The organism is Chitinophaga varians, assembly GCF_014529945.1.
In the GTDB taxonomy this organism is placed as follows: Bacteria; Bacteroidota; Bacteroidia; order Chitinophagales; family Chitinophagaceae; genus Chitinophaga; species Chitinophaga varians.
Genome location: NZ_JACVFB010000007.1, coordinates 288,357 through 346,027, shown reverse-complemented (window position 1 = coordinate 346,027; position 57,671 = coordinate 288,357). Strand labels below are relative to the sequence as shown.

Genomic DNA, 57,671 nt, shown 5'->3' with positions numbered 1-57,671 from the left:
ACATGTGACTGGGCTGCAGAGAGCAGGGATACCATCATATCCAGCTTGGTTTTATAAAATGCAGTAAACCCGCTGGTTTGCGGGTCATAAAGATTATTTTTCAGGATAGGCAAAGAGTAGGGCAGTACCCAGGCCCTCAGTGCTTTCGCTACGGCATCCATGGCGTTAATCCCCTGCATGGCCTGTGTGCCGTCAGCCCAGGAGAGCAAAGCTACAACCTTTCCGGTTAAATATGGCCGTTGGTGTTTGCTTGTCAGCTCCAGCCAGTCCAGACAATTCTTCATGGCCCCCGTCATACTGCCATGATATAAAGGCGTCATCCAGATCTGAAGGTCCGCCTTACAGAACGACTCACACATCGCTGTTACACTCTCCGGCTTTTGGGCCGCTTCCGACATGGAAAAAAACGGGATCTGTTTTTCTGCCAGACTGAAAATCTCGGTTGGTAACCCCTTTTCTGTTAAGGCATCTGACAGGTAAGCTGCCAGCCTGTTGGAGGTGGCTTCAGGGCGGGTGTCAGTGGCGCCGTTAAATATGAGTACGTTCATTAATACCTAAGATTTAGAGATTTAAAAGATTATGAGATTTATTGTTGACGAAAATGCTCTCAAAATCATCTAAATCCCAAATTTCTTTTTTTTAGCTCCTACAAAATTACGACATTTACAATAAAACAAGTAATAACTTGGAAAAATATCCAACACGAACCAAAAATGCCGCTGACAGGTTTTTGATGCTCATCAAGACCAAGGGCCCCCTGTCTGCTGCCGAACTGGCTGGTGAATTGGGTATCACCACGGAAGGCGCCCGACTACAGCTGGTAAAGCTCGCTGAAGAGGGCTTGTTGCAGTTTGAAAGTATATCCAAAGGTGTAGGTCGCCCCATGCAGATATGGAGCCTGACCCCGCTTGGCAATGCCCGCTTCCCGGACAGTCATACCGAACTGACGGTAGACATCATCCAGACCATTAAAACGGTACTGGGCCCCGAAGCACTGGCCAATGTGATCCAGGCACGTGAAAAGAATCAACAGGAGAAATATAATACCGCCCTGGAAGGCGTAACCGGTATCGAAAACAGGCTGACCGCCTTTGCGGCCATCCGCACCGGCGAAGGCTACCTGGCAGAGTGGAGAAAAGAAGGAGATATCTTCCTCTTTATCGAAAACCACTGCCCGATATGCTGCGCTGCCGCTACCTGCGACAATATCTGTACTTCAGAGATGAATACCTTTATCAGCGTTATTGGTGAAGCGGTACAGGTAACACGCCTGGACCATATCATCAATGGCGCCCGCCGCTGTGTCTATAAGATCAGCCCAAACACCACCCCCGCCATTTAATCAACCCGGCATTGTATAATGGATGTCTGTTAGGTAGCCCCGCTACTTAATGATCAATACCAGTGTGCCTGAAATTATCAGTAAGGCACCAATCGCCGTTTTCCAGGTAATAGCCTCCTGGAGGAAAATAGCCGATAAGATGATGGTCAACGCTACACTTAACTTGTCGACCGGCGCCACCTGCGACACCTTGCCTATCTGCAGCGCCTTAAAATAAAAGATCCACGAAAAACCGGTCGCCAGTCCCGACAACACCAGAAACACCAGCGTATGCCTCGTCAGCGTCACCCCCTTATATTCTCCCCTCACCAGCACAATACCCCATGCCACCAGCAAAATGATAATGGTACGGATACCTGTTGCCACATTGGAGGGTACATCAGCGACGCCTATCTTGGCAAAAATCGCTGTCAACGCCGCAAAAGCGGCCGATAATAAAGCATATATCCACCACATAAAAAAAATTACGAATTACGAATGACGAATGACGAATGACGTAGGATGCCTATACTTTCAGGCCCAGGATCTTCAATGTCCGGGCCTGTCCGTCCAAAATGGCCACGTCAGGCAAATGAGCCCACTCCGAAAACCCCTTAGCTTCAAACAGTTTCAGACTGGGAATGTTGTGCGCGAAAATGAAACCCAGCAATGTATGAATGTTGTACTGCGGCGCCACATCGATGGCGTGCTGCAGCACCACTTTCCCATAACCCCGGCCCCGCGCGCGCTCGGCCAGATAAATACTCACTTCCACAGTGCCGTCATAGGCCGGCCGGCCATAAAATGAAGAGAAACTGATCCAGCCCACCAACGCGGCATCATCATACACCATCCACAACGGACGGCGTTCGGGATTGTGCGCGTGGAACCAGGCCAACCGGCTCTCTACCGTCACCGGCGATGTGTCGGCAGTGACCATCCTGCCAGCCACCGTGCTGTTATAAATGTCGACAATTTGAGGTAAATCCTCCGGGACTGCATCCCGATATTGCAAATGCATCATATGTCAGATAAAGAAAATTATTGCCAGATAGCCTCCCGGTCGTATTCCCGGCGAAGTAAACTGTACAGGTCCGCATCCACAAACTTCCCTTTTTCAAAGAAAGCATCGCGCAACATCCCTTCATGACGAAACCCCAGCCTCCCCAGCAAACGGGAAGATGCTGCATTCAACGGGTCTACGAAAGCTTCCACCCGGTTCAGCTGCAACTCCTCATATACAAACTTCAGGATCAGCCCGATGGCCGCAGTCATAATACCCTTGCCCCAATAGGAAGGTAACAGGTCATAGCCCAGCTCTATCTTATAATGTGTTTTATTCCAGTGATGAAAACCACAGGTGCCCACTAATTCATCCTTGTCTTTGAAAGTAATAGCCCAGCGCATTCCTTCCTGTTTTTCCCAACGTTCACGGAAATACGTAATGATCTGGGTAGCCTCCGTAATATTAGTGAAGGCGTCAATGTCCATGTACCGTGTCACTTCTTCTTTGGAAAAGAGGGAGAACAAAGCAGCGGTATCTTTTTCTGTAATAGGGCGGAGCACCAGTTGTTCTGTGCTGAGTACGGGTAGTTGCATGATACGGTGCCTGTTTAGGTTGTTTGCAAAACTAATCGATCTGCTTAAAATGTACTAACAAAAAGTTGATCATCAACCTGTATTCATCACACAAAATGTGAAAATTTCAGTCGCTACGGATGTTTTAATCTCCCTTTAATGCCAGCCAACTGAAACATTCCTACTTTTGCATAGATCATAGTATAATAATACCTCAAGTATGAAAATATTGGTTATAGAAGATGAGTCCAAAGTAGGGGCCTTTATTAAAAGAGGACTGGAAGAACATCATCATCAGGTGGAAGTATATAACGATGGCCTGCTGGGGCAACAGGCAGCGATAGAGCAGGACTATGATCTGATCATACTCGACATCATGCTGCCGGGCATCAACGGGCTGACCATCTGCAAAAACCTGCGTACCCGCGACATCACGGCGCCGGTGCTCATGCTCACCGCACTGAGCGCCACCCATGATATTGTGGACGGCCTCAATGCCGGCGCCGATGACTACCTCGCCAAACCATTTCACTTCTCTGAACTGGTAGCCCGCGTGAACGCCCTGTCACGCCGTAAGAACAATTTCAAACAGGAAAAAGAAATACTCACCCTCGCGGACCTACGCCTGGACACTACCTCTAAAACCGCCAGCAGAGAAGGACAGGAGATCACCCTCACTGCCAAAGAATACGCCTTGCTGGAACTGCTGCTCAAAAATACCGGCAAAGTGCTGTCCCGTGCGCTGATCTCGGAAGCGGTATGGGGACTGGAGTTCGATACCGGCACCAACACCATTGATGTATATGTGAACTATCTCCGTAACAAGATCGAGAAAGGCTTCAGCGGCGAAAAGCTGATCCATACGGTCGTGGGGATGGGATACGTCATGAAAGTTAAAAGTACCTGGCAGCAACAGTTATGAAAATAAGACATCGCTTATCATTACAGTTTACCCTCATCACCGGTATCATTCTTACCGGGGTATTTGTATTGATATACCTGTTGTCTGCCCAATACATCCGTAACAGCTTCTATAAACTCCTGCAGGTAAGGGCGCTGGTCACCGCGCAGGTGTACCTCGAAAAAGATGAACTGACCAAGAAGAAATTCCTGGAGATAGAAAAGAGTTACGCCCAGAGCATCCCCGATGAATCCAGCAATATTTATGACCAGGGCGATCAGCCTGTTTTCCTGGAGAAGGTAAAGTATAACTGGCCACCATCGCTGCTGAACACCATCCGTAAAAACAGCACCTATCGTTTTACGTTTGGAGAAAAGTATGGCGTTGGCATGTTTTATCCCGACAATCAGGGCGACTTTGTGGTGATCGTGACCGCCCGCAACAAAGCCGGTGAACAACAACTGCAATACCTCGCGCTGATACTGGTCATCATCCTTTGTATATCCCTGGTCGTTACCTTCCTGCTGGGACAATGGTTTGCCAGCAAAGCGCTGCAACCCATCCAGAGCATCAATAAGCAGGTGAAGAAGATACGCTCCAACAACCTGCATACGCGGGTGGAACAGGGGCGCAACAAAGATGAGATCGCCGAACTGGCCGGAAATTTTAATGAGCTGTTGCAACACCTGGAGCAGGCTTTTGAGATGCAGCGCTCCTTTGTGTCTAATGCCTCGCATGAATTAAGAACGCCGCTGACCACCATCATCGGTGAGATAGAAGTGACCCTGCATCGCGAACGCACCCAGGCGGAATATATAGCTACGCTGGACACGGTGCTGGACGAATCGGAAAAGCTGAAAGTGATCACCGACGGCCTTTTACAGCTCACCCGTGTAGATGTGATCCTGACTCCTGCCAATACCGAAGCCGTGCGGCTCGATGAGCTGTTGTGGGAGATTCAGGAACACTGGCAGTACAAAACACCGCCGTATCAGGTGGAAGTGGTGCTGAGCGATCTGCCGGAAGACGCCTCACGGCTGTCCGTCCGCGGTAACCGGCCGCTGTTGATGCTGGCCCTACAGAACATCGTCCGTAATGCGTTTAAGTTTTCACACCACCAACCCGTCAGTCTTCGCCTTACCTATAGCGCCAATTGCCTCGTTATCTCCGTGAGCGACAAAGGCATCGGCATTGCGCCGGGAGAGCTGGACAAAATATTCCTTCCGCTGTACCGTGCAGACAACGCCTATACGTTTGCCGGCTACGGCATCGGGCTGGCCATGGCCCAGCGCATCTTTCAGCTCCATCAGGCCACTATTACAGTGAGCAGTGTATTGGGGCAGGGTACCACCTTTAACATTTTTTTTCCAACAGACGTTAAAATCTAATTTTGTTTTAACTTCATTCTAATTAGTGCTTAATAGCCTATCGCCATCTTTGCAACGAAAAATCAGTTGTATGACGATCAGACTAGCATTACAAACCTTTCCTGTACTGTTGGGCATCCTATGGAGTTGTTGCGTACATGCGCAAACGTTGGATACCCTGAAACTTACACTACCGGAGGCAGAACAGCAGCTTCTTCAGAAAAATATTCCGCTGCTGGCACAGAAATTTAATATCGACGCCGCCAAAGCGGAGGTGATCACCGCCCGGCTATGGGACAATCCCCAGGTGACTTTCGAAAATGTATTGTACAACCATACCACCAAAAAGTGGTTTGATTTCTCCTACAATGGTCAAAATTCCCTCCAGGTACAACAGCTGTTTAAGCTGGCCGGCAAGCGCAATAAAGCGGTGCAACTGGCGCAAAGCGGTGTAAAGATGACCGAATACCAGTTCTTCGATTTGTTGCGTACCCTCCGTTTTTCCCTGCACGACAACTTCTTCGATCTTTATTACAAACAGCAATCGCAGCAAACTTTTGGCCGCCAGATCGCTTTTCTGCAACAGATCGTCAAAGTATTTGAGCAGCAGAAAGCCATGGGCAATATCGCTCCCAAAGAGATCATCCGTATCAAATCACTGCTGTACGATCTGCAACATGATGCGCTGGAGCTGGAAAAAGACATCCAGCAAACACAGTCCGATCTGGCGCTGCTGATCCGTGTACCCGCTACCGTTAATATACAGCCGCAGCTGCCGGATACGCTGGCAGGCGTGCCCGTATCGGGATTATCTTTTCAGACATTGCTGGATACCGCGAAGGCCAACCGGTACGATCTCAAAATTGCCCAGGAAAATGTACAGTATAATAATACGAACCTGCGCCTGCAACGTTCCCTCGCCGTACCGGACGTGCAACTTGGTTTTTCGTATGATAAGCAGGGTAACTTCGAAAGGAACTACAATGGCCTTAATATCTCCATGCCGTTGCCTTTCTTTAACCGCAACCAGGGGAATATTAAAATGGCGAAAGCAGCACTGGAGAACAGCAAACTACAGCTCAACGGTACACAGGACCAGCTGGAGCATGATGTCATGAACAGCCTGCAGCAGGCGCTGAAAACTGAAAAGCTGCTACAGGAATTTGACCCCGGATTTGAGCAGGAATACACCACCATGATGCGCGAAGTGGAAAAAAATTACGGACTGCATAATATAGGACTGCTGGAGTTTATTGACCTGTATGATGCCTACCGCAACAACGTGCTCAAAATGAACGAGCTTAAATACAACCGACTTAATGCACTGGAACAAATCAATTTCGCCACCGGTGCTTCCATTTTCCATCTTTGATCAAACACGCCATCATCATGCAAAACATTAAAAAGCTTTATATACCTGCAGCTGTTTTTATTATATCCATCCAGGGCATCCTCCTCACCGGCTGCGGCAGCAAAACGGTTCCTGACAAATCCGCTCAATGGGCGCTCAGCGACTCGTTGCTTCGCACGCTGGTGGTGGATACTGCCGCTACCGCATCTGTGGACAATGAAATTATGCTGACCGGCAAAATCAGCGAAAATGAAGATAAAACCGCCCGCATCTTCCCGATGGTCAGCGGTATCGTCACCGAGGTAAAAGTGCATTCCGGCGATTTCGTGAAAAAAGGACAGGTGCTCGCGGTGATCAAAAGCCCTGAAATGGCGGGCTTTACGGCAGATCAACGTATAACCGGCAGCGATATGGCTACCGCCAAACGAAATATGGAAGTGGCGGAGTCTTTCTATAAAAGCGGATTAAATTCCCGGAAGGACTATGAGGAGGCTAAAAGCAACTACGATAAAGCCGTAGCAGCCTATAATAAATCGAGCGCCGTACTGGAAATAAATGGTGGCGCGCACCAAACCAGCTACCTGGTAAAAGCGCCGGTACCCGGATTTGTGATCAGCAAAAGAGCCGCTGAAAGCATGCAATGGCGGCCCGATAATTCAGATCCCATCTTCGTAGTGGCCGATCTTAATAATGTATGGGCCATGATCAATGTTTTTGAATCTGACATATCCGGTATTCGGGAAGGAGATCAGGTACAGATGTCTACCCTGTCTTATCCCGACAAAACCTTTACGGGTAAAATAGACAAGATCTACAATGTGCTGGACCCGGAGACCAAAGTCATGAAAGCCAGGGTGGTAGTGGATAATCCCGGCTTTTTCCTGAAGCCGGAGATGTTTGTGCGCGCCAAAGCCAAACGCCACGTGGACTCCAATCTGGTGAGCATTCCCTCCCGCGGTATCATCTTTGACCACGATAAATATTATGTGCTGGTGCTGACGAATGCCAAACCAGGCGTCACTATCCGTGAAATACAGGTCGCCAAAACCGTAGAGGGCCGAACTTACATCGCCTCCGGGTTGAAAGAAGGAGAGCGGATCATCGCTTCCCGTCAGGTATTTATTTATGACACACTGAGCGATCAGCAGTAAACCCTAAAGGCCAGCATTATGAACAGATTCATTAAGCAGATACTTGCTTTTTCCCTGAAGAATAAATATTTCATCTTTTTTGCCGCCGGCGTGATGGCCATTGCAGGGTATCTCAGCTTTAAGCAGATCGGGGTGGACGCTTTCCCGGACGTGACCAACACCACGGTAACCATTATCACGCAGTGGCAGGGCCGCAGCGCGGAAGAAGTGGAGAAATTCGTGACCCGCCCCATCGAGATTGCGATGAACCGTGCACAGAAAAAAACGCATATCCGTTCCTCCTCCCTGTTTGGACTGTCTGTGGTGAAGGTGATCTTCGACGATGATGTGGACGATACGTTCGCTCGCCAGCAGATCAATAATAACATCGCTTCGGCCAACCTCCCGGAAGGGGTAGACCCGGAAATAGAACCGCCTTACGGGCCTACCGGCGAAATTTACCGTTACACGCTGGAAAGCAGCAAACTGAATATTGAGCAGCTGAAAACATTGCAGGACTGGGTGGTAGAGCGTAACCTGCTCGCCGTGCCGGGCGTGGCGGATATCGTGAGCTTCGGCGGGGAAGTGAAAATTTATCAGGTGACCATGAATCCTGATAAAGCCATACAGTACGGCATCACAGCTCAGGAAATGTTTCAGGCGCTCTCCAAAAGCAATGTCAACGTAGGAGGGGATGTGATCGTTAAAAACGCGCAGGCATATGTGGTGCGCGGTATCGGTGTCCTCAATAACGTAGAGGAAATCAAAAACGTGATCGTAGATCATATCGGTGGCACGCCCATCCTCGTGAAAGATGTGGCGGATGTATCGGTGGCAGCGCTGCCCCGCCTTGGACAGGTGGGCCGCGACCGTGACAACGATATGGTGGAAGGTATTGTGGTGATGCGCAAAGGAGAGAACCCAGCCAATGTGATCGTGGAGCTGAAGAAAAAAATAGAAGAGCTGAATACCCGCATCCTGCCGGATGATGTGAAGATTAAAACTTTCTATAACCGTGAAGACCTGATCGATTTCTCCACGCATACGGTGTTGCACAACATGATCGAGGGCATCATCTTCGTAACGGTGATCGTTTTCATTTTCATGGCCGACTGGCGCACCACCGTTATTGTGGCGGTCGTGATACCACTGGCATTGCTGTTTGCCTTCATCTGTCTGAAGTTGAAAGGCATGAGTGCCAACCTGCTCTCCATGGGCGCTATCGACTTTGGTATCATCATAGACGGGGCCGTAGTGATGATGGAAGGGATATTTGTGGTGCTGGACAGGAAGGCGCATCAGGTGGGGATGGAACGATTTAACCGGCTGAGCAAACTGGGCATGATCCGCAAAGCCTGTATGGAAAACGGCAAGGGTATTTTCTTCGCCAAACTGATCATCATTACGGGTTTGCTTCCCATCTTTACGTTTGAGAAAGTGGAAGGGAAGATGTTTTCCCCGCTGGCGTGGACGTTGGGTTTTGCGCTGTTGGGCGCGTTGATACTCACCTTTACACTGGTGCCGGCCATGGCCAGTGTACTGTTGCGCAAAAATGTAAAAGAGAAAGAGAATTTCTTCCTGCGATTTGTACATCGCACCACCTCCCGTTTGTTTAATTACACCTTCCATCACCGCCGGCTGGTGTTTACCTTTTCGATTATTGTGCTGATCATAGGACTGTACTGTTTCCGTTTTCTGGGAACGGAGTTTCTGCCGCAGCTCAATGAAGGAGCAATCTACATCCGGGCAACCGGTCCGCTGAGCACTTCGCTGGAAGAGTCGGTAAAGGTGGCTGATGAGATGCGTAAAAAGATATTGGTCTTCCCGGAAGTAAAGCAGGTCATGTCGCAAACGGGGCGTCCTAATGACGGTACCGATGCTACCGGCTTTTATAATATAGAGTTCCATGTGGACATCTATCCGCAGGACGAATGGAAGAGCGGCATCTCCAAAGAGGAATTGATCCGCAGGATGAATGCCAGGCTGGACGGGACGCCCGGCGTAACGCTCAATTTCTCGCAGCCGATTATGGACAATGTGGAAGAAGCTGTATCTGGTGTAAAAGGTTCCATTGTGGTGAAGCTTTTTGGAGATGATTTTAAGACGGTCGAAAAACACGAAGAGCAGATTGAGAAAATTCTCAAAACTGTCAGGGGCATTGAAGACCTGGGCATCATGCGTAATATCGGCCAGCCGGAGCTGCGCATCAATCTGAACCAGCAGAAGATGGCGCTTTATGGCGTTACCACGGAAGATGCCAACTCCGTCATCGAAATGGCCATCGGTGGTAAGGCGGCCACCAAGATATATGAGGGCGAAAGGAATTTTGATCTGCGTATCCGCTATCCGGAAGGCTTCCGCGAAGATGAAGTGGCCATTGGCAACCTCTCTATTCCTACCTTGCGGGGTAATAAGATACCGTTGAAGGAGATCGCCGATATCAGTCACATCATCGGGCCTAGTATGATTTACCGCGATAAGCACCAGCGTTACGGAGCGATCAAGTTTTCCGTGCGTGGCCGCGACCTTGGTAGTACGATTGATGAAGCTCGTCGCAAGGTGGACGAGCAGGTAACGTTGCCCAAAAACTATTTCCTGGAGTGGGCCGGTGACTTCGAGAATCAGCAGCGTGCCACCAAGCGGCTCACGCAGGTGGTGCCTATCAGCCTGTTCCTGATTTTCCTGTTCCTCTTTATTCTGTTTGGAAGGATGAAAGATGCGCTGCTGGTGCTGAACAACGTACCCTTTGCCATCATCGGGGGGATCTTCTCGCTGTGGCTGACGGGCATTAACTTCAGTATTTCTGCCGGTATCGGGTTTATCGCCCTGTTTGGTATCTGTGTGCAGAACGGGGTGATCTTACTGACCAAGTTCAAAACGAATATCCGGGGGATGCATCAGTACTCAGACAGTCTTTTGGCGCAGGCCATACATGATGGCGTAGAGTCGCGCATACGGCCGGTGATCATGACGGCCATGATGGCCGCTATTGGATTGCTGCCCGCTGCGATGAGCCATGGTATTGGTTCAGAGACAGCGCGCCCGTTGGCCCGCGTGGTCATTGGGGGGCTCATCACAGATACGTTGTTCAACCTGTTTATCTTCCCGATTGTGTTTTATTGGGTATATCGCAGGATGTTGAGAAAAGCCGAAGCGTAATAGTTTAGTTGGTTGTTTTATAAATGAAAAAGCCGCTGGGAGTTCGTCTCCCGCGGCTTTTATGTATAATATGTTGCGTAATTATTTTTTTTCGGACGATTCAGGCGTCTCTGCGATATCGTTCACATCGGGCTGGCCCTTTTGTTCAGCAGCCTGGTTCACCTTTTCGGTTTTTTCCTGCTGTTCGTCTCCCAACAGGATAGCCCAGGGGTTCATATAATCTACGCTTTCACAAACGATTTTGATAATAGCGATGATCGGAATGGCGAGGAACATACCGGGGATGCCCCATAACATATTGCCCATTACCACGCCGACGATGGTTACCAACGCGTTGATCTTTACTTTGGAGCCTACAATGCGGGGGAGCAGCACATTGCTGTCCAGCAGGTGAATGAGGAACAGGGAGATGCCTACCTGTAAAGCGGCTATAGGCGTGCCCGTAGTAAGGGTGACCAGCATGCTGATGATCAGCGCTGTAAAAATCCCGATATAGGGGATGATGTTGAAGATGGCGGCCATCACACCGAGCAGGATGGCGTATTTGATGCCGAGTATCAGGAATACGGTGGTGTTGAGAACAGCCACCACTACCATTTCTATCATCAGGCCGCCTACATAGCTTTTGATGATAAAGCGGGTGCGGGCGAGCACATCGAGGAGGGTGTCGCGGTGTTTATCCTGAAACAGCCTGACGAGGAAGGTCACCAGCAGTTTGCGGTAAAACAGCATGAAGAAAGAATACAGCAGCACAAAAACCACAAAGATGATCAGGGAAGACAGCGATAAGAAGGTCTGGCTGATGAAGCTGGTGGCTGTGCCCAGTGTTCCGAGGGCCGCTTTTTGCAGATAACTGAGCTGTGCGTTGGAACTGATATGGAATTTATGATCAATCCATTCCTGCAGGGAGGTGACCGTGTCCAGTAGTTTCTTTTCGAGCTGTGGGAAATCAGCGATGAAGGCCTGCATTTGTGTGCCCATGGCGAGCATGATCAGCAGTACAACGATCACGAACAGTAGTACAGCGATCGCAGCGGCCAGTCCCCGGGGGACCTTGCGTTTTTCCAGGAAGTAGGTTACCGGCAGCAGCATAATGGAAATGAGGAACGCAAACAGGAGCGGAATGATGATCGCGCTGGCTGTGTGGGCGATGTACACCAGTAAAATGAGCGATAAAAGGGTAAAGGTAAGCCTCGCGTTGAAAGGGAGCTTAAACTCGGTCATGGATTTGCTTTTACTCAAATTTATTAAAAATCATATGTTTTTGCATGTGAAATTATCTAATGCCGGATTTCACTATATAAAAAGCGATGCATTTGTTATTTTGTTGCAAACGCTGGAAAAAATTGCCCTTTATGAAAAAACTATTGACCATGCTATTGCTGCTGGTAGGCAGCACTGTACTGTTTCCTTCTTCTTCCACCGCCTTACCAAAAGATACCCTGCCTGTGCGCGGCTTTTGCATCGCCGCGCCCATGGGGGCCGGACTGGCGCCGTTCCTGAAATTTATCCGGGAAGAGCTGGCGCCGCGGCATATCAACACGCTGGTGCTGCGGGTGGATTTTAACTATGAGTATACCTCGCATCCTGAGCTGCGCGACCCCGGTGCGCTGACAAAAGCACAGGTAAAAGAGCTGGTGCAGGTTTGCCGTCAGCATCAGATTCAACTGATTCCGCAGATCAACCTGCTGGGGCATCAGTCGTGGGCCGGTACCACCATGAACCTGCTGAAGGTGTATCCTGATTTTGACGAGACCCCCTGGGTGAAAATGCCGGCCAAATACGAATGGCCCAATGCCGATGGTCTGTACTGTAAAAGCTATTGCCCGCTGCATCCGGGCGTCCACAAGGTGGTATTTGAGCTGGTGGACGAAATCATGGACGTATTTGAGGCCAATGCGTTCCATGCCGGTATGGACGAGGTGTTTTACATCGGGGAGGATAAATGTCCGCGTTGCGGAGGCCGCGACAAAGCGGAGCTGTATGCCGGCGAAGTATGGACTATCCGCAATCACCTGGCGCAGAAAGGCCGTACCTTATGGATTTGGGGCGACCGCCTGCTGGATGGCAAAACCACGGGCATGGGCATGTGGGAGGCCAGTATGAACAATACGCACCGTGCCATCGATCTGGTGCCGAAAGACATTATGATCTGCGACTGGCATTATGAGCGCCCTGACAAGTCGCCCGTCTATTTTGCGTCCAAAGGTTTGCAGGTGATCACCTGTCCCTGGCGGATGCCGGATAATGCCGTAGCGCAGTTGAAAGACATGTATGATTTCCGTAGTACCGCTACGAAGGAGATGAAGCCCCGTTACCAGGGCATGATGCAGACCGTATGGTCTGATGCCGGTCATTTCCTGGACGAGTTTTATGGCCGTGGCAAGCCACAGAAAGACACGGTCAACACCAGCGCCAACTGTTTCCGCGCTATCTTCACGAAGTAAAAGAAATAAACGCAATCATAAAAAGCAAAGGGCTGGTCATAAACCGGCCCTTTGCTTTTTATATTTTCTCCTGTTGTTACAGAAACTAAATAAAAAATAAAATCACAAGGTCGTTTTTCCCTCATCGGCCTCGCTGCATGTAATATTTTTCTTTGCGGTCACAGAAATTGAACAACATCGTAGCCCAGGGCGTGAGCCCTGGGATGGGAATGTGATTAATAATGTTTGCGTAACAGCGGGATATAAATTTCGCAGGCGGTGGTGCCGTTGAGCACCATAAAGAAGTGGTTACCGCTCATTTTGAAATTTCCTTCCTTACAGTTCTGGTTAATGAAATTGTACATCGGGATACCTGCCGTGGCGAAGTCCATGGGTACGGGGAGGCGGAGGTAGGTACCGCCGGGGATACGTTTGCGCATCAGATAGCCGTAGTTGTTGTCCATGAATTGATGTGCTGCGGCGGCATGCAGCGGGATGCTGAGGCCGGCGTAGATGGATATTTTTTCGTAGTCGGTCACGGGTACGGAGTCCAGTGTGCCGGTGATGATTTTAGCCGTGGATATTTCTATTTGTCCCAGTATTTTATTGAAGGCATTATGATACTGGTTCATTTTGGCGATCATTTCACCGATCGGGTTCTGGCCGCGTGACAGCAGGGAGTAGTACAGTACGGAGTCGGGGAGTTGTACCCTTTCGCCGCGGTCGTACCGGAAGAAGTTTCCGAAGATGTCTGCACCGGCGGTGGTGGTGATGGTTTCAATGATCTGGATCGTTCTTTTTTCGTTGGGCAGTTCCGCGATGCGGCGGAATTCTTTGGGGCTTTCCTTAAAATGTTGTTTGAAAGCCTTGCTGAAAGCTGCCGTGGTAGCGTATCCGCAAAGGTCGCTGATGATGCCGATGGAGTGTCCGCTGTGGCGCAGGAGGCCGGCGGACAGTTCAAGGCGATGTCGTTTTACATAGTGCCAGAAGGGTTCTCCCATGTAATCGGCAAAGTTGTGATAGAAATAGGAATAGGAGATACCGAGGCGTTCGGACACATCTTTAATACTGAAAGTATCGCCTACATGATCATCAGCAAAGGACATTCCCTGCAGGGCAAGATGCTCCAGTTGTTGTTTGGTGATAACAGCAGTTTTTGACATACTCGATTTTTGGTTACTTCACGGGATGGGTGATTCGCTTTCTTCCTTATTAAAAATGGGCACGGATGTATTAAACTTATCTTCCAAGTTAATTTTTTTTGACCGTAACCCGCTTGTTTTTTTGAGAAAAAAAATTACAGACTGATAACCAATATTGTATGATTTGATAAATGAATGTATTTTGATCATATGGAGATTTTCTGCTATTGAATTACCCTGATTTTACCCACCGATTGATGTAAAAAAAGCCAGATTGGACAAGTTTTTATCACGCTGATTTGATAATTTTAGACATAGACTACATAGGCTATATCCAGGTAACCACGATTAAAGACATTGCAACGCTCAATTTCCATCCGATTTTTCTGCTTATCAATCCTGTTATGGGGTTGTGCCGGTCGTGACCCCATCCAACAGGGTGCCGCGTCATCACAGACGGCCGGCGGTAGCGGGGCATGGGCACTGTATATACTGGTGCCGCTGTTATTACTGTTGGCCGCCGTGTTGCTGATATGCTGGATGGTGATGGTGCGCCAGCGTAAAGCCCTGTTGCTGGCGGAGGTGAACCTGCATCAGCAGGAGATCCGTGCTGCCTCGCTGGTGTTTCAGCTACGGGAAGCGTCCCGGAGATACAAAGCGTTGGAGCATAAAACAGCTACTTCGCAGCCGCATAAAAATTCCGGCAGTCCCCACCCGGAAGACGAGGATGATTTCCCCGACATGTAATGATGCCACCTGTCCATTTTTTTGGTGTATTTAGCTGTATTTCAGTAGGTTTGTTACCATGCAAGTCATTTTCCAGATTACATCTGCTGCCCCCGATGCCCAGAGAGCCTTATTGGGCCAGCTCAATAACCTGTTACAATATTATCATGACCGGCAATCCCGTATAACCGTGGAGGTGGCAGTGCACGGCGACGCCTATCCGCTGTTGTTTACCGTCGACAATCCCTTTGCGGCCAGGGTAGAAGATCTGCATGCGCGGTCGGTAAGCTGGCTGATTTGTCAGAACACGATCAATGGCAAACAGCTGAAGATGGACCAGCTACTGTCGTTTGTGGAAGTGGTACCTGCGGCCGTAGCCCACCTGGTGGAGCGGCAGATGGAGGGGTGGGCCTATATCCGTTGCTGATGTTTTTTCCGGATTTGTTTTTCACAGCGTATTACTTAATTGGTTTATTAGTTTATTTTTACATCTTTTAATAGTTTATTGGGGGAGAAGACTGTATTTTTGAGAACTGTTCACCAAATAAAACTGTTCATTAAAGCGTTAAATAGATCAGGACTAACCTCTTAAAACCAAAATACTTTGAAATTCAGAAAATTTGCCGGAATACTGTTGTTATCCATGGCAGTACCCTTTTTTAGCTTCGCGCAGGATTGGCATGTAGGTGCTTTTGCCGGTATTTCCAACTACAGCGGTGATCTTGTTCAACAGAAGGTAGACCTGAAATACACCAAGCCTGCATTGGGTTTGCTGGTAAGAAAGGATATCAACCGTTACCTCACCTTAAGGGCCGGTTTTACCTGGGGTATTGTTGCCGGTGCAGACAGCACTAATGCTAACCCCCTGCTGGTGGCCCGTAACCTCAGTTTTAAAAGCAACGTTTTTGAAGGCAGCCTGATTGCTGAGATCAATTTTCTGGACCTCGATGAAAAAGGGTTTACGCCTTTTGTATTTATTGGAGTAGGTGGTTTTGGGTTTGATCCTACCGCTAAAGACATCTCCGGTAACACGGTGCGTTTACGTCCGCTGGGCACGGAAGGACAGGGGCTTCCCCAATATCCGCAACGCCAGCCTTACGATCTTTTCGCCTGGTCTTTCCCGATGGGAGCCGGTGTAAAGGCAATTCTCAATGACAAATGGACCCTCGGTTTTGAAATAGGGCTGCGTCCTACCACTACTGACTATCTGGACGACGTTAGCACCAATTATGTGGATCAGAACACGCTGCTGGCGTATCGTGGACAGAAGGCTGTTGATATGGCTTTCCGTGGCGATGAACTGACCGGTAAACAAACTCCCGGTGTATATCCGCCGGACGGCACTATTCGTGGATCCGCCAAATACAAAGACTGGTACGCTTTCTCCGGTGTCACCATTACCTATCGCCTGGGTGGCGGCAGCGGATGGGGCAAAGTGAAAGCCACCAGATGTCCGATATTACGATAAGCAGATGATCGCCGATTTGCGGAGATCTGAGTCATAATACTTACGGCCTCTATGATGTTACATCATAGAGGCTTTTTTGTGACTGATAGTTATACCGGATAGTTGCTGCCGGTCAATCGCGACGGCGTTCCTGCCATCAACGATATCCCAACATCATCACAGTTATGGCATGGAGTTTGTTTTCGCACTCCCGACTTTCAACCCCCAATAAAGTCCATTTATAAACTGTATCCCGGCCCTCCAAAGCCGGGATTTCTTTTGTGGTAAAGGGATTGGTATTATTGGCATAGTTGTTGGATTTATTTGTTTAAACAGGTAAAGAATCGCAAACGCCAGCTTAAAGTAGCTGCAGCATGGTTCACAAATCGCGGAGAGAGTAATGAAACGCTAAACCGTAAAATAAGCTGGTCTGCATTCTCCTGTAAAGGTCAAATCGAAGTGTCATGAAGAAACTACTATATGCAGCGACCGTGGTAATGTTGGCAGGAACGATGACGCTTTCTGCGCAACACCGCCCACCGGCTCCGCCGTTTCCGCCGCCGCCGCCACGGCATCTTCCGCATCCGCCGTTGCCTCCAAGGCCGCCAAGACCGCCGAGGCCTCCGTTTCCGCCGCATCATGTACACCGGCCACCAAGGCCACCGATGCCGCCTCACCGGAGACACTATAAAAAACACAAACATTATAAACACAGATACAGGTACAGCTATGCCGGATATCCTGGCGCCCAATATGCCTCTAATTCCGTCGTTACACTGTATAGCTTGTAGTACACCGCAACATTTATTTACCAACCGATCTTAACAAAAACCGAGAAACATGAAAAAAGTACTGCTGATGATGCTGCTCCTGGGAGGTACCGTAGCGACCACCTACGCCCAGAGAGGCTGGGACCGCGGAAGAGGCTGGGGCCACGGCCACGAAAAACATTACGACAAATGGGAACGTAAACACTGGAGAGACAGGGATTGCCGCCGATGGGATGATGACGACTGCTACCGCCCGAGAAGAAGGGTAGTATACGCTGAACCGGCCTATTATCCGGTACCAGTGCCTGTTCCGCCACCGCCGCCAAGACCTTATTACGCACCACGGCCCAGAGCTGTGTTCCATGCTGGCGTTACCATCGTCAATTGATAACTGAGATCAGATAAATGAGATGCCTCCCGGTATTATTCCGGGGGGCATTTTTTATTGCGGCGCCGTATGTTTACTTTTGTTGACTGGTTTATTAGATAATTTAACAATGGCATATAAAAATCTCAGGCATTTTATAGAGAAGCTGGAACAGGAAGGCGAATTAGCGCGCATCAGCACTTATGTGGACCCTAAGCTCGAAATAGCGGAAATCACCGACAGGGTCAGTAAAATGCCCGGTGGGGGTAAGGCCCTGCTGTTTGAAAATACCGGTTATGATTTTCCGGTACTGATCAACTCCATGGGCAGCTACAAACGCATGTGCATGGCGTTGGGCGTACAGGAGCTCGACGATGTGGCCCGTGAAATAGAAGACCTGTTTAAGATGCTGTCCAAGCCTAAAGAGAGCATCCTCGATAAACTGGCCATGCTCCCTAAACTGGGGCAATTTGCCTCCTGGATGCCTAAGGTCGTTAGCGGCAAAGGCGCCTGCCAGGAAGTAATGATGGCCAGCCCGGACCTCAGCAAACTGCCGGTACTAACCTGCTGGCCCAAAGATGGAGGGCCGTTTATCACCCTCCCCGTGATCCATACCAAAGATCCGGTTACCGGCAGCCGCAACGTAGGCATGTACCGCATGCAGGTGTTTGAGAAAGACATGACCGGTATGCACTGGCATAAACATAAAGTTTCCGCCAAACACTTCATGGAGTACAAAAAACTGAACAAACGTATGCCCGTGGCCGTAGTGCTGGGCGGCGATCCCGTTTATACCTACTCCGCCACCGCACCGCTTCCGGAAAATGTGGACGAATACATGCTGGCCGGTTTCCTCCGCAAGAAAAAAGTGGAACTGGTAAAATGTATCACCCAGCCGGAGATTGAAGTGCCTGCTGATGCTGATTTCGTGATAGAAGGATATGTAGACCCCGGAGAAGAACTGATCTGGGAAGGTCCTTTCGGTGACCATACCGGCTACTACTCGCTGGCCGACTGGTACCCCCGCTTCCATGTGACGGCGATCACCCACCGCAAAGATGCCGTATATCCGTCAACGATAGTAGGCATTCCTCCGCAGGAAGACGCCTGGATCGGCAAAGCTACCGAACGTATTTTCCTGGCGCCCATCAAAATGACGCTGGTGCCGGAAATCATTAATATGGAAATGCCGGTGGAAGGCGTGTTCCATAACCTCGTGATCTCACAGATCAAAAAAGACTATGCCGGGCAGGCACAGAAAGTGATGAATGCCATGTGGGGCGCCGGTCAGATGATGTTTAACAAGATACTGGTGGTAAGCGATGAAGGAGAAAGCATCACCGACTATAAGAAACTGGCGCAGTACGTGTTCCGCAACCTCAATCCGGCTACAGACATTTATCTGAGCCAGGGCCCTATGGACGTGCTGGACCATTCCTGCTCCAAAATGGGTTTCGGTGGCAAGATGTGTATCGATGGTACCCGGAAGTATGAAGAAGAAACCGACAATGCTTATCAGCAGGTGCCCGCGCCGAAGTCGCTGGACGCCGCGCCCATTATGCAACAATTCCCTGAGATAAAAGGTATCAACAGCAGCCTGCTGGCGATGGATATCCCCTGTATCCTGGTGTCTGTGCAAAAGAACCGTCCTTTCCATGTGCGGGAGCTGAATGAACAGCTGTATACCCTGCCGGTGCTGGCGGGTATTAAGATGGTGCTGTATGTGGAGCATACTGTAGACGTGACCGATCTTGCATCTGCTTTGTGGCGTTTCTGTAATAACATGGACCCTAAACGTGACAGCTTTGTGATCCGTAAGCCCGCTGAAAACGGCCGCTATATTGGCGCCATCGGTATGGACGGCACGCTGAAGACCAGGCTGCTGGATAACTTTGAGCGGGACTGGCCCAATATCATTGTGGCAGACGACGATACCATCCGTAAAGTGGACGCCCTCTGGAAAGACCTGCAGATAGGGCCTTTCGTGGCTTCTCCATCTCTTAAATACAAACATCAGATCTATGGCGAAGAAGCTGTGGTGGAGCAATAGCATGGTGCTGTTGTTCCTGCTGGCAGGCAGCCTTTCCGCTGCCGCGCAGGTACGTCCTGCTGATTTCAGGATGCTCGACAAACTGGCCGGCACCTGGAGGATGAAAACCAAGCTGGGGGCTGTGGTGGAGACCTGGTCACGTACCAATGACTCTACCTGGACGGGCAGGACCTGGCGTGTAGCCGGTCCCGATAGTACGCTGCAGCAGTCCGTGGAGCTGGTGCGCCGCGGCAACGAGATTTTTTTTATTCCTGTATATGAAGGCCGTACGGCTACCACGCCTATCCGGCTGAAGCTGCGGGTACTGAAAGAGATCGGCTTCGTAGCGGAAGACCTGCAGAATGATTTTCCGCGGAAGGTGATGTACCGCTTTAAAGACGCCGAACACCTGGACGCTAAGGTGGAGGGTAAGCGGGACGGCACAATAGAAGAATATATTTTCCCTTATCAGCGGGCAGAGTGAAGGTAACGATCTGGCATAAACGAAAAAAGCGAAGCACCGGAAGTGCTTCGCTTTTTTCGTTTATGCTGTTGCAGTTATTTATGAATTTCAGAAGTGAAGTTGAACTGTATGTCCGGGTTGTTGGTCCTTTCGGTGTTGAGGTACCATTCGGACTGTGCCAGGTATACGAGGTGACCGTCTTTGTCTTCCACGATATTGGCGGATTTGAAGCGGATGAATTCCTCGATTTTGTCTTTAGGGCCGGTGATCCAGCAGGCTTTGTAGAAAGGCAGTGAGTTGAACTGGGCGGCGGCGCCATATTCCTGCAGGAGGCGGTATTGGATTACCTCGAACTGGAGATCGCCTACGCAGCCGATGATTTTGCGGTTGCCGCCATGCTGGGTAAACAGCTGGGCCACACCTTCATCTGTCAACTGGCGGATACCTTTTTCGAGCTGTTTGGTCTTCATCGGATCTTTGTTGACCAACTCCTTGAACAGTTCAGGAGAGAAGCTGGGGATACCGGTGATGAAGAAGTTTTCGCCTTCGGTGAGGGTGTCGCCGATTTTGAAGTTGCCGGTATCGAACAGGCCTACCACGTCGCCGGGGAAGGCATCGTCCACGATATTTTTTTCACGGGCCAGGAAGCTGTACGGGTTGCTGAAGCGCACATCTTTATCGAGGCGAACGTGATGATAGAATTTGTTTCTTTCGAATTTACCGGAGCATACGCGCAGGAAGGCGATGCGGTCGCGGTGGCGGGGGTCGAGGTTGGCGTGGATTTTAAAGACGAAGCCACTGAATTTATCTTCATGCACGTCGATTTCGCGGGAGCTGGCTTCACGGTTGCGCGGTGTGGGGGCGATTTCCACGAAGGTATCGAGCAGGTCTTTCACGCCGAAGTTGTTGACCGCACTGCCGAAGAACACAGGTGCGAGTTTGCCTTGCAGGTATTCTTCTTTATCGAAGGTATCGTATACGCCTTCGATCAGTTCCACGTCGCCACGCAGCTGTTCTGCGTCCTTTGTGTCGAAGTGTTCGTCCACGAACTTACTGGAGAGGTCGGGGAGTGCCACCACGTCTTCGTCGGTCGCTTTTTTATTGGGCTGGAAGGCAACGAAGCTTTTGTCGTACAGGTTGTACACCCCTTTGAAGTCCTTGCCCATATTGATTGGCCAGCTGAGCGGTCTTACGCGGATGTTCAGTTTTTCTTCCAGTTCATCGAGCAGGTCGAAGGGGTACTTACCGTCGCGGTCCATTTTATTGACGAAGATGATCACGGGCGTGTCGCGCATGCGGCATACTTCCATGAGTCTTTCTGTTTGTTCTTCCACGCCTTTTACGCAGTCGATCACCAGTACCACGCTGTCTACTGCGGTGAGGGTGCGGTAGGTGTCTTCCGCAAAGTCCTTGTGACCGGGGGTATCGAGGAGGTTGACCAGGATATCACGGTATTCAAAGGTCATAACCGAAGTAGCTACGGAGATACCTCTTTGCCGTTCGATTTCCATGAAGTCGGAAGTGGTGTGCTTCTTAATTTTATTGGATTTCACCGCGCCGGCTGTCTGGATGGCGCCGCCGAACAGGAGGAATTTCTCTGTAAGCGTGGTTTTACCGGCATCCGGGTGGGCGATGATAGCAAAGGATTTTCTTTTATTTATTTCGTTAACGTACTTCATATAGAACCAAAAAATGGCTGCAAAGGTAACTAATTTTTTTTTCCGGCTATATTTCGTGTTTATTGGCGAGGCGCGTGCGTATAAATCCGTTAAATTTGGAATATGATAGCTACCCTTAAAATATTATTGACCAGTTTGAAGATGGCTGTAGATGAGCTGCGGGTGAATAAGCTGCGTACTTTTTTATCGCTGTTGGGCATCACCATCGGCATTTTCTGCATTATTACGGTTTTTACGCTCACGAACAGCCTGGAAAGGAATGTCCGGAGCGATCTGGCCGCACTGGGAGATGATGTTATTTACGTCCAGAAATGGCCGTGGGGTGGTAACGGGGAGTATCCCTGGTGGAAATATATGAACCGGCCGGTGCCGGAGTATAAAGATTTCCGGACGATTCAGGACAAGGTGCAGAGTGCCAGTTATGCGGCCTTCAATTTCGAGGCTTCCTCCAAAAAGGTGGAGTATGGCGATGACTATATGGAAGGGGTGACGATGATGGCTGTCAGCAATGATTTTGACAAGATCCAGCAGATGCAGATCGTGCAGGGGCGTTTCTTTGCCAATACAGAAAGTAATAGCGGCACCAATGTGGCCATTTTGGGGGCTACTGTATGGGATGGGCTTTTCAGTTCACCGGAGCAGGCGCTGGGTAAGAGTGTCCGGATTATGGGGCGGGAAGTAAAGATCATTGGGTTGCTGAAGAAAAAGGGGGAGAGTATGATAGGCGGTTCCAATTTCGATAATGCGATTGTGTTGCCTTACCGCTTTGGGCGTACCCTGGTAGACGAGCGGCGTTATGCTGATCCATACATACAGGTAAAAGCTAAGCCCAACGTGTCGATGAGCCAGCTGAAAGATGAGCTGCGGGGCACTCTGCGGGCATCGCACCGGCTGAAGCCCAAGGAGGAGGACGATTTTGCCCTGAATGAGATCAGTTCCGCCAGCGAAAGTCTGAACTCTATCTTTGGCGCCATCAATGTGGGCGGCTTTTTCATTGCCATTTTCGCGTTGATCGTAGGAGCGTTCGGGATTGCCAATATTATGTTTGTAACGGTGAAAGAGCGGACCAGTATTATTGGTTTGAAGAAAGCCATCGGGGCCAGAAGGGGTATTATTTTGGCGGAATTTCTCATGGAAGCCGTTGTTTTATGTCTGATTGGGGGATCTTTAGGGTTGGTGCTGGTATATCTCTGTACAGTTGTCATAAATTTGATCAGTACCTTCCAGATGTACCTGTCTCTGAGTAATGTAATCCTGGGGCTGTCTATTTCTGTGGTGGTAGGTATCCTGGCGGGCTTTATACCGGCATATTTTGCCAGCAAACTGGACCCGGTAGTGGCTATCAGGAGCAATTAATGATCATCCCTCAAATAATCTGGTATGAAAACAGTGTCCCTATGCGCGGTTCTGTTTATATTTGCAGCGTGCAAGACGTCGCCGCCGGCCAGTAGTTGTCGGTATTCCGGTGTGGTAAAGGATTTGAGCGGTATTGACGGGTGCGGGCTGGTGATTGAAATGAAGGATGGCACCACTCTGTTACCGGCCGAGTTTGCCGTACCGGGGTTTACCCTGAAAGCGGGGCAAACGGTGAAATTTGACTTCATGGAGCTGAAAGACCGGGTTTCCACCTGTATGGGTGGCCGGATAGTGCGGATAGAGTGCATTGAAGAGACGAAATAATGGATAGTAAGTATATGCAAAGAGGCGGGAGTATTCCCGCCTTTTTTGTTTATTTTTGCCGCTTATGTCAGTGAAAATACTTGCGATAGAATCTTCCTGTGATGATACCGGTGCAGCGGTGCTGGAAGATGGAAAGGTCCTGTCCAACCATATAGCGAATCAGAAGATACACGAACAATACGGCGGCGTGATCCCGGAGCTGGCCTCCCGTGCGCATCAGGAGAACATTGTGCCGGTAGTGGACATTGCCCTGCGGACGGCGGGCGTGAAGCCGGAGGAGCTGAGTGCCATTGCCTTTACACAGTCGCCGGGTCTGATAGGCTCTTTGCTGGTAGGCAGTTGTTTTGCCAAATCCATGGCCATGGCCCTCAATAAGCCATTGATCGGGGTGCATCATATGCAGGCGCACGTATTGGCCAATTTCATTGACGATCCGAAACCTGATTTTCCTTTTCTCTGTCTGACTGTTTCCGGCGGGCATACGCAGATTGTGTTGTGTGAAAGTCCGCTGAGCATGCGGGTGATCGGCGAAACGCTGGACGATGCCGCTGGTGAAGCTTTTGACAAGAGTGCGAAGTTATTGGGGCTGCCTTATCCCGGAGGCCCGTTGATCGATAAATATGCCCAAACGGGCGACCCTGGCCGGTTCAAATTTCCTGAGCCGCGTATTCCCGAGCTGAACTTCAGTTTCAGCGGCCTGAAGACGGCCATTCTCTATTTCTTACAGGAAAACCAGCGACAGGACCCGGCTTTCATTGAAAAGAACCTGCCGGATATCTGTGCTTCCATTCAACAGCGTATTATCAGCATCCTGCTCAATAAAGTCTTGAAAGCAACCCAGGAAACGGGCATCCGTGACGTGGCCATTGCCGGCGGTGTTAGTGCCAACAGCGGCCTTCGGAAAGCCTTGCAGGAGTACGGCGAAAAATACGGCTGGCGCACTTTTATTCCAAAATTCGAATACTGTACCGATAATGCCGGTATGATCGCCATTGCTGCGTATTACAAGTACCTGGCCGGTGCCTTTACCGCGCTGGACGCAGTACCCACTGCAAGGGCGGCATTTTAGCATCCGATGTCCGTTGACCGGATATGCCTGGCCAGCATGCATAATGCTGGCGGAAGCGGCCGTGCAGTAGCAGGGCACGATGTTTATTTACCACTATAAAAAGAGAAGATGGTATCCCTTTATGTAAGTTAAACGATTTAGCTTTAGACCAGTGTGTGAGCAGAAAACGCGAAAAAGTAAAAAAGGAAACAGCAAGTACACGTTAGTTATATGAAGAAGATCAGTATTTTTTTGTGGGCATTATCCCTGACTGTTGCCGGTTATGCGCAGGACACTACCTTACAGCATAGCTGGAAGAACCAGAAATATTCCATGTTTATTCACTGGGGCGCGATTTATTCCACGCTGGGAGGCGTATGGGAGGGTAAACCGGTAACCCGTGGGTACAGTGAACAGATACAATCGCATGCCGGTATTTACAGCGATGTATACGGTGATGTGGCCAAACGTTTTAACCCTACACAGTGGAATGCTGATTCCATTGTACTGCTGGCGAAAGCGGCGGGCATGAAATCAGTGGTGATGACATCCAAACATCATGATGGTTTTTGTATGTTTCATTCCCGTTATACCGACTATAATGTGGTAGATGCCACGCCTTTCCACCGCGATGTGCTGAAGGAGCTGGCAGAAGCCTGTCATCGGCATGGACTGAAGTTTGGATTATATTTTTCGTTGATAGACTGGCATTTTCCGCAGGCATATCCTATCTCCAGCAGTAACAGTGATCCGATTACGCCGGAGCATCATCAATTCAATAAAAAGCAGGTGACAGAGCTGATGACCGATTATGGTCCGGTGTCTGAAATCTGGTTTGATATGGGCTCTCTGACAGCGGACCAGAGCCGGGAGCTGGCGGATATTGTGCACCGGTTGCAACCTGGCTGTATGGTGAGTGGCCGTTTGGGCAACGATGCCGGGGATTTTTGCGTGATGGGCGACAATCAGTATCCTGATTATAAGATAGCTGCTGCCTGGCAAACGCCGGCCTCTGTATATGATGAAACGTGGGGGTACCGTTCCTGGCAGCAGCATGGCCCTGCCGCAGAAAAGGCACATGAGAAACTGGTAGGCCTGATCAAGGTGGTGAGCCGTGGCGGTAACTATCTGCTGAATATCGGGCCACGTGGCGACGGTTCTGTGGTGGATTTTGAAAGAGACGTGCTGCTGCGTAACGGCCAGTGGCTGGAACGTAATGGTGAAGCTATTTACGGCGCGCAGGCCAATCCTTTTGACACCACTTTCGCCTGGGGAGAAGTAACAACCAAACCTGGTAAGCTGTATCTGCACCTGCTGCAGACGCCTGCCGGCGGAACTATCGTGCTGCCCGGGCTGACCAGCCCTGTAACGCAGGTGCAGTTGCTGGACGGCAACAGAAAGTTGTCCTGCAAAGTTACTGTGCGTGACGGCGCCACCACTATCCAGCTGCCCGCAGGCTTTCAATTAGCTGATCCATCCGTGCAGGTGCTGGCGCTGAGTTGTAAAGGCGATGTGCGTATTACGCCATTGCATTTGCTGAAGAATCCGGCCGTGCTGAACAGGCATAATGCGATTCCCTTGTATAGTTTTTCCGGTGTCGATTATGACAGTTACTACCGCAGTCAGGTGGGGGATCGCTGGGCCTTTACCAGCGTACGTCCGGCGCGTATGAGCGTAGTATACAGCGCGGCAGAGCGGGGCAAGACCCTGCAGCTGACGCTTAACGGAGTAGCACAGGAAGTGGTATTGAACGGTGGCACCGTAAAAACGCTCCATAACCAGGCAGCGCAGCTGCAGTGGGGACCGATGTATTATTCCGGCCCTTATTGGTCGGGTATTAATGGCACACATGGAGACCTGAAAAATATTGATCTGAGCAAGCCATTGTCGGCCAAAGCGGGCAAGCCGTGGGCGTTGCGTGCCGACTGGAAAAATGACACGGTGTACACGATGCCTGGTGACCGGAACCTTGGATGGTATGTATTGCAGGAAATCACCGCGCCTGCCGCCGGCGACTATCTGGTAGGGTTCACCAGTGGCGACGGGATTGCCGTATATTTGAACGGTGAAGAGCAGGTGGTGTATAACAATCCGGAGCGGGGCGGTACACAGCAGGAAGTGTTGCTGTTGCCCCTGAAAGCCGGAAAAAACCAGCTGGTAGTGAAGTTTTACAGCCGTTTTGCCAAAACATCGACGTGGGGTATTCATCGTCAGGTGCCGCAGGAGATGTATGTGCAGCCGCTGCCGCAGCAGTTGACCGGCAGTAGCCGTGAGCAGGCAGTAGAGGTGAGGCAGGCGAAGCCGGTGTCAGTACACCGTAACCTGCGGATGCCGAATTTATCAATTGTGATGGAGTAATAACAGCATGGGGAATAGCTATTTCCGATTTAAACAATTTAACATAGACCAGGAGCACTGCGCCATGAAGGTGTGTACAGATGCCTGTATACAAGGCGCTTTCACGGCGCAGTACCTGGCTTCCGGTAGCCTAACGGTATCGGCTATACTGGATATTGGCGCCGGCACGGGGCTGTTGAGTCTGATGGTAGCGCAGCAGATAGCCGTTCCCGTTACCGCGGTGGAGCTGGACCCGGGCGCCGCCATGCAGGCGGCGGCCAACTTTCAGGCATCGCCGTGGGCCGACCGGCTGATGGTAACGCAGCAGGATATACGAAAAATGACCGCAGGCGGGCCCTTTGATTTTATCATTACCAATCCGCCTTTTTATGAAACGGCCTTAAAGAGCGGTCACGCGCAGAAGGACCAGGCCATGCATGCCACCAATCTGGGGTATGAAGAGCTGTTGGCCGCGATAGACCGGCAGTTGGCGCCGGGAGGGGAGTGTTCTGTATTGCTGCCTTATGTGCAGTTTGAGCTGTTCCGCGAGCTGGCATCAGCAAAAGGCTATCATCTCCGTAAAGTATTACTGGTAAAACAAAGTGTCAGACACGGATATTTCCGTGCAGTAGGCATTTTCAGCAGGGCAGCCGGAGATACCCATACTACAGAGCTGTCTGTTTATGATGAAAATAACCGTTACACACCAGCCTTTGAAAATCTGTTAAGGCCCTACTATCTGAAGTTATAGCGGGTGCACATAATCATCTAAATAAGCAAAATGATGCGTGAGCAGGCCGTTGGCCGCGATGGTGGCATTTTCAATCATGGTGCTGCGGGACTTCAATAATTCTTCAAACACATATTTCATGATCTGGTCGCCGAAATACTGGGAAGCATCCCTGGGCAGTTCGTTGGGCAGGTTGCTGACGCACATCATGTCTACCGTATCCGGGAGATAGGGGGCTGTTTGTTCCATTGTTTCCCTAATGACGCCGTACACAGGGTCTTCGATGGTACTGTCGCCCAGATTGCAGGGAACGGAGCCGTTAGTATCGTCCGTAATATCTGCGATCACTTTGATGCGGAAGTTTTCCTTTTTGAGGTCCGCTGCATTAAACAGGGGAGGGATGTTGTGGTCCCAGTAGATGCCGTTCATCAGGACATCGCTGACGGTCACATATGGCAGGAAGCGGCATTCGTAGGCTTCCGGATGTGCGTGAAAATCGGCCCTGCTGTAGGTTTTATCATTTTTCCGCAGGTACAGTTCACCCGCTTTCAGTTGCGTATAAACGGGGTAGGCATATTGGTTGACCAGATACTCTTCCGGCGGGATGTATTTGATGCCCAGTAGTCCCATGATCTCCAGAACGCCTGCTGCCACGCGGCCGGAGCCGGTGACCACAATTTTCATCGGTGGCAGTTTCACTCCGAAATAGTGGGTAATCAGTTCCTGAAAATCGTGGCAGGTGTGTACCGGTTTGAAGGCAAAGGAGCCCGTTTTCCTGCCGAGTGCCAGCAGTCCGTTGTGCGCGCCTACCACGCCGGCGAAGAAGCCGAAGCCGAGGATGCGCTGTCCGTCGGGATGTACGAGGCATTCATAATCGATCAGGGTGATGTTTTTCTCCAGGATTACCTGCAGCATATGCCGGTTGTGCGGCTGTTTTTTCTTGGTATGGCTAAAGAAAAGGTAGGTCTTGCCTGCGAGGAGATATTCCGGGGGCACTTCCTTGATGCCAAGCAGCAGTTCACAATGGCTGAGGTTTTCCTCCAGCGGGATGCCCGCTTTGCGGTATTCCTCGTCGCGGAAGCAGCGGTGCGGGGACGGTTGTACCAGTATCTGCACCTGAGGGTAGTGTTCCATGATCCACTGGCATTGCCGGGGCGTAAAGGCCACGCGGTTGTCGTGTGGTTGTTTTTCTTCCCGGATGAGCCCTATACAAATCCTTTTTTCCATCTTTGAATTTACTGTAATTTTTAATGCCGTTGTAACCGGGAGGCTTACACGAATATTTTTTTGAAAATATATTTTGCGGATTAATAAAAGTTTTTCTACATTTGCATCCCGCTTGACGCGGAAAGGTCTTGAAAAAGATTGCCCAGATGGCGGAATTGGTAGACGCGCTAGACTCAAAATCTTGTTTCGGCAACGGAGTGCAGGTTCGATTCCTGTTCTGGGCACCAGAAACTACCAAAAAGAAAAGGCTCTCGAAAGAGGGCCTTTTTTGTTTTCCTATGATTTGCAAATAGCTATAGGTATTTTTCACGGAGGGCGAAAAATATATGAAATTCCGTTTATGCTTTCACACTGGCCCGGTAGCCATTAGGTTTGTCTTCATTGTCTCCACAACATGAGCATGTTGTTAGTATTATCGAAGGGTTATTGATTTCCTTTAGCTCGTTTATTTTTTAGTATCGTTCAAATAGAGAATGCCGCAATGCCGGTAAGGAGGAGGCTGGCAGGGTAGTAGCTATCAGAGAAAATGCCGAAGCCCGTCAAGCTATTTCCGGATATCTATTTCAACTTGTTGGGTTCATAGAACGCCAGGGTGATGTGAGCCGTGGGTATATTCCTTTGCGACTGTTGCAGAGCGTTGGTCGATCATCACCGTGTTTCCGGATTGAAATGATATGTCCGGCGTCTAAACACACGAAGGTAAAGGTTGCGAATAATCATGTCTGATTGGAATAACGCTTTTGCTTCCGGTACAGGGCTGAAAAAACAAAGGCAAGCAGGGCAAATATCTTATCATGTGAAAGTGTACTGATAACTATAATGAAATTTGCGGGAATCAAAAGATTGTAGATACATCAGAAAGTTGAGGTGAATGTTTATCACTTTAAATAAAGTTTCCGATGATGTGTTTAAAACTCTTTGTTGACAAGCGTTTGGCGGAGATGTTATTGGTTACATAAATTTAATCAAGGTAGAATTTAAAAAAAAGAGTTGTGTTTATTGCATTTATAAAAGTAATGCTGTAATTTCCATTTGTGATCGCAAAATGTTGAAGCGATTTGCATGTTAGTTAATCAAGACTATTTTAAAAAATAGACCAGCTTTTAGAGAAGAGAAGTATCAGTCTGTTGTTATCCTTAATTGTATCAGTAGTTAATCTTAAACCCGGTAAATGAACTCAAGATCAATCATAATTAGTAAGCGGTTAGGTTAATCCCCTTACAATTTTAATTTGCGTTTTTTCATATTACTATTAACCTGAAATAAAGGACTATAAAAGTAGCCCTATTACACATTTATTGTTATGGAAACGAAGAAACCTATTTATGCGGCTGGGGTAGGGTTGACCCATGATGACCCGGTATGTTTGTTAAAGAATGGCATAGTGGTGGCTGCTATAGAAAGAGAATGTTTAACCCGAAGCAAGGATGATGAGGAACCAATAATGCCGCTCTCCAACATTGTCCGGAGTGTAAGGGAATACTATAATTGATTTTACGCTTATCGGCGAACGGATATCCGCAGATTTAACCTTATAAAGCCTCGTTAGCAGATATTATCAATAAGATAAATGAGGGTACGAAATGACCACCGGTGATTTTATAAATAAAATCCTGGAGGCAGATCCCATGCCCTTTAGGATAGGTTGGTTTGGCTCCGGTCTTTCGGTGTCCCGGAATTGAAACCAATAGTCATTGATGAGATATAAAAATGGCCGCCATCTTTAAAAAAGTTTAAAGTGAAAGAAATATTAAAACTATCGCCACTTCAGAAGTATATATGGTTAGATCAGTTGCTGCATAGCGCTTCTCCCAAGTTTAATGTCGGTGGCTATGTAGACATAAAAGGCAACGTAGATCATCATGTATTTTCCGGTGCCATGCAGCATCTGAAAGATGAACAGGATATTTTCAATTATCGTCTGGTACATTCGGAGGAGCCTTATCTGGAGTTAAGGAAGGGGATAATAAACGTTTCCTGCGAGGATGTTTCCACTGAGGAAAATGCTGCTCATGTTGCTTTTAGTCGCATGCAGCATGATATGAAAATGCCTTTCGAATGGGAAGATGGGATCTTATACCGGTTTGTATTGTACAAGGTCAGTGAAGATAACTATTACCTGTATGTGAAGTTGCACCATTTATTAAGTGATGGATGGGGGTTGTCGATATTGATTAAAACGATGTCCCGGCTTTACCGGGACTCGGCCGGCAGTGGGGAGTTCTATTCCTATGCGCAGTTTACTGCGGGATATGAGTTGTATACCGGTAGTACTGTTTATGAAGCAGATAAGTCATTTTGGAAAGAAAAACTGGCGGAGGTGCCGGGTAATCCGTTTGAGTTGGGTGCTGTGGGCAATACCGGTACAGGCGATCATCCTATCAGTTCATGTTCCTTTGAAATAGACAGGCAGCAACATGCTGCTATCCTGCGTTATTGCAAAGAGCTGAATGTGGGAGCGTTGCATTTTTTTCTGGGATGTGTATATATGTATATCAACCGATATCACAACCGGCAGCAGTTGCTGATAGGCACCCCGGTCCTGAACAGGCCGGACCGTTCTCTGAAAAAGACGGTAGGGGTATGCATGAATATACTACCGTTAATATTTGATTTTTCCCCGGACATTCGTTTCCCATCGCTGGTAAAGGCTATAAAAATGGAAACGATGGAGTCCTACCGACATCAGCGGTTTCCATTTGGAGAGATGTTTCAGTTGCAGCCGGAACTTGGGCAGGCATATGATGTGAGGGTTTCTTATGAAAAACATGATTACGGTACTATATTCGGATCATATGAGTCCGCTATCGTGCCATTGGCGAATGGAAGGGAGGACGTCGGATTATCTTTCCATATCAGGGAATATTCTACCGAGCGGCTGTATGTTGATCTGGACTACAGTACGTCTATTTTTACAGAAAGGCAGGCGGATACTATGCGGGGATATCTGAAATTCCTGATAACCGCTATTACTGCTTTACCTGAGTTACCTATCGGGGACAGCCGCTTTTTGCCGGCAGGGGAGCTGGCATCGCTTGCCTCGTTTAATAATAATGCCCTGGAGGTTGCAGATGAAACAATTCTCCGGCAGTTTGCAAGGCAGGTGGATCGTTTTCCGGACCGTGTTGCAGTGGTCAGTGACAAACAGCTTACTTATCAGCAGTTGGATGACCTCTCTTCGCAATGGGCCTTTTATCTCATCGGGAAAGGCGTAAGACCCGGAGAAATTGTGCCTGTCATACTGGAGAAATCTGCTGCCGTGGTTGTCGCCATTTTAGCGGTACTGAAATCAGGAGGCGCCTACCTTCCTATCGACGTTGCCTATCCTAATGACAGGATAAAGCTAATTGTAGAGGATTGTCAGGCTGAGCTGATTATTTCTGACAGGGAAGACCTGGATTTTGAAGGTGTTTGGAGACTTTCTCCGGAGCGTGAGAAGGGACAGATATTGGCAGCTGCATCCTGCCCGTTACCGTTAGCCGGACCTGCCACTGTAGCATATGTGATCTATACATCCGGGACCACTGGTACTCCAAAGGGGGTAGCGGTGTCGCACGGCAGTCTGAATAATATTGCCAGGTGCTGGGAACGCAGCTACGCGTTAAAAGCTCCGGTGGTGCTTTCACTGACGAGGGTATCATTTGATGTTTTCACTGGTGACCTTTGCCGTGGCCTGCTGACGGGCGGGCAATTGGTGCTTGTACCAGATGACAGAAGGCTGGACTTTGATTACCTGCATTCGCTGATAGAAGCATACGGGGTTACATTTCTGGAATCGGTTCCTGTCCTTGTTGTAGATATGGTGAGGTATAATCTGGAGAAAGGAAGAACCTTTTCCTCGTTACAGGTGCTGGTAGTGGGATCTGATGTTTGCTCTGTAGCTGATTTTACTTATCTGCAACAGCAGTTAGGTGAGCGTGTCCGGATCATTAACAGTTATGGAGTTACCGAAGCATGTATTGATTCTTCTTTTTTTGAGGGGAACATAGATGGTTTGCATCGGGTGCCGGTTGGGAAGCCGTTAGGGAACACCCATTTTTATATTTTGGATGAAAAGGGACAGTTGCTGGCTCCCGGCGCTATCGGTGAGCTTTACATAGGAGGTGCCGGTGTCGCCATCCAATATATTAACCGGCCGGACCTGACAGCTGCCCGTTTTGTGGTATTTGAGGGGGAAAAGGTATATAAAACGGGAGATATGGCCAGATGGATGGCTGATGGCAATCTTGATTTTCTGGGAAGAGCCGATGATCAGGTTAAAATACTGGGACACCGAATAGAGACCGGAGAGATTTCCTTCGTCATGGAGCAACTGGAAGAAATAAAGCAGACAGTTGTTTTGGGAAAAGAAAGCGGTGACGGTAACAAGATTCTTGTTGCTTATTTCGTAACAGCCTCGCCGATTGATAAAGAGCGGATCATCTCTCACCTCAGGAATGTTTTACCGGATTATATGGTGCCATCTGCCCTGGTGGAAGTAGATCATATTCCCTATACAGGTAATGGAAAGATTAATAAAAAGGCGTTACTGAATATAGCCATAGCTTCCATGCGTGAGCATGGGTATGTGCCGGCTGGAAATGCTACAGAGCATGTACTGGTGGCGCTTTGGGAGGAGTTGCTTGACCGTAAGGGGATTGGGGTCACTACCAGTTTTTTTGAGTTGGGTGGGCATTCTCTTTTGGCCAATAAGGCTATTTGGAAGATGAAGGAGCGTACCGGGATCAGCATATCCCTGAAGCAGTTTTTTGAAGGTCCTACAATTCAGGCTATCAGCAGCAACCGGGGGAATACGGAGAGCATCACGATAGCTCCCGTACCGGATAATGTTCGTTTACCACTTTCTTTTTCGCAGGAACGATTATGGTTCCTGTATCAGCTTGACAGAAATAACGTTTCCTACAATGTTCCCCGCGCTATACGCATGACCGGAACGCTCAACGTTTCTTATGTAGAGCAGACATTTACAGAGATCATACGGCGGCATGAGATATTCAGGACCGTCTTTAAAGCAGACGAAGGACTGCCTTATCAGGAAATTCAGGCTCCCTTCTACTTCAATATTCCTGTTACAGATATTTCGTATCTGACGACCAAAGAACAGCAGCATTATATTCAGGACGTTATTACATCGGAAGGGGCATTTATCTTCGATCTTGCTACAGGTCCCCTGCTGAAGGCGAGCCTGCTAAAACTGGCAACAGATGTACACTTGCTTGTATTGCTTGAACACCATCTGATACATGACGGATGGACCCAGGGGATATTGATCAGGGAGTTTATGGCGATCTACAACGGGCTTTGTCAGGGGCAGCCACATGGTCTGGATGTGCCGGTATTACAGTTTAAGGACTATGCCTATTGGCAGCAGCAGTATTTTACCGCTGAGGTAACCGAGCGTTATCTCCGGTTCTGGCGGGAAAAACTGAAAGGTGTTCCGCCAGTAATCTCTCTTCCTTTGGATATGCCCAGACCCGCTGTTTTAAGTGGAAAGGGCAAGATGATCACCATTAAACTGGAAGAGCAGTTAGGGAATAAGATCCGCCATTTCAGCCGTTCTCACGATACGACTCTGTTTATGGCCATGTTCTCGGCATTTAACGTGTTACTGTATAAATATACCGGCAGTCAGGATATGTGTATTGGCTCTGGTATCGCCAATAGGAATATTGAGGGTATTGAGAATATGATGGGAATGGTGATCAATACTATTCCGCTGCGTACGGCCGTCAATGCAGCAGAAACGTTCGCTGAGCTCCTGCATAAAGTGAAAGCGGTTTGTCTTGAAGCATATGCCTGGGCGGATATCCCGTTTGACAAGATAGTGGAAGCGCTTAGGATAGACAGGAGTTTGAGTTATCTTCCGCTGGTCCAGGTAACATTCAATTTCATGGACACGCCCGCTAAGGAATTGGTTTTGCCTGGTCTTGAACTGACAAGGGAGGATTTTCATAATGATTCTTCCAAGTTCGATATCAGTGTAGTGGTCCTTACACCAAGAGAGCAGCATGGTAGTGGCGAGGGAGAGGATGACAGTATCTACATAGAATGGGAATATAATACTGATATTTTTACCCATCAGAAGATGATGCAAATGGTAGATGACTATCAGTATTTGCTTTCCCTGTTACCCGAGGTCTCTAATGTTCCTATATCGAGGTTGCAGCTGTTGGATGCTGCTGCTATAGATTATCAGCTGCATGTGCTCAACCAACCTCCTGTCGACTTTCCCATCCAACGTACCATCATTGATCGTTTTAACCAGCACGTAGCGGAAAGTCCGGCGGCGCTGGCACTATTATCCAACGGAGAAGGTATTACATATGGGAAGCTGGGAGAAAAAACTGATCGCCTGGCGAATTCTCTCCGACAGCAGGGAGTAGTGCCTGGTATGATGATCCCTCTGTTGTTTCCCCGGGGCCTGGATATGGTAGTAGGTATACTGGGTATTTTAAAGGCCGGGGGAGCCTATGTCCCTCTGGGAATAGATTATCCTGAGGCGCGGGTACACTTCATTCTGAAAGAGGTTGCCGCAGCAATAGTATTATGCAACGAGGAGCAGCACTACCTGTTACCGGAAGGGGTAAGGGGGCTTTCACTTGCCGATGACAGCATAAAAGACCAAATATATGCTGCCCCTGAAAGTCCTTCACCGGAGGGTGCCGCGTACGTGATTTATACTTCTGGTTCTACGGGGCAGCCCAAAGGAGTAGTGGTTCGGCATAAGCACATCAGTAATCTTATTTATAGTCAGCAGCAATATTATGGTATCAGTAGCAGAGAGCGTATTCTGCAGGCATCACGTTTCACATTTGATGCGGCTACGGAGCAGGTCTTTCTGACGCTTTGTAACGGGGCCACGCTGGTAATTGCGGACGGGGATGTTGTTGCCGACCCGGTATTACTTTCAAAGCTTGTTGATGATACGGGCATTACCCATCTTCATACCACACCTGCCCTGTTAAAGCAATTAAGGCCCTTGTTGGCAGCGGGAAAACTTTACAGGGTAGTGGTAGGTGGAGAGGAATGCCCGGTATCACTGGCATCGGGTTGGCCTGGTGGCATCACTTTTTACAACGAATACGGGCCTACTGAAACGACAGTGACTGCCACCGTATTCAAATGGAAGAATGGGGATACCTATGAACGTTTGCCTATAGGCCGACCAGTGAAGAACAACAGGGTATATATCCTTGACAGGGACCGGCAACTGATGCCACTGGGAGCTACCGGTGAGATTTACATAGCCGGGGCGGGGGTATCGGAGGGGTACCTGGCCCGGCCGTCGCTTTCAGATACAGTATTTCTTGAAGATCCTTTTTTTGCCGGACAGCGAATGTATAAAACCGGGGACCAGGGCAGATGGCTCCCTGATGGTAATCTGGAATATTCGGGCAGAATAGATGGACAGGTGAAGATACGGGGATTCCGGATCGAGTTGGAGGAAATTGAGCAGGTGCTGTTGCGGCATCCTATGGTGAAGGATGGTGCCGTTGTCTGCAAAAAGGATGTAAATGGAGATAATCAGCTGGCTGGGTATATTGTACCTGCTGATACCTGGAACAGGGACGTGTTGCTGGCATTTTTGAGCCAGCAGTTGCCACCATATATGATACCGGAATTATGGGCCACACTGGAGGAATTGCCGCTTACCCAACACGGGAAAACAGACAGGAAGCTGTTGGCGGATATTGAAATCACCCGATCCGAAGAAAGGTATGAAGCACCGGCAAACGAGGTGGAATCGGCATTGGTTGACATTTGGAAACAGCTGTTGAAAACAGATAAGATCGGTGTAAATGATGACTTTTTCCGTTCAGGAGGGCATTCGCTGCTGGCAACACGTTTGGTGGCGGCCATCAGAAAAATCCTGGGTTTTGAGATATCGGTGAGGCAGGTATTTATTTATACAACCGTAAGATCGCTTGCTGCACATTTTTCACAGGGTGGGCTGATGGCATCCTTACCTCCCATAACAATGGTGGAAAAACCATTGGAAATACCGCTGTCATTCAGCCAGGAGAGGCTGTGGTTTATTGATAAGCTGGAAGGGTCAGTGCAATATCATATCCCCATGGCATTGCAGCTAAATAGTTGTCCGAACCCGGCAGTCCTGGAAGAGGCGATACAAATGATTGTTCACCGTCATGAAATATTGCGGACCGTTATTCGGGAAAAGGACGGAGAAGCCTACCAGGTTGTGCTGCGTAAAGATGACTGGAAACTGAATGTAGTGAAAGCTTCTTTTGGGAAAGAGGATAAGGAAGAGTTAGATGAATACATTTCCGGACGTATCCATTTACCATTTGATCTGTCAGAGGATTATATGTTACGGGTAGACCTGCTTTGCTTTCCTGAAGGCGAAGCAATGCTGGTGGCGGTGCTGCACCATATCGCGGGAGATGGCTGGTCACTGGCATTACTGGCAGATGAACTGTCTGAACATTACTCAGCCCTTTCCCAGGGACATGCTGCTTCCTGTTCCATGCCTGATGTGCAGTACGGGGATTATGTGCTGTGGCAGCGGCATTATCTGACGCCCATCATTGCTGTGGGGCTGGAATACTGGAAAAACAAATTCAGGGATACTGTTCCATTGCAATTGATTACTGATCGCCCCCGTACCACTATTCGGAATAATAAAGGGCGTTCCAGGACATTTTATATCCGGGAGAAACAGGCAGCCAGGTTGCAGGAATTTTCACACGAGCATCATGTTACTTTGTTTATGTCGTTGCTGACGGCATTTAAGGCATTGTTGCACCGTTATAGTGGTCAGTCTGATATAAGTATAGGCAGTGTGGTGGCCGGGCGCCGCCAGCAGGAAGTAGAAAAACTCATCGGTTTTTTTGTCAATACGATCGTGCTGCGAAGCCATGTGGATGGGGAGGATACTTTCTCCCTGTTATTGCAGGAGGTAAAGAAAACCACCCTGGAGGCATATGAATACCAGGATGTTCCCTTTGAAAAGATGGTGGAGACGGTGGCGGTCGACCGGGATAGTAGTCATACGCCATTTTTTCAGGTGATGTTTGTGCTACAGAATACGCCTGATATTCCACTGCCTGTACTGGGAGATATTACCGTTGTTCCGTATGAGGCGCAACTGCAGACGGCCAGGTTTGATCTGAATGTTTCTGTGCTGCCGTCAACTGAAGGTTTGGCTATAGCTGTCAGTTATAATACGGACCTGTTTGATGATACAACAATTACCCGGTTCTTTGAGCATTATATCCGGTTATTGGAAGCAATGACAACCGATCCGGATGTACGCATAGGCTATGTGCCATTATTAAGTGAGGAGGAACGCACCATGGTGCTGAAAACCTTTAATGCAACAGCAACAGATTGGCCGGCACACGAATCGATCGTGTCTTTGTTTGCAGCGCAGGTGGCGGCTACTCCTGATAATATTGCCGTCTTATCACAGAACGGGTCCATCACTTACAGCGCGCTCGACAGGCTGACAAACCACATGGCTCACTACCTGACTGTTAAAGGAGTGAGCGTCGGGATGCCGGTCATGCTATGCCTTGATAAGTCACCGGAGCTGATCATATCCATCCTTGGTATTCTCAAGGCTGGCGGCATATATGTGCCTGTAGACAAATCTTATCCGGCAGAACGTATCGCCTATATACAGGAAGATACAGGCGCGGAGTTATTGATAGGGGAAGCAGTGCCCGGGTTGGGGATATCAGCTATTTCCCCTGACGATATACTGGCAACAACTGAAGATGAATTGTCCTGGAATACAGTACTGTTGCCGACCCCGGAAGATCTGGCATATATCATGTATACCTCGGGTTCCACAGGAGCCCCCAAAGGGGTAATGGTTACTCATCGTAATGTAGTCAGCCTGGTAAAGGGAGTATCATATGTCGGGTTCTCGTCTGACGACCGACTCTTGTCTACCGGAGCCACTTCTTTTGATGCTACCACATTTGAGTACTGGGGTATGTTGCTGAATGGGGGAACGCTGGCTGTTTGTCCTACTGATGTAATATTGGCTTCTGCATCGTTGAAAGCGGCCATCGCTTCCATGAAGATCACGATGATGTGGTTTACGGCGGGGTTACTGAATCACCACGTAGATGAGGATATTACGGTGCTGGAGGGACTGCGAACGATCATTGCCGGAGGAGAGAAGCTCTCCGCTACTCACATCAATCTTATTCGGGAGTATTATCCCGGGCTGAAAATTATCAATGGCTATGGGCCTACAGAGAACACTACGTTTTCATTGACCTACTCTGTGGACCATATTTCGGGTAATATTCCGTTAGGCCGTCCGCTAAGTAACAGGACAGTCTATATACTGGACAAATATCAGCAGCCGGTTCCTATTGGAGTGGCCGGGGAGATTTATACCGGAGGAGAAGGCGTGTCGCCTGGGTATCTGCATTTGCCTGAGCAGACTGCCGGGCATTTTATTCCTGACCTGTTGGGCTGTGGGAGCGCGTTGTATCGCACAGGTGATATCGGCTACTGGCTTCCTGACGGGAATGTGATGTATATGGGACGCGTTGATGAACAGGTGAAAATAAGGGGATATCGTGTAGAACCAGCGGAAATAACCCATGCACTGCTGACGATAAAGGATATTACATCTGGTATTGTGGTGGCGCGGCAGAATGAATATGGGAAGAATGAGCTGATAGCTTATTTTGTAAGTCCGGTTTTACTGGATGGAGTATTTGTCAGACAGCAGCTATTGCATCAACTGCCTGGTTATATGATACCCGCCTATTATATGCAGTTGGATTCGCTTCCACTTACCTCCAATGGCAAAATAGACAAGAGGGCGTTACCGGTTCCTGACGCGAACAGTACGATGGCAGATGTTACGATGCCTCGAAATGAACTGGAAATAGCTATTGCCGGGATATGGCAGGAGCTGTTACATGTTTCTGTGGCTGGTATTTATGACAATTTCTTTGAGTCGGGCGGACATTCATTACTTGCTTCGAAATTCCTTTCTGCTATTCGTATGCGCCTGGGGCTTGACCTGAGGCTTCATGATATATTTGCAAATCCAACCATTGCACAGATAGCTGCATTGATACAGGGGAAACATTTTACCGCTGCAATTATCCCCCAAAGGGCAACTACGGCATCCCTGTCTTTTTCGCAGGAACGCATGTGGTTTATGGACCAGTTGGGCGTCAGTGAGCAGTTCCTCATACGCGCGAACTTCCGGTTAAAAGGAACCCTGCATCAGGAAGCCCTGAATATGGCGCTGAAGGAGCTCGTAAAGCGGCATCAGACTTTACGGACCATTATCCGGCAGGAGGAAGGAGGGCTCAGACAGTCCTTGCTGCCTGTTGAAGGATGGAGCCTGCAGGAAAAGGATATCCATGCGTTTGACCTCTCTGCCGACTACCTGTTCAGTGCAAGACTGCTGCAGGAAGACGAAGAGATGCATATACTGGCGGTGACTATTCATCACATTGCATTTGATGGTTGGTCTATAGAGATCATTTTACGGGAGTTATCTGAATTATATACCTGGTATGCCACAGGTAATGGTAGCTATCCGGAAGCATTGCCTGTACAATATATGGACTATGCTTTGTGGCAGCGGTCAGTTCCCTGCAGGGAGTCTTTAAAATTGCAATTGGCATACTGGAAAGAGCAGCTGAAGGATATTTCGCCCTTGTTATTGCATACTGACCATCCGAGACCGGCCATTCAAAGTACGAGGGGTGACGCAGTTACATTTGATATTCCCGGCGACCTGGCTCATGAGCTGGAACTTCTGGCAAACAGGGAAAAGGTTACCCCATTTATGCTGACGCTGGGTGCATTTAATGTACTGTTGCATCGATACAGCGGTCAGTCTGATATCTGTGTGGGAGTTCCGGTGGCGGGACGTTCGCAACCGGAATTACAGCATCTGATTGGCCTTTTTGTGAACGTTCTTCCCTTGCGTAGCGAGGTGTCGGGAGAATTTCCGTTTACTACGTACCTGGAACAGCTGAGTAAAACCGTGATGGAAGCTTTCGACAATCAGGAGGCGCCTTTCGAGCAGATAGTGGAGGCTGTGGTAAAGGACCGTGATATGAGCCGTCATCCTTTATTTTCCATCTCGTTTAGCTATGAGCAATATCCGGACATTTCCCTCTATGCAATGGATGGACTGGATATTTCACTGGAGCCTGTGAGGCAGACCACTTCTAAATTTGATCTGAGTCTGACGGTTATCAAAAGAGGTCCGGACGTTAAGGTGAGTATTGAATACTGTACCGATCTTTTTGAAGAGGAGACCATAGTCAGGTTGAAAGACCATTATATACAGCTGCTATATGCTATTACGGCAAGCCCTGATGCTAAAATAGGCATGTTGAATTTACTGACACCTGAAGAACATTTTGCGCTGACATCTGCTTATCAGGGTGAGACCACAGTACATTCCCGGGAAGAAGATATTATCGTGCTATTTGAAAAGCAGGTATCAAAAACCCCTGAGAAAACAGCATTAATAGTTGGAGAAGAGGGGCTTAGTTATGCCCGGCTTCAGGAGCAGGTCCATCAGCTGGCCAATTTCCTGATACAATCAGGTGTACGGCCGGGGCACCTGGTGCCTGTCTGTTTACCCCGGGGAGTTGATATGATCGTGGCTGTTCTGGGGATTCTAAAAGTGGGGGCTGCCTATGTGCCGATTGATCCGGACGGCCCCGCAGAGCGGATCAGTGAAATAATATCAGATACCCGTTCTAAGCTGATCATAGATCTCGCATTCTTCAATAGCAACAGGGATGGTATAAATGCTTGTAATACATCAAGTGCTGCAGCGGGCAGGGGGGATCTTGCCTATGTCATCTATACGTCTGGTACTACAGGAAAGCCTAAGGGGGTAATGATCTCTCATGAATCTCTGCTGAATTATGTGCTCACCTTCCGCGATTATTTTGCTATCACCTCCGCAGACAGTATACTGTTGCAGTCTTCAATCGTTTTTGACACCATGGTGGAAGAACTGTTTCCTGCACTGATCTGCGGTGCGACGGTGGTGATGGTTGTTGGAGGAGGCCGGGATGTATTTACAATACAACGATTTATTGAAGACGGCACGGCAACGATCTTAAGTACTACTCCACTGGTAATAGAGTGGCTTAACCGTAACCTGTCTGCTGTCGGGCAGTTACGGTACCTGATCAGTGGAGGAGATGTATTGCATGCATCCTATATCAGCAGGCTAAGGAATATGGTGCCTGTGGTGAATACTTATGGGCCTACAGAAACTACGGTGTGTGCAACTTACGGAAAGGTGCCAACTGACGGCGGGGGTATTACTATTGGAAGGCCGATTAATAACGTGCAGGTATATATTTTGGATGATTATAATAATCCTGTTCCGGTAAATATATCAGGGGAATTATGCATTGGAGGTATGGGAGTGGCCAGAGGATACCTGAATAATGACCCGCTGACGAGTGATAAATTTTTCGTGATAGGTGGGGTACGGTTTTACAGGACCGGTGATCTGGCCCGCTGGCTGCCGTCTGGTAATATAGCATACATCGGTCGTAAAGATGACCAGGCAAAGGTGGGTGGGTACAGAGTTGAAATGGAGGAGGTAAAGCAGGCATTGCTCAAAGTGGAGGGTATTGCCCACTGTGAAGTCACTGTGAAAAAAGACCATCATGGCCAACAGCGGCTGGTAGCCTATGTAGTCAGTGCCGGAAGATTTGATAAGGAGCATGTATTACGCCGGTTGCAGGCAGTACTACCGGTGTATATGCACCCATCCCTTTTTGTTCCGTTGCAGGTGATGCCGCTGAATGTCAATGGCAAGGTTGACCGCCGTTTGTTACCAGAACCGAACTTCGTCCAAACAGCTACCTATGTAGCGCCAAGAAATGAGACGGAGAAAGTGTTGGTCAGCATCTGGGAAGATATTCTCGGGACAACGCCGATAGGAGTGAATGACAATTTTTTTGAGGCCGGAGGAAATTCTATTAAGATCGTGGAGCTGGGGCAGCGTATCAGGGCCGAACTGGAGCTGGACGTATCCATAACGTTATTATTCCAATATCCGTCGGTCAGCCGGTTGTTGGACCATCTCTATCCTGAGAAGAGGGTCGCTGCTGCACTCTCTCCGACTGTTGATTCCGTTGAGCCCAAAGAAGATATTGCTATTGTCGGGATATCCTGTCAATTCCCGTTTAGTGAAGATTACCGCCAGTATTGGAATAATCTTGCCAGTGGCAGGGAGTTGATAACGCATTTTTCAGCGGAAGAACTTATCGCACAGGGAGTACCTAAAGACCTTGTAGAACGCGGGCAATATGTAAAGGCGGCATCTCTGATAGCCGGCAAAGAATATTTCGATAATGGTTTTTTCAAATACACCCCGGCGGAAGCAGCTGTAATGGATCCGCAGATAAGGTTGTTCCATGAGCATTGCTGGAGGGCATTGGAGGATGCAGGGCATGCAGGTGATACAGACAAGCAGCGCATTGGTCTTTTTGCTACAGCTGCTGAAAATATACATTGGAAGATTCTTGTTGACCAGCAGCAGGAGGAACAGATGATTGACAACTATACCAGACAGGTACTGGCAGACAGTCAGTTTGTAAGTTCAATGGTAGCATACAAGCTGAATCTGAGAGGGCCGTCCCTGTATGTTAACACCGCCTGTTCTTCGTCCCTGGCGGCGGTAGATTTGGCTTGCAGAAGTTTGCTAAACGGACAATGTGAGATGGCGCTGGCAGGCGGCGTTACTATCAGTTCTAACAGCAGGAAAGGTTATGTCTACCAGGAGGGAATGATCTATTCCCATGATGGACATTGTCGCACATTTGATAGTGAGGCCAATGGGACGTTGCCTGCGGAAGGAGTGGGGGTGGTCGTGCTGAAGCGACTTTCCGCGGCTATAAGGGACCATGATCAAATTTACGCGGTCATCAAGGGCAGTAACGTGAATAATGATGGTAATAATAAAGCCGGATACACGACGCCTGCTGTAGACGGTCAGGTGGCATGTATACAATCTGTGTATACTGCCACGGGCATTGATCCGCTTACAGTAGGATATGTGGAGGCGCATGGTACCGGAACACGATTGGGGGATCCTATTGAGATACGGTCGCTGTCCCTGGCTTTTGGCGTAAATAGTCCGGTGAAAAGTTGTGCGGTAGGATCCGTCAAATCCAATATGGGGCACACAGATGTAGCAGCAGGAGTTGCAGGTCTGATCAAAGCCACGTTGAGCTTGTATTATAAAAAGCTGGTGCCCAACCTGCATTTTAGTGTGCCCAATCCTGAAATAGATTTTGATTCCGGCCCATTCTATGTAAACACCCATCTACAGGATTGGAAGAAGAATGGGGACCATCCGTTGAGAGCAGGCGTTAATTCCTTCGGTATTGGGGGATCCAATGTGCATGTACTGCTGGAGGAAGCCCCTGTAACGGTAAAGGACACGCTGGTTAAGTCTCCCTTGCTTCTTACATTGTCAGCCGGAACGAGGAACTCGTTGCAGCAATACGTTGCAGATCTGAAAGCTTTTATAGCGGCTTATCCTGACACATCGCTGCCGGATATGGCTTATACGCTCCAGGCGGGAAGAAAACATTTCGATTACAGAAGCATGTTGGTGTTTCGTGACCGTACGGAGCTGCTGGCAGGGCTCAATGAGACGCTTGCCGTTACGCAGTCGAAACATCGGAAAGTAGTCTTGCTGTTTCCGGGACAGGGAGCGCAGTACGTTAACATGGGCAGACAACTGTACGAAGAACTCCCTGTGTTCAGGCAAATCATGGATCAGGGATTTAGTGTGTTAGCGCGGATTACAGGGGAAGATCTTAAATCGATCATTTATCCGCAGGAGAAAAATGATAGTATGTTGCTGGACCAAACTGCTTATACGCAACCTTTATTATTCCTGTTTGAATATGCGCTGGCCCGTTTGATCATGTCATGGGGAGTAGCGCCTTCCTGTATGATAGGGCATAGCATCGGTGAATTTGTAGCGGCTTGTATCAGTGGGGTATTTCAATTTGAAGACGCGCTAAGATTGGTATGCAGTCGGGGAGCACTGATGAACCGTTTACCCGGAGGAAGTATGATCAGTGTGAATATGACAGAAGAGGAAGCGCTCCCTCTTATCAACGGGGATATCAGTCTGGCATGCGTCAACGGAACCTCCCAGGTGGTGCTTTCCGGCCGGGAGGACGCTATGGGTGCCTTGTTTGAGCAACTTCAATCACAGGGCAGATCTGTGGTGAAATTGCATACCTCTCATGCTTTCCACTCTTCCATGCTGGATACGGTACTGGATGATTTCAGGGCGGTATTGAAGGAGGTGTCATTTGGTCGCCTTTCCTATCCATTTATATCTAATGTTACCGGAAAACTGATCACTTCGGAGGAAGCGGGCACTGTCGAATATTGGGTACAGCATATGAGGGGAACCGTTCGCTTTGCTACGGGTATTCAGACGCTGAGAACGTTGCATGAAGATGCTGTATTGGTGGAAGCCGGGCCGGGTCATACGCTTTCGGGGTTAATAAAACAGGACGGATGGAGCACAGATCCGATCACATTAAACTTAACCAGGCACCCAAGAGAACTGAAAGATGATATCACCCATCTGCATAAGAACGTCGGACTCTTATGGATGCATGGAGTAGCAGTTGACTGGGATGCTTTCCAGGGAGGAGTGGCGCATGCAAGGATTTCTTTACCGACCTATGCTTTTGAGAAGAACAAATTTGCGGCAGAAGGGGACCTGAAAGCACTTCAGGAATTCAGGAGAAGCAGGATCTCCGACAGAAGCAAACAGGAAGACTGGTATTACCAGATCCAATGGAAGAAAACGGCCTGGTTGAACCGCCGGAATTATTTACAGGAAGGCGCTGTGTGTGTATTGTTCGCAGAGCCTGATCAGGCGGGCGTATTACTCCGGGAGGGGTTGTCAGCATTGTCATTCCCCTATATATTGGTGGAGCCGGGACGGCATTATGAAAAGAAGACTGCCCGTCATTATATCATTAACCCGGCATCCGCGAAGGACTATAACCTGCTATTCAGGGATATCGGAGATTCACACGCTGTCGTAAAGGTTATTCATTTGTGGAATTACCGGGAGGAAACGGAAATAGCGGATAGTTGCGGGAATATTGGGTTCTATCAGACAGTAGGATATGAAAGCCTGTTGGAAATAGCCAGAAATATACCTCCGACAATCAGTGAGGTGCACCTTGATATAGTAGGGAACGGATGGTATAATGTACTGGGCAATGAGCGGATCCGTCCCGGAAAGGCCATGGCGTTGGCGGCAGTGAAGGTCCTGCCGAAGGAATTCAACCATATGAGCTGTAGGGCTATTGATATCTGTGATATGAGCCCTCTTTCTGTTGAATGCTTGCTGAGAGAACTGTTTTATGTAGCGGATGACCGGGAAGTGGCAATACGGGGCCGCCACAGGTTTGTTAAGTGTTTTGAGAAGGTGGTCACAAAAGATATCCATGCGAACGCTGTTCTCCGTCAACAGGGTACTTACTTTATCAGTGGAGCTACAGGGGCGATGGGACAGGCGCTGGCCGGGTTCCTGGCTGATCGTTACCAGGCCAATCTTATTCTTACCGGCCGGCAGGAGCTTCCAACTGCCTTTATAGCGGAGCTACAGCAAAAGGGTGCGTCCGTTTATTTTTTCAAATCCTCCATCAGCGACGTGAACCTCGTAGCTGAAGGGATAAAAAAAGGGGAGCTCCTTTTCGGACCTGTACAGGGTGTGATCCACACTGCCGGCGTGGGAGACTTTTCAGGAATTGTATACAGACGAAACAAAGACGATGACCAGCGGATCTTCGATCCCAAGATAAAGGGCACTTTATTACTACACAGCTTTTTTGAGAATCATGTCCTTGACTTTTTTGTAACCAGTTCTTCCCTGGCCGCCTCTTTAGGGACCTTTGGCCAGATTGGATACGTGGGGGCCAACTTGTTTCTGGATGCTTTTGCTGAGGAAAAACAATATTCCTACCCGGTTATCAGTATTGAATGGGATACTATCAGAGATGGAGGGATGGCGGTCAAAGCAACCAGTCATCTTAACGAAGGACACCAGAAAATGGCATTACGTTTTGGTATAGACACTGCTGAGATGATTAATGCATTCACTTTTGCATTACAAGCGCAGTTATCCACTATTGTTATATCAGCAGTAGATTTTCACCAGTCACTGGAAGAATCTGCGTCTGTGGTGGTGGCAGACATAGCAGAGGAGATATCCCTGGAGGTAAAGCGTATTAAAAGACCTGTAGGCCTTAGCAGGGAGTATGTGGCTCCTGTATCGGCTACAGAACAGTCCCTGGTCGACATGATCGGCCAACTGTTAGGGATTACCGGCGTGGGAACGGAGGATGACTTTTTTGAATTGGGAGGAGATTCTCTTAAAGCCCTGCTTGTATTAAATAAAATAAAGAAAGAATTCCAGGTAGATATCGGTATCAGAGATTTTTTCCTGCGAACTACTGTAAAGTTACTGGCGGCGGAAATTGATACGATCAGCCGGTTATTGGATAACAAGAAGAAAAAGACCCGTACCAGCAGAAAAATTATTTAAATATGGAAGAAATTAAATCATTGCTCATCCGGTTGCAGCAACAGAACATAGATATTAATTTGGCTGGACAGGACCTGGAGTTGTTGTTTGATGGAGATGATCTTCCGGATGAAGTGATGGAAGAGATCCGTGTGAATAAAAGCGCTATTGTAAATTTTCTCAAACAGCAGGAAGGGATAACAATCAGACATGCAGAGGAAAAGGAGTATTATCTGCTTTCACCGGCGCAGAAGCGTTTGTATTTTATCCAGCAGCTGGCGCCGGATAATACTGGGTATAATATTTCCATGGTGGTGAAGATAAAGGAACAGATCCCACTCGCAAATATAGCGGAAGCCTTCCGTAAGTTGATCCGGCGGCATGAGAGTTTCCGTACCTCGTTTATTACCATTGAAGGGGAGCCTTATCAGCGTATTCATGACCATGTTGATTTTAGTCTGCAGGAAGCTTTTCTGGACGAATCTGATATTGGTCAATATATAAAACAGTTTGTGAGGCCCTTTGACCTTGCCAGCGATATGCTGTTGAGGGCGAGTATCATACATGTCAGTAACGGAAGCCAGTTGTTGGTAATAGATATGCATCATATTATTTCAGATGGTATGTCTGACATGATTATTACCGGTGATTTTCTGACTATTCTCGAGGGGGGTAGTTTGTATCCGCTTAAATTTCAGTATAAGGATTATTCTGAGTGGATAAATAAACGTATTTCGCAGGGAGAATTAGCAGCGCAGGAGCGATATTGGATGTCGTTATATCAGGATGATATTCCCCTGCTCAGACTACCCGGGGATATGCGGCGTCCTGCTATTTTTACTGCGAAGGGAGATCATTATAGTTTTGTGCTGGATGAAGAATTGACTATCGGGTTGAAACAGCTGATGGTGACAGCGGGAGGAACGCTCTATATGCACATGCTTGCCATCATGAATGTGCTGTTCTATAAATATACCGGTCAGGAAGATATTGTTATCGGGAGCGTTGTGGCCGGGCGGCCTCACATTGATCTGCAATATATAGCGGGAGTTTTTGTCAATACGCTGGCTATGCGTAACCGGCCGGTGGGGACCAAGTCTTACCGGGATTTTCTCAACGAGGTGATCAATAGTAGCATTACTGCATTTGAACATCAGGATATGCAGTTTGATGATTTGGTCAATAAGTTACAGATTGAGCGGGATCCTGCCAGAAATCCGATGTTTGATATGAGCATAGTGGTGCAGGATTTCGGGGAGCAGGATACCGGGGAAGTAGAGGAGGTAGCGGAGTTTAACAGAATTACCTCCAAGTTTGATATGACCTTTTATGTCAGGGACCGCGGAGGAGTGATTCATATTGATATCCATTTCTACGCTGATTTGTACAGGAAGGACACTATTGAGAGAATGGCCGGGCACTTCAGGAAGATAGTCAGCGAAGTGGTGAAAGATTCTCAGTTGTTGTTGAAGGATATTAATCTGCTTTCTGTTATAGAGCGTGAGCAGTTACTTACGGTATTTAATGCTACAGAGAAGCATTTTGGGGGATGGGAAACTATTCCGCTTGTGTTTGAGGAGGTAGCAGGGTTGTTTCCTGACAGGATAGCACTAAGCGGAGCAGGGCGGGAATGGACTTACCGGCAGCTGGAGGAGGAATCAAACAGCGTGGCCAATTATCTGCTGGACTTTCATCAGGCAGGTATTGGAGAATTGATCGGTATCCACATGGATAAGTCGCCGTGGCAGATGATTGCGGTGTTGGGCATACTTAAAGCTGGCGGTGCCTATGTTCCGATGGATACTAACTGGCCGGAGGACCGGATAAAGTCGATCATCGACGATGCGGGTATCAGGATATTGTTGACAGATGGGGACATCACGGCAGAGAATCTGGCACAGTATAGTAAACGCAGACCGGGCAATAGGATTACCCGGGATGATCTGGCATATATCATCTATACATCCGGCAGTACCGGCAGACCTAAAGGGGTGATGCTGTCTCATGGCGGAGTGGTAAATATGGTACGCTCCCAGTGTCGCATCCTGGAAATGACGGCAGCGGACAGGGTTATGCAATTTGCCTCATTGTCGTTTGATGCGGCAGTATCTGAGATATTTATGGCCTTGTTTACAGGAGCGGTATTATGTGTGCCGGACCAGCAGCAGGTGAAGGACAAGGATAAGTTCATCGATTTTTTCAGCGGTAACGAAGTAACTGTATTGACATTGCCGCCGGCCTTTCTGGATATACTGTCGCCCGAAGAACTGTTGGGGCTGAGGTGTCTGATTACTGCCGGAGATGTAGCGGATGTGGATAAAGCAGTAGCCTGCTCGAAGTACTTTACCTATTTTAACGCGTACGGGCCTACCGAGTGTACGGTGTGTACCACCATGTATCAGGTAACGGGCAGGGAGAGGGGATGGAAGACGATTCCCATCGGTAAGCCTATTGATAATGTAACTGTTTTCATCGTGGATGACCAGTTGCAACCACTGCCTGTTGGCGCAGAAGGTCGTATCCTTGTTGGTGGCGGGGGGCTTGCCAGCGGCTATTTGCATCAGGCAGATATGACGGAACAAAAGTTTTTTCCATACTCCTTACATGATGGCAAATTGGTTTATGATACCGGAGACAGGGGGCGGTGGCTTCCGGATGGTAATATTGAATTTGCAGGCAGATCTGATGAACAGGTAAAGATCCGTGGGTACCGGGTGGAGCCCGGGGAGGTGGCAGCCAGCATCAAAGCGTATCCGGGAATTCAACAGGCGGCGGTGATCGTAATCGGGGAGCGGGAGCAAAAAGAATTGATAGCTTTCTATGTGGCCGATGCTGACATTGACCTCAGAAAGTGGTTATCCGGTTATCTGCCGGAATATATGTTGCCAGGTAGTTATTATCGGGTGAAGGAGATGCCGGTCAACAGTAGCGGAAAGGTAGACAGGAAGGCATTGATTGACTGGAGGGCGGCCAGGACCCGACATGAAATAGTAACAGCCAGGACACCAGCGGAGCAGCATCTGATAGCGGTGCTGGCAGAAGTGTTGGATATAAACACTGCTGCTGTGAATTTGGATGTTGACTTTTTTGAGTTGGGAGGGCATTCTCTGCGTGCTATCGCCCTGGTCGCCAAAATACATCAGGTATTCAACGTGAAAATTCCGCTTGACAGTATATTGCAGGCGAAGCAGATGCTGGAATTGGTCCCCCTGATAAGTACTGCCGGAAAAGCAGATTATTCCGCCATCCCTAAGGCTGGTTTCAGGGAACATTATCCCCTTTCTTCTGCGCAGAAGCGCTTGTATTTCATACAAATGCTGGATAAAGCGAATACCAGTTATAATATTCCCCAGGTGATGACTTTGTCGGAAGACTGGACCCGGGAGCAGATACAGACAGCATTTCGGCGGTTGATAGACCGACATGAAAGTTTCCGCACGTCATTTGTAATGTATCAGCACGAGCCTGTTCAGGTTATCAGGGAACAGGTGTTATTTAACCTGGACCAGAAAGAGATCGGGGAAGAAGAACTGGAAGCGGAAATTTTAAATTATATAAAACCATTTGATCTTTCCAGTGACCTGTTGCTACGTGGCTGTCTGCTTCGGGTGGGTGGAGTGAAGAACATACTGTTGCTGGATATGCACCATATCATTGCCGATGGCACCTCTGCAGTGGTACTGCTGGAAGATTTTTTGGCATTGATCGGTGACAGGGAGTTGCCTGTGCCCAGGCTTCAGTACAGGGATTTTTCCGAATGGCAGAATGGTCTGATAGCCAGTGGCGCCATTGAGAGGCAGATCGCATACTGGATGAAAGTGCTGGAAGGGGACCTGCCCCGTCTGCAATTACAGGCTGATTTCCCGCGACCTGCCAACTTCACTTTCAAAGGAGCTGATTATCGGTTTCGCGTGGAAGGGGAAAAGGCCATTGCATTTAAGGAACTGATAAAGCAGCATGGCGGCACTTTATATATGCACATGCTGACTTTGTTGAACGTGTTATTTTATAAGTACACGGCCCAGCCGAAAATAATTATGGGAACAAATATTGCCGGCCGGCCTCATGCAGACCTGCAGCGCATAGCCGGCATGTTTGTTAATACCCTTATTATGTGTAATTATCCTGAAAAGGGTAAGCACTACGATGCTTTTTTACAGGAGGTGATTCATAACAGTATTGCTGCATTTGAAAACCAGGATGTACAGTTTGAAGATCTTATTGAAAGACTTCAGGTAGAACGCGATCCTTCCAGGAACCCCGTTTTTGATATCTGTCTTATTGTGCAGAATTTTACGGAGCAACGTCAATCGGACAGCATTTATTATACGAATGCTACCGCTAAGTTTGACATGACCTTCTTTGTATATGAGCAGGAGGATGCCATAGAAATCAATATTGAATATTATAGCGATGTTTTCAGAAAGGAGACCATCCAATTGCTGGCGGGACATTTCTGTCAGGTGCTGGATACGATCATTCAAAAGCCGGATATCTGCCTGGGGGATATTGATATATTGCCACCGGCGGAGCGCCGGCAACTACTGGAAACGTTTAATAATAGTGATGTTGCCCATGGTAGTGCAGAAGACCTGGTAACGATGTTTGAACGGCAGGTAGGCCTGACGCCTGACAGCATAGCACTGCAATCCGAGGGGCGCTCATTCACCTACCGGGAGTTGAATGAAAGCGCCAATCAGCTTTCTCACTACCTTACCGGTCATGGGGTGGGGGTTAATACGGTTGTGGGCATCTATATGTCAAGGGGGCCGGAACTGATCATGGCAATCTGGGGCGTTCTTAAATCCGGAGCCGGGTATATTCCCATTGATACCGGCTGGCCTGAAAGCCGTATTGAAATGATCGTGAAGGACGCTGGCATACGGCTGCTCCTGTCCGGAAAGGACCATATTCGTGAGCTGCATCGTATGCAATGGAATTGTGAGGGGCTTACTACGTTTGTTTGTCTGGATACAGAGGATATCGACAGTGTGGAGGAGTCTTCCTCCAATGAAATGATGAATGCAAATCTCTGGAATTATGTGCGGGAGGTATCTTCTGATGAAATCGCTGCAGGTGGATGGAACAGCAGTTTTACCGGGTTGCCGTTTTCGGAAAAAGAAATGGACGAATATGCTTCAAACGCCTATGACAAGTTAAGTCCGCTATTACATCCTGAAAGCCGCGTCCTCGAAATTGGCTGTGCATCGGGTATCACCATGTTCAGGATCGCTCCGTTAACCGGTTTTTATTTTGGCACTGATGTATCTGAAGGAATGATCCGTGCAAATGAAGAAAAGGTAAGATCAGCAGGACATAAGAATATCAGATTGGGATGTTATGCAGCACATGAAATCGGCTCAATAGACACAAAAGCATTCGACCTGATCATCCTGAATAGTGTGATTCAATCCTTTCATGGCCATGCCTACCTGCATAAGGTCATCGTGCAGTGTATGGCGTTACTGGGAGAAAAAGGTCATCTGTTTATTGGAGATGTTATGGACCTGGATACAAAATCGGGAATGATTGAGGAACTGGAGAAGTACAAGCGGGAGCATCCGGGGGCACCAACAAAAACAGATTTTTCGTCAGAGTTATTCCTGTCAAAAGCATTCTTTGATGATCTGCAGGCGGAGTATCCTTTAATTGAAAGTGTTACTTTCTCAGATAAAATCCATACAACAGAAAATGAGTTGACACGCTACCGTTATGATGTGTTGCTTCATGTCAATAAATCGAAGTCCCGGGAAACGCCCGTTGTCCGGCCGAAGAAATATCGGCATGATTTGTCCGTGATCAGACATTATCCTGTTTCCAATCCGGGAGTGATACGTGATCCGGAAGGAATTATTTATACGATATATACTTCCGGTACTACAGGTATTCCCAAAGGAGCAGTTGTCCGATACCGGAATTTCGAGAATCTGATGCAATGGTTCTGTAACGACTTCTCGATAAATGAAAGAGATACGTTTCTCTTCGTTACTTCCATCGGTTTTGACCTTTCCCAGAAAAACCTGTACGCAGCCCTCATACGGGGCGGCAGGCTGGTATTGTCTGGAAAAGATAATTTTGATGCTTTTAGGGTCTGTTCGGAAATTTCCAAATATGCGGTCACCCAGCTGAACTGCACGCCGGGGATGTTTTACCGGTTACTGGAGGAAAGTGAAACAGACCAATACGACCGGTTGCGCTCTTTGCGAAAGGTATACCTTGGCGGGGAACCGATCAATATGATGAAATTGATGCCGTGGTATGGGGCACCAGATTGTTTGGCTACTGTTTATAACACCTATGGACCAACGGAGTGTACAGATATCTGCCTTAGTCATGTGGTCGACAGGGAAAAGGATATCGTATCAGTACCGTTGGGTAAACCGGTTTACAATTGTTTTATTTACATACTTAATGAAGATCAGCAATTATTGCCGGTGGGCGTATGTGGTGAGATCTGTATAGGAGGAGCGGGTGTTGGAGGTGGATACATTAATCGGTCTGCGCTTACAACAGAAAAATTTATTGATCATCCCTTTAACCCGGGTGAGAAATTATATAGAACAGGTGACCTGGGCAAGTGGCAGCATGATGGTACCGTGGCTTTCATCGGCCGGGTAGACGATCAGGTAAAGGTGAGAGGCTTCAGAATAGAGTTGGGCGAAATTGAGAAAGGGCTACTGCGATATCATGGTATCAGGGAATGTGTGGTCCTATCCCTAAAAGAGGTGGATAATCAGCAAATATGCGCTTATTATGTTGCTGACGGGATAATCAGTCATCAGGTGCTATCGGACTTTTTGTCCCTGTCCCTGCCAGATTACATGATTCCTGCCTATTTCATCAGGATTGATGCGATTCCTCTTACAGGGAATGGTAAGGTCAATAAAAAAGCCTTGCCGGCGGTCGGACATGAACGACGGGAGATGTATGTGGCGCCCGCTAGTGCTACAGAACAAATGTTGACGGAGGTGTGGTCCGGAATCCTGGGCCATCCGGTGGAGACGATCAGCACGAATGATAGCTTTTTCCTTATAGGAGGGCATTCACTGCGTGCGGTAGTGCTGGTAACGCATATTCATAAAACCTTCAATGTGCGTCTGCCCCTGAAAGATATGTTCATGCTACAGACTATCAGGAAACAGGCTGCTGCGATCGATGCTGCTTCCAGGGCTGATTTTACTACAATGGTAAAGGCTGAAAAAAGCGCATATTATCCTTTATCCTCTGCACAAAAAAGGCTGTACTTTATACAGCAGATGGATACCGGCAGCACCAGTTATAACATGCCGATGGTGCTGAGATTACAACCCGGCTGCCCGATAGATAAGATACCTTCCGTATTTCAGGCCTTAATAGAAAGGCATGCCAGCTTCCGTACCAGTTTTATCCTTGTTGATAATCAGTGTTTTCAGCGGGTGTATGAACACATCGATTTTCAATTGGAGCAGGTGGCACTGCAGGAAGAACAGGTGCCATCCTTTGTCCGTAGTTTTATCCGCCCCTTTGATCTTGGTAAAGATGTGTTGCTTCGTGCCTGTCTTATAACCGTAGAAGGGCGATATCATGTGCTGGTGGCCGATATGCATCATATTATATCAGACGGTACCACAGGGACCATCTTGGCGGAAGATTTTCTTTCCTTACTTCAGGACAGACCGCTCTCTCCGTTGAAATTCAGTTATGTCGATTATTCCGCGTGGCAAAATCAACTGATGATTTCCGGAGAGATAAGCAAACAGGAGGAGTATTGGAAGAATTTGCTGGCCGGTGAGATACCTCGTTTATACCTTCCCACCGACTTTAAACGTCCTTCGGTATTTACTTTCAGGGGAGACCGGTGTAGCTTCAGATTTGAAAAGGAAGTGCTGGACAGGTTAAAGGCACTGAACGCCGGTAAGGGAGGAACCTTATATATGAATGTGCTGGCACTGCTGAATGTGTTGCTGTTCAGATATACGGGGCAGTCCGATATTATTATCGGCACAGGTATCGCCGGGCGTCCGCATGCTGATCTGCAGCATATTGCCGGTATGTTTGTCAATACGCTGGTAATGAGAAACAAGCCAACAGGAGATAAAACCTTTTCGACCTTTCTGCACGAGGTAATCAACAACGCTATTGAGGCGTTTACTAATCAGGATGTACAATTCGAGGACCTGGTAGACCAATTGCAGGTGGTGCGTGATCCGGGCAGGAATCCGTTGTTTGATGTTTCCATGGTGGTCCAGAATTACGAAAAACCAAGAGAGAAGCTCCTGGAAAACAATAAGAACTGGATTGCTTCCGCTGATGATCTTTACAGGAGTGAGACATCCAAGTTTGATATAACCTTTTTTGTACACGAAGAAGAGGACAGCATAGATTTCATTGTAGAGTATTACACGGACATATTCAGGAAGAGCACTATTGAGCGGCTGATCAGCCATTTCAAAAATCTTGTGGAGGTAGTGTTGAATGACCCGGATATCCCATTGGGAGAAATAAAACTCTATGATGAAACAGAAAAAGAGCAACTTCTTTTTGAGTTCAATGATACGGTAGTTGTTCCGGAAATTACTTCAACGCTGCCGGCGTTGTTTGCCGGGCAGGTAATTAAAACACCTGACCGAACAGCGCTGATGATGGGGCCGGTGGTATTGACCTATCGGGAGTTGGACAATGCAGCTAATCAGCTGGCCCACTATCTTATAGGTCAGGGGATAGGCAATAATGACAGAGTGGGTATCTATATAGACCGATCTATAGAACAGATGGTGGCGCTACTGGGCATCTTAAAGACGGGCGCGGCTTATGTACCGCTGGATACTGCACTTCCGGAAGAAAGAGTCAGGACCATCATTAACGACGGAGAGATGAGCGTATTGGTTTCTCAGAAGAAGATGAACAGGGAACTCAATCGTTTATTATGGAGTTGCAGTTGTCTTAAAAGGTATCTATGTATCGACAGTGACCAGGTACATCTGGAACAAGAGTCTACCCTGAATGCTGCTATGAGCACCGGTTTATGGGAGTTCATAGGAGAAACGGCTGTAGATGATATCAGTGGCGGGGGATGGGTGAGCAGCTATACCGGCCAACCCTTTACAAGAACCGAAATGGATGAATATGGGGATAATGTCCTGGAAAAGGTGTTGCCATTAGTTTCTCCTGACAGCAGGGTCCTGGAAATAGGCTGCGCGTCCGGAATCACCATGTTCCGCGTGGCGCCACATGTAGGATTATATTACGGTACAGATCTGTCCGGTGCTATTATAGCACGAAACAAGAAGCTGGTACAGGAACGTGGGATCAATAATATTCGTCTGGATGTGATGTCTGCAGATCAGATTGATCAAATTGACGGGAAAAAATTCGATCTTATTATTATCAATAGCGTCATACAGTCGTTTCACGGGCATAATTACCTGCGTCAGGTACTGGAGAAGTGTATTACCCTACTCGACGATAAGGGATATCTGTTTGTCGGGGATGTTATGGACCAGGACCTGAAAGAGGCCCTTATGGAGAGTTTGATGGAATTCAGACAGGACAATCCGGATAAGGGCTATCACACAAAACTGGACTTTTCTTCCGAGTTGTTTCTCCCCAGGGATTACTTCAGAGACTTACAGGCTGTTATACCGGGCATTGCTGAATTATCCTTTACTCCTAAAATACACACAACAGCAAATGAACTGACCCGCTACAGGTATGATGTGCTGATCAGCATCGATAAAACTAAGGAAGCAGCCAGAGCTGAAAGGATCAAGTTTCAGGATGACAGGTCCGTATTGATGTTGTTTCCGACGGATCCTCCACTTTATAACCCGGCCCCCAAAGATATTGCTTATGTAATATATACTTCCGGTACTAGCGGTAAGCCCAAAGGGGTGGAGATCAGGCACGACGGAGTTGTTAATCTCATCCAATATCAGTTGCAGGTATTTGGCATATCGGATGACGAGAGGATATTACAATTTTCGACGCTCAGCTTTGATGCGTCTGTTGAACAGATATGGCTTGCCTGGTTGTCAGGAAGCACCCTTGTGCTGGTAGACCGGAGCACGATGCTTGATCCTGTTCTGATGCAGGCCTATATCAGGGAGCAGCAGATCACTCATCTTCATGCAGTGCCGATGTATTTAAATAGCCTGGACTATCAGGGGTGCACTTCTCTCCGAAGAGTGATCAGTGGCGGTGATGTTTGTCCTCCTTCCTTATTTCAGAAATTGCGCGGTATCCCGTTGTATAATGAGTATGG

29 protein-coding genes and 1 tRNA gene (2 of these 30 cut by a window edge) are annotated in these 57,671 nt (G+C 48.4%); 22 read left to right on the top strand and 8 right to left on the bottom strand.

The annotated features are described in order from the left end of the window. Window positions 1-548, bottom strand: partial view of an NADPH-dependent FMN reductase gene (locus ICL55_RS30090; RefSeq protein WP_188104710.1) — the 5' portion only. The gene continues 22 nt to the left of window position 1, outside the view; the window shows 548 of its 570 coding nt (coding positions 1-548); its start codon is at window positions 546-548; its stop codon lies beyond the left edge, outside the window. Between the two features lie 137 nt (window positions 549-685). Here ICL55_RS30090 and ICL55_RS30085 point away from each other — a divergent pair, with 137 nt between their 5' ends. Continuing rightward, window positions 686-1,342 carry a helix-turn-helix transcriptional regulator gene (locus tag ICL55_RS30085; protein ID WP_246496717.1) on the top strand — a complete coding sequence of 219 codons (657 nt, stop codon included), beginning with the start codon at window positions 686-688 and terminating at the stop codon, window positions 1,340-1,342. 42 nt (window positions 1,343-1,384) lie between these two features. On the opposite strand, the gene ICL55_RS30080 is transcribed toward ICL55_RS30085, so the two are convergent. Genes ICL55_RS30080 through ICL55_RS30070 form a run of 3 tightly spaced genes read right to left on the bottom strand, consistent with a single transcriptional unit; the run spans window position 1,385 to window position 2,920 of the window. Next, window positions 1,385-1,798, bottom strand: coding sequence for an EamA family transporter (locus ICL55_RS30080; protein ID WP_188104708.1), 414 nt, complete (start codon window positions 1,796-1,798; stop codon window positions 1,385-1,387). 49 nt (window positions 1,799-1,847) lie between these two features. Beyond that, the gene (locus tag ICL55_RS30075) at window positions 1,848-2,345 is read right to left on the bottom strand and encodes a GNAT family N-acetyltransferase (RefSeq protein ID WP_188104706.1); all 498 of its coding nucleotides are present in this window, start codon (window positions 2,343-2,345) and stop codon (window positions 1,848-1,850) included. A 17-nt stretch (window positions 2,346-2,362) separates the two neighbouring features. Continuing rightward, entirely contained in the window at window positions 2,363-2,920 is a 558-nt protein-coding gene (locus ICL55_RS30070; protein WP_188104704.1) for a GNAT family N-acetyltransferase, read from the bottom strand. A 199-nt stretch (window positions 2,921-3,119) separates the two neighbouring features. Between ICL55_RS30070 and ICL55_RS30065 the strand changes: the two genes are divergently transcribed. The 5 genes from ICL55_RS30065 (at window position 3,120) to ICL55_RS30045 (ending at window position 10,807) form a co-directional block, all read left to right on the top strand. Continuing rightward, on the top strand, window positions 3,120-3,821 hold the full coding sequence (locus ICL55_RS30065; RefSeq protein ID WP_188104702.1) for a response regulator transcription factor: 702 nt from the start codon (window positions 3,120-3,122) through the stop codon (window positions 3,819-3,821). Beyond that, window positions 3,818-5,188, top strand: coding sequence for a HAMP domain-containing sensor histidine kinase (locus ICL55_RS30060; protein WP_188104700.1), 1,371 nt, complete (start codon window positions 3,818-3,820; stop codon window positions 5,186-5,188). The genes ICL55_RS30065 and ICL55_RS30060 overlap by 4 nt, the downstream gene beginning before the upstream one ends. A gap of 70 nt (window positions 5,189-5,258) precedes the next feature. Then, complete coding sequence (locus ICL55_RS30055; RefSeq protein ID WP_188104698.1) at window positions 5,259-6,539, top strand: TolC family protein; 1,281 nt, start codon at window positions 5,259-5,261, stop codon at window positions 6,537-6,539. Window positions 6,540-6,556: 17 nt separating this feature from the next. After that, a complete protein-coding gene (locus ICL55_RS30050) occupies window positions 6,557-7,669 on the top strand; it encodes an efflux RND transporter periplasmic adaptor subunit (RefSeq protein WP_188104696.1) in 1,113 nt (370 codons plus the stop codon). An 18-nt stretch (window positions 7,670-7,687) separates the two neighbouring features. Then, window positions 7,688-10,807: an efflux RND transporter permease subunit gene (locus ICL55_RS30045; RefSeq protein WP_188104694.1), complete on the top strand. Its 3,120-nt coding sequence runs from the start codon at window positions 7,688-7,690 to the stop codon at window positions 10,805-10,807. Window positions 10,808-10,888: 81 nt separating this feature from the next. Here the strand turns inward: ICL55_RS30045 and ICL55_RS30040 are convergent, their stop codons facing one another. Then, entirely contained in the window at window positions 10,889-12,031 is a 1,143-nt protein-coding gene (locus tag ICL55_RS30040) for an AI-2E family transporter (RefSeq protein WP_188104692.1), read from the bottom strand. 131 nt (window positions 12,032-12,162) lie between these two features. On the opposite strand from ICL55_RS30040, the gene ICL55_RS30035 reads away from it, so the two are divergent. Further along, entirely contained in the window at window positions 12,163-13,254 is a 1,092-nt protein-coding gene (locus ICL55_RS30035; RefSeq protein ID WP_188104690.1) for a family 20 glycosylhydrolase, read from the top strand. Between the two features lie 215 nt (window positions 13,255-13,469). On the opposite strand, the gene ICL55_RS30030 is transcribed toward ICL55_RS30035, so the two are convergent. Beyond that, entirely contained in the window at window positions 13,470-14,396 is a 927-nt protein-coding gene (locus tag ICL55_RS30030) for a helix-turn-helix transcriptional regulator (protein WP_188104688.1), read from the bottom strand. 336 nt (window positions 14,397-14,732) lie between these two features. Here ICL55_RS30030 and ICL55_RS30025 point away from each other — a divergent pair, with 336 nt between their 5' ends. The 7 genes from ICL55_RS30025 to ICL55_RS29995 all read left to right on the top strand — a co-directional run bounded on the left by ICL55_RS30025 (window position 14,733) and on the right by ICL55_RS29995 (window position 20,198). Then, window positions 14,733-15,122, top strand: coding sequence for a hypothetical protein (locus tag ICL55_RS30025; RefSeq protein WP_188104686.1), 390 nt, complete (start codon window positions 14,733-14,735; stop codon window positions 15,120-15,122). A gap of 58 nt (window positions 15,123-15,180) precedes the next feature. Then, complete coding sequence (locus ICL55_RS30020) at window positions 15,181-15,528, top strand: DsrE family protein (protein WP_188104684.1); 348 nt, start codon at window positions 15,181-15,183, stop codon at window positions 15,526-15,528. A gap of 177 nt (window positions 15,529-15,705) precedes the next feature. Then, window positions 15,706-16,569, top strand: a complete 864-nt coding sequence (porG, locus tag ICL55_RS30015; protein ID WP_188104682.1) for a type IX secretion system protein PorG — start codon at window positions 15,706-15,708, stop codon at window positions 16,567-16,569. Window positions 16,570-17,012: 443 nt separating this feature from the next. Further along, window positions 17,013-17,339 carry a hypothetical protein gene (locus tag ICL55_RS30010; RefSeq protein WP_188104680.1) on the top strand — a complete coding sequence of 109 codons (327 nt, stop codon included), beginning with the start codon at window positions 17,013-17,015 and terminating at the stop codon, window positions 17,337-17,339. Between the two features lie 49 nt (window positions 17,340-17,388). After that, window positions 17,389-17,706 (top strand): hypothetical protein, encoded by a 318-nt coding sequence (locus ICL55_RS30005; protein ID WP_188104678.1) that lies wholly within the window; start codon window positions 17,389-17,391, stop codon window positions 17,704-17,706. A 109-nt stretch (window positions 17,707-17,815) separates the two neighbouring features. Continuing rightward, window positions 17,816-19,735 carry a menaquinone biosynthesis decarboxylase gene (locus tag ICL55_RS30000; RefSeq protein WP_188104676.1) on the top strand — a complete coding sequence of 640 codons (1,920 nt, stop codon included), beginning with the start codon at window positions 17,816-17,818 and terminating at the stop codon, window positions 19,733-19,735. Continuing rightward, the gene (locus ICL55_RS29995) at window positions 19,707-20,198 is read left to right on the top strand and encodes a hypothetical protein (RefSeq protein WP_188104674.1); all 492 of its coding nucleotides are present in this window, start codon (window positions 19,707-19,709) and stop codon (window positions 20,196-20,198) included. The genes ICL55_RS30000 and ICL55_RS29995 overlap by 29 nt, the downstream gene beginning before the upstream one ends. Before the next feature lie 74 nt (window positions 20,199-20,272). Here ICL55_RS29995 and ICL55_RS29990 read toward each other — a convergent pair whose 3' ends face one another. Continuing rightward, on the bottom strand, window positions 20,273-21,856 hold the full coding sequence (locus ICL55_RS29990; RefSeq protein ID WP_188104672.1) for a peptide chain release factor 3: 1,584 nt from the start codon (window positions 21,854-21,856) through the stop codon (window positions 20,273-20,275). Between the two features lie 102 nt (window positions 21,857-21,958). Between ICL55_RS29990 and ICL55_RS29985 the strand changes: the two genes are divergently transcribed. The 5 genes from ICL55_RS29985 to ICL55_RS29965 all read left to right on the top strand — a co-directional run bounded on the left by ICL55_RS29985 (window position 21,959) and on the right by ICL55_RS29965 (window position 27,672). Next, complete coding sequence (locus ICL55_RS29985) at window positions 21,959-23,212, top strand: ABC transporter permease (protein WP_188104670.1); 1,254 nt, start codon at window positions 21,959-21,961, stop codon at window positions 23,210-23,212. 24 nt (window positions 23,213-23,236) lie between these two features. Next, window positions 23,237-23,536: a hypothetical protein gene (locus ICL55_RS29980; protein ID WP_188104668.1), complete on the top strand. Its 300-nt coding sequence runs from the start codon at window positions 23,237-23,239 to the stop codon at window positions 23,534-23,536. Window positions 23,537-23,600: 64 nt separating this feature from the next. Then, on the top strand, window positions 23,601-24,605 hold the full coding sequence (gene tsaD / locus ICL55_RS29975; RefSeq protein ID WP_188104666.1) for a tRNA (adenosine(37)-N6)-threonylcarbamoyltransferase complex transferase subunit TsaD: 1,005 nt from the start codon (window positions 23,601-23,603) through the stop codon (window positions 24,603-24,605). 210 nt (window positions 24,606-24,815) lie between these two features. Next, window positions 24,816-26,942 carry an alpha-L-fucosidase gene (locus tag ICL55_RS29970; RefSeq protein ID WP_188104664.1) on the top strand — a complete coding sequence of 709 codons (2,127 nt, stop codon included), beginning with the start codon at window positions 24,816-24,818 and terminating at the stop codon, window positions 26,940-26,942. A 64-nt stretch (window positions 26,943-27,006) separates the two neighbouring features. Then, window positions 27,007-27,672, top strand: a complete 666-nt coding sequence (locus ICL55_RS29965) for a tRNA1(Val) (adenine(37)-N6)-methyltransferase (RefSeq protein WP_188104662.1) — start codon at window positions 27,007-27,009, stop codon at window positions 27,670-27,672. Here ICL55_RS29965 and ICL55_RS29960 read toward each other — a convergent pair. Further along, complete coding sequence (locus ICL55_RS29960) at window positions 27,667-28,878, bottom strand: NAD(P)-dependent oxidoreductase (protein WP_188104659.1); 1,212 nt, start codon at window positions 28,876-28,878, stop codon at window positions 27,667-27,669. The two genes, ICL55_RS29965 and ICL55_RS29960, sit on opposite strands and share 6 nt — an antisense overlap. Before the next feature lie 140 nt (window positions 28,879-29,018). On the opposite strand from ICL55_RS29960, the gene ICL55_RS29955 reads away from it, so the two are divergent. The 3 genes from ICL55_RS29955 to ICL55_RS29945 all read left to right on the top strand — a co-directional run. After that, window positions 29,019-29,105: transfer RNA gene (locus tag ICL55_RS29955), tRNA-Leu, on the top strand. Window positions 29,106-30,616: 1,511 nt separating this feature from the next. Further along, on the top strand, window positions 30,617-47,452 hold the full coding sequence (locus tag ICL55_RS29950; RefSeq protein ID WP_188104657.1) for a non-ribosomal peptide synthetase/type I polyketide synthase: 16,836 nt from the start codon (window positions 30,617-30,619) through the stop codon (window positions 47,450-47,452). A gap of 2 nt (window positions 47,453-47,454) precedes the next feature. Further along, on the top strand, window positions 47,455-57,671 hold the 5' portion of the coding sequence (locus ICL55_RS29945) for a non-ribosomal peptide synthetase (protein ID WP_188104655.1). Its footprint extends 3,985 nt past the window's final position; only the first 10,217 of its 14,202 coding nucleotides appear in the window; the start codon lies at window positions 47,455-47,457; the stop codon falls past the right edge of the window.

Bases quoted from the DNA above. Each gene is read 5' to 3' on its own strand.
- ICL55_RS30020 (WP_188104684.1), top strand. From the start codon at position 15,181: ATGCAAGTCATTTTCCAGATTACATCTGCTGCCCCCGATGCCCAGAGA.
- ICL55_RS30035 (WP_188104690.1), top strand. From the start codon at position 12,163: ATGAAAAAACTATTGACCATGCTATTGCTGCTGGTAGGCAGCACTGTA.
- ICL55_RS30050 (WP_188104696.1), top strand. From the start codon at position 6,557: ATGCAAAACATTAAAAAGCTTTATATACCTGCAGCTGTTTTTATTATA.
- ICL55_RS29965 (WP_188104662.1), top strand. From the start codon at position 27,007: ATGAAGGTGTGTACAGATGCCTGTATACAAGGCGCTTTCACGGCGCAG.
- ICL55_RS30065 (WP_188104702.1), top strand. From the start codon at position 3,120: ATGAAAATATTGGTTATAGAAGATGAGTCCAAAGTAGGGGCCTTTATT.
- ICL55_RS29995 (WP_188104674.1), top strand. From the start codon at position 19,707: ATGGCGAAGAAGCTGTGGTGGAGCAATAGCATGGTGCTGTTGTTCCTG.
- ICL55_RS29970 (WP_188104664.1), top strand. From the start codon at position 24,816: ATGAAGAAGATCAGTATTTTTTTGTGGGCATTATCCCTGACTGTTGCC.
- ICL55_RS30030 (WP_188104688.1), bottom strand. From the start codon at position 14,396: ATGTCAAAAACTGCTGTTATCACCAAACAACAACTGGAGCATCTTGCC.
- ICL55_RS30040 (WP_188104692.1), bottom strand. From the start codon at position 12,031: ATGACCGAGTTTAAGCTCCCTTTCAACGCGAGGCTTACCTTTACCCTT.
- ICL55_RS29960 (WP_188104659.1), bottom strand. From the start codon at position 28,878: ATGGAAAAAAGGATTTGTATAGGGCTCATCCGGGAAGAAAAACAACCA.
- tsaD (WP_188104666.1), top strand. From the start codon at position 23,601: ATGTCAGTGAAAATACTTGCGATAGAATCTTCCTGTGATGATACCGGT.
- ICL55_RS29985 (WP_188104670.1), top strand. From the start codon at position 21,959: ATGATAGCTACCCTTAAAATATTATTGACCAGTTTGAAGATGGCTGTA.
- ICL55_RS30010 (WP_188104680.1), top strand. From the start codon at position 17,013: ATGAAGAAACTACTATATGCAGCGACCGTGGTAATGTTGGCAGGAACG.
- ICL55_RS29980 (WP_188104668.1), top strand. From the start codon at position 23,237: ATGAAAACAGTGTCCCTATGCGCGGTTCTGTTTATATTTGCAGCGTGC.
- ICL55_RS29990 (WP_188104672.1), bottom strand. From the start codon at position 21,856: ATGAAGTACGTTAACGAAATAAATAAAAGAAAATCCTTTGCTATCATC.
- ICL55_RS30000 (WP_188104676.1), top strand. From the start codon at position 17,816: ATGGCATATAAAAATCTCAGGCATTTTATAGAGAAGCTGGAACAGGAA.
- ICL55_RS30080 (WP_188104708.1), bottom strand. From the start codon at position 1,798: ATGTGGTGGATATATGCTTTATTATCGGCCGCTTTTGCGGCGTTGACA.
- ICL55_RS30070 (WP_188104704.1), bottom strand. From the start codon at position 2,920: ATGCAACTACCCGTACTCAGCACAGAACAACTGGTGCTCCGCCCTATT.
- ICL55_RS30055 (WP_188104698.1), top strand. From the start codon at position 5,259: ATGACGATCAGACTAGCATTACAAACCTTTCCTGTACTGTTGGGCATC.
- ICL55_RS30075 (WP_188104706.1), bottom strand. From the start codon at position 2,345: ATGATGCATTTGCAATATCGGGATGCAGTCCCGGAGGATTTACCTCAA.
- ICL55_RS30045 (WP_188104694.1), top strand. From the start codon at position 7,688: ATGAACAGATTCATTAAGCAGATACTTGCTTTTTCCCTGAAGAATAAA.
- ICL55_RS30005 (WP_188104678.1), top strand. From the start codon at position 17,389: ATGAAAAAAGTACTGCTGATGATGCTGCTCCTGGGAGGTACCGTAGCG.
- ICL55_RS30060 (WP_188104700.1), top strand. From the start codon at position 3,818: ATGAAAATAAGACATCGCTTATCATTACAGTTTACCCTCATCACCGGT.